Origin of the sequence: Thermobacillus sp. ZCTH02-B1, from assembly GCF_002159085.1 — a bacterium.
Lineage (GTDB): Bacteria > Bacillota > Bacilli > Paenibacillales > Paenibacillaceae > Thermobacillus.
In genome coordinates, this window is the sequence record NZ_LZRU01000034.1 from 1 (window position 1) to 50,950 (window position 50,950).

General features: G+C 63.7%; 45 protein-coding genes, 6 tRNA genes, 1 rRNA gene and 1 other RNA gene. 9 read left to right on the plus strand and 44 right to left on the minus strand.

Annotation, left to right across the window (positions count from 1 at the left end; genetic code table 11):
- On the plus strand, window positions 1-242 hold a 242-nt coding region (locus A9Z00_RS13275; RefSeq protein WP_296973011.1), incomplete at its 5' end, for a transposase.
- Window positions 243-610: 368 nt separating this feature from the next.
- On the opposite strand, the gene A9Z00_RS13280 is transcribed toward A9Z00_RS13275, so the two are convergent.
- Window positions 611-1,186, minus strand: a complete 576-nt coding sequence (locus A9Z00_RS13280; protein WP_296978404.1) for a GbsR/MarR family transcriptional regulator — start codon at window positions 1,184-1,186, stop codon at window positions 611-613.
- A 250-nt stretch (window positions 1,187-1,436) separates the two neighbouring features.
- Here A9Z00_RS13280 and A9Z00_RS13285 point away from each other — a divergent pair, with 250 nt between their 5' ends.
- The 3 genes from A9Z00_RS13285 to A9Z00_RS13295 are packed head-to-tail and all read left to right on the plus strand — an operon-like array spanning window position 1,437 to window position 4,358.
- Window positions 1,437-2,642, plus strand: a complete 1,206-nt coding sequence (locus tag A9Z00_RS13285) for a quaternary amine ABC transporter ATP-binding protein (RefSeq protein WP_296978407.1) — start codon at window positions 1,437-1,439, stop codon at window positions 2,640-2,642.
- The gene (locus A9Z00_RS13290) at window positions 2,639-3,475 is read left to right on the plus strand and encodes an ABC transporter permease (RefSeq protein ID WP_296978410.1); all 837 of its coding nucleotides are present in this window, start codon (window positions 2,639-2,641) and stop codon (window positions 3,473-3,475) included. Before A9Z00_RS13285 ends, A9Z00_RS13290 begins: the two co-directional genes overlap by 4 nt.
- 4 nt (window positions 3,476-3,479) lie before the next feature.
- On the plus strand, window positions 3,480-4,358 hold the full coding sequence (locus A9Z00_RS13295; RefSeq protein ID WP_296978413.1) for a glycine betaine ABC transporter substrate-binding protein: 879 nt from the start codon (window positions 3,480-3,482) through the stop codon (window positions 4,356-4,358).
- 114 nt (window positions 4,359-4,472) lie between these two features.
- Here the strand turns inward: A9Z00_RS13295 and ssrA are convergent.
- From ssrA to A9Z00_RS13320, 5 genes are all read right to left on the minus strand, one after another.
- Window positions 4,473-4,835, minus strand: a transfer-messenger RNA (tmRNA) gene (ssrA, locus tag A9Z00_RS13300).
- A 137-nt stretch (window positions 4,836-4,972) separates the two neighbouring features.
- On the minus strand, window positions 4,973-5,449 hold the full coding sequence (smpB, locus tag A9Z00_RS13305) for an SsrA-binding protein SmpB (RefSeq protein ID WP_296978416.1): 477 nt from the start codon (window positions 5,447-5,449) through the stop codon (window positions 4,973-4,975).
- Window positions 5,450-5,641: 192 nt separating this feature from the next.
- Complete coding sequence (gene rnr, locus A9Z00_RS13310; RefSeq protein ID WP_296978417.1) at window positions 5,642-8,074, minus strand: ribonuclease R; 2,433 nt, start codon at window positions 8,072-8,074, stop codon at window positions 5,642-5,644.
- A 168-nt stretch (window positions 8,075-8,242) separates the two neighbouring features.
- Window positions 8,243-8,476, minus strand: a complete 234-nt coding sequence (gene secG / locus A9Z00_RS13315) for a preprotein translocase subunit SecG (RefSeq protein ID WP_296978419.1) — start codon at window positions 8,474-8,476, stop codon at window positions 8,243-8,245.
- A gap of 105 nt (window positions 8,477-8,581) precedes the next feature.
- Window positions 8,582-9,349 carry a sugar phosphate isomerase/epimerase family protein gene (locus A9Z00_RS13320; protein ID WP_296978422.1) on the minus strand — a complete coding sequence of 256 codons (768 nt, stop codon included), beginning with the start codon at window positions 9,347-9,349 and terminating at the stop codon, window positions 8,582-8,584.
- A 268-nt stretch (window positions 9,350-9,617) separates the two neighbouring features.
- On the opposite strand from A9Z00_RS13320, the gene A9Z00_RS13325 reads away from it, so the two are divergent.
- A complete protein-coding gene (locus A9Z00_RS13325; protein WP_296978424.1) occupies window positions 9,618-10,136 on the plus strand; it encodes a DinB family protein in 519 nt (172 codons plus the stop codon).
- A gap of 78 nt (window positions 10,137-10,214) precedes the next feature.
- Here the strand turns inward: A9Z00_RS13325 and A9Z00_RS13330 are convergent, their stop codons facing one another.
- Window positions 10,215-14,042 carry an S-layer homology domain-containing protein gene (locus A9Z00_RS13330; protein ID WP_296978427.1) on the minus strand — a complete coding sequence of 1,276 codons (3,828 nt, stop codon included), beginning with the start codon at window positions 14,040-14,042 and terminating at the stop codon, window positions 10,215-10,217.
- Window positions 14,043-14,397: 355 nt separating this feature from the next.
- Here A9Z00_RS13330 and A9Z00_RS13335 point away from each other — a divergent pair, with 355 nt between their 5' ends.
- Window positions 14,398-15,201: a helix-turn-helix domain-containing protein gene (locus A9Z00_RS13335; RefSeq protein WP_296978480.1), complete on the plus strand. Its 804-nt coding sequence runs from the start codon at window positions 14,398-14,400 to the stop codon at window positions 15,199-15,201.
- 81 nt (window positions 15,202-15,282) lie between these two features.
- On the opposite strand, the gene eno is transcribed toward A9Z00_RS13335, so the two are convergent.
- The 6 genes from eno to A9Z00_RS13365 form a co-directional block, all read right to left on the minus strand.
- Window positions 15,283-16,575, minus strand: coding sequence for a phosphopyruvate hydratase (eno, locus tag A9Z00_RS13340; protein WP_296978428.1), 1,293 nt, complete (start codon window positions 16,573-16,575; stop codon window positions 15,283-15,285).
- 210 nt (window positions 16,576-16,785) lie between these two features.
- Complete coding sequence (gene gpmI, locus A9Z00_RS13345; RefSeq protein ID WP_296978429.1) at window positions 16,786-18,324, minus strand: 2,3-bisphosphoglycerate-independent phosphoglycerate mutase; 1,539 nt, start codon at window positions 18,322-18,324, stop codon at window positions 16,786-16,788.
- A 1-nt stretch (window position 18,325) separates the two neighbouring features.
- Window positions 18,326-19,078, minus strand: a complete 753-nt coding sequence (gene tpiA / locus A9Z00_RS13350; protein WP_296978430.1) for a triose-phosphate isomerase — start codon at window positions 19,076-19,078, stop codon at window positions 18,326-18,328.
- 15 nt (window positions 19,079-19,093) lie between these two features.
- Complete coding sequence (locus A9Z00_RS13355) at window positions 19,094-20,281, minus strand: phosphoglycerate kinase (RefSeq protein ID WP_296978431.1); 1,188 nt, start codon at window positions 20,279-20,281, stop codon at window positions 19,094-19,096.
- Window positions 20,282-20,380: 99 nt separating this feature from the next.
- Window positions 20,381-21,391, minus strand: coding sequence for a type I glyceraldehyde-3-phosphate dehydrogenase (gene gap, locus A9Z00_RS13360; protein ID WP_296978432.1), 1,011 nt, complete (start codon window positions 21,389-21,391; stop codon window positions 20,381-20,383).
- A gap of 218 nt (window positions 21,392-21,609) precedes the next feature.
- Complete coding sequence (locus tag A9Z00_RS13365) at window positions 21,610-22,689, minus strand: sugar-binding transcriptional regulator (RefSeq protein WP_296978433.1); 1,080 nt, start codon at window positions 22,687-22,689, stop codon at window positions 21,610-21,612.
- A gap of 985 nt (window positions 22,690-23,674) precedes the next feature.
- On the opposite strand from A9Z00_RS13365, the gene A9Z00_RS13370 reads away from it, so the two are divergent.
- The 3 genes from A9Z00_RS13370 to sda all read left to right on the plus strand — a co-directional run bounded on the left by A9Z00_RS13370 (window position 23,675) and on the right by sda (window position 24,922).
- Window positions 23,675-23,749: transfer RNA gene (locus tag A9Z00_RS13370), tRNA-Arg, on the plus strand.
- Window positions 23,750-23,849: 100 nt separating this feature from the next.
- A complete protein-coding gene (gene clpP / locus A9Z00_RS13375) occupies window positions 23,850-24,464 on the plus strand; it encodes an ATP-dependent Clp endopeptidase proteolytic subunit ClpP (RefSeq protein ID WP_296978483.1) in 615 nt (204 codons plus the stop codon).
- Between the two features lie 251 nt (window positions 24,465-24,715).
- Window positions 24,716-24,922: a sporulation histidine kinase inhibitor Sda gene (gene sda, locus A9Z00_RS15895; protein ID WP_483316314.1), complete on the plus strand. Its 207-nt coding sequence runs from the start codon at window positions 24,716-24,718 to the stop codon at window positions 24,920-24,922.
- A gap of 148 nt (window positions 24,923-25,070) precedes the next feature.
- Here sda and A9Z00_RS13385 read toward each other — a convergent pair whose 3' ends face one another.
- From A9Z00_RS13385 to A9Z00_RS13535, 31 genes are all read right to left on the minus strand, one after another.
- Complete coding sequence (locus A9Z00_RS13385) at window positions 25,071-25,340, minus strand: HPr family phosphocarrier protein (RefSeq protein ID WP_296978434.1); 270 nt, start codon at window positions 25,338-25,340, stop codon at window positions 25,071-25,073.
- Window positions 25,341-25,492: 152 nt separating this feature from the next.
- On the minus strand, window positions 25,493-26,428 hold the full coding sequence (gene whiA / locus A9Z00_RS13390) for a DNA-binding protein WhiA (protein ID WP_296978435.1): 936 nt from the start codon (window positions 26,426-26,428) through the stop codon (window positions 25,493-25,495).
- A 5-nt stretch (window positions 26,429-26,433) separates the two neighbouring features.
- The gene (locus tag A9Z00_RS13395; protein WP_296978436.1) at window positions 26,434-27,429 is read right to left on the minus strand and encodes a gluconeogenesis factor YvcK family protein; all 996 of its coding nucleotides are present in this window, start codon (window positions 27,427-27,429) and stop codon (window positions 26,434-26,436) included.
- A 12-nt stretch (window positions 27,430-27,441) separates the two neighbouring features.
- Entirely contained in the window at window positions 27,442-28,329 is an 888-nt protein-coding gene (rapZ, locus tag A9Z00_RS13400; protein WP_296978438.1) for an RNase adapter RapZ, read from the minus strand.
- Between the two features lie 75 nt (window positions 28,330-28,404).
- Window positions 28,405-29,355, minus strand: coding sequence for an ROK family glucokinase (locus A9Z00_RS13405; RefSeq protein ID WP_296978440.1), 951 nt, complete (start codon window positions 29,353-29,355; stop codon window positions 28,405-28,407).
- 199 nt (window positions 29,356-29,554) lie between these two features.
- Window positions 29,555-31,036, minus strand: coding sequence for an FAD-dependent oxidoreductase (locus tag A9Z00_RS13410; RefSeq protein WP_296978442.1), 1,482 nt, complete (start codon window positions 31,034-31,036; stop codon window positions 29,555-29,557).
- A 179-nt stretch (window positions 31,037-31,215) separates the two neighbouring features.
- A complete protein-coding gene (gene trxB, locus A9Z00_RS13415; RefSeq protein ID WP_483316315.1) occupies window positions 31,216-32,175 on the minus strand; it encodes a thioredoxin-disulfide reductase in 960 nt (319 codons plus the stop codon).
- A complete protein-coding gene (locus tag A9Z00_RS13420) occupies window positions 32,172-33,911 on the minus strand; it encodes a tetratricopeptide repeat protein (RefSeq protein ID WP_296978443.1) in 1,740 nt (579 codons plus the stop codon). Before A9Z00_RS13420 ends, trxB begins: the two co-directional genes overlap by 4 nt.
- Window positions 33,912-34,041: 130 nt before the next feature.
- Window positions 34,042-34,992, minus strand: coding sequence for a ribose-phosphate diphosphokinase (locus tag A9Z00_RS13425; protein WP_296978445.1), 951 nt, complete (start codon window positions 34,990-34,992; stop codon window positions 34,042-34,044).
- Between the two features lie 74 nt (window positions 34,993-35,066).
- Window positions 35,067-35,873 carry a histidinol-phosphatase HisJ gene (gene hisJ, locus A9Z00_RS13430; RefSeq protein ID WP_296978447.1) on the minus strand — a complete coding sequence of 269 codons (807 nt, stop codon included), beginning with the start codon at window positions 35,871-35,873 and terminating at the stop codon, window positions 35,067-35,069.
- A gap of 24 nt (window positions 35,874-35,897) precedes the next feature.
- Window positions 35,898-36,572 (minus strand): bifunctional phosphoribosyl-AMP cyclohydrolase/phosphoribosyl-ATP diphosphatase HisIE, encoded by a 675-nt coding sequence (gene hisIE / locus A9Z00_RS13435; RefSeq protein WP_296978449.1) that lies wholly within the window; start codon window positions 36,570-36,572, stop codon window positions 35,898-35,900.
- Window positions 36,569-37,327, minus strand: a complete 759-nt coding sequence (gene hisF / locus A9Z00_RS13440) for an imidazole glycerol phosphate synthase subunit HisF (protein WP_296978450.1) — start codon at window positions 37,325-37,327, stop codon at window positions 36,569-36,571. The genes hisIE and hisF overlap by 4 nt, the downstream gene beginning before the upstream one ends.
- A gap of 77 nt (window positions 37,328-37,404) precedes the next feature.
- The gene (hisH, locus tag A9Z00_RS13445; RefSeq protein WP_296978452.1) at window positions 37,405-38,028 is read right to left on the minus strand and encodes an imidazole glycerol phosphate synthase subunit HisH; all 624 of its coding nucleotides are present in this window, start codon (window positions 38,026-38,028) and stop codon (window positions 37,405-37,407) included.
- Between the two features lie 4 nt (window positions 38,029-38,032).
- Entirely contained in the window at window positions 38,033-38,632 is a 600-nt protein-coding gene (hisB, locus tag A9Z00_RS13450) for an imidazoleglycerol-phosphate dehydratase HisB (RefSeq protein ID WP_296978453.1), read from the minus strand.
- Between the two features lie 4 nt (window positions 38,633-38,636).
- Window positions 38,637-39,944, minus strand: a complete 1,308-nt coding sequence (hisD, locus tag A9Z00_RS13455) for a histidinol dehydrogenase (RefSeq protein ID WP_296978455.1) — start codon at window positions 39,942-39,944, stop codon at window positions 38,637-38,639.
- A 167-nt stretch (window positions 39,945-40,111) separates the two neighbouring features.
- Window positions 40,112-40,735 (minus strand): ATP phosphoribosyltransferase, encoded by a 624-nt coding sequence (gene hisG / locus A9Z00_RS13460; RefSeq protein ID WP_483316317.1) that lies wholly within the window; start codon window positions 40,733-40,735, stop codon window positions 40,112-40,114.
- A 7-nt stretch (window positions 40,736-40,742) separates the two neighbouring features.
- Window positions 40,743-41,978: an ATP phosphoribosyltransferase regulatory subunit gene (locus A9Z00_RS13465; protein WP_296978459.1), complete on the minus strand. Its 1,236-nt coding sequence runs from the start codon at window positions 41,976-41,978 to the stop codon at window positions 40,743-40,745.
- 309 nt (window positions 41,979-42,287) lie between these two features.
- Window positions 42,288-42,935: a hypothetical protein gene (locus A9Z00_RS13470; protein ID WP_296978463.1), complete on the minus strand. Its 648-nt coding sequence runs from the start codon at window positions 42,933-42,935 to the stop codon at window positions 42,288-42,290.
- A 74-nt stretch (window positions 42,936-43,009) separates the two neighbouring features.
- Window positions 43,010-43,531: an acyltransferase gene (locus A9Z00_RS13475; RefSeq protein WP_296978466.1), complete on the minus strand. Its 522-nt coding sequence runs from the start codon at window positions 43,529-43,531 to the stop codon at window positions 43,010-43,012.
- Entirely contained in the window at window positions 43,528-44,190 is a 663-nt protein-coding gene (ppaX, locus tag A9Z00_RS13480) for a pyrophosphatase PpaX (RefSeq protein WP_296978468.1), read from the minus strand. Before ppaX ends, A9Z00_RS13475 begins: the two co-directional genes overlap by 4 nt.
- Window positions 44,159-45,412, minus strand: coding sequence for a prolipoprotein diacylglyceryl transferase (gene lgt, locus A9Z00_RS13485; protein WP_483316316.1), 1,254 nt, complete (start codon window positions 45,410-45,412; stop codon window positions 44,159-44,161). The genes ppaX and lgt overlap by 32 nt, the downstream gene beginning before the upstream one ends.
- 16 nt (window positions 45,413-45,428) lie before the next feature.
- Window positions 45,429-46,367 carry an HPr(Ser) kinase/phosphatase gene (gene hprK, locus A9Z00_RS13490; protein WP_296978471.1) on the minus strand — a complete coding sequence of 313 codons (939 nt, stop codon included), beginning with the start codon at window positions 46,365-46,367 and terminating at the stop codon, window positions 45,429-45,431.
- 185 nt (window positions 46,368-46,552) lie between these two features.
- Window positions 46,553-47,674 (minus strand): ABC transporter ATP-binding protein, encoded by a 1,122-nt coding sequence (locus A9Z00_RS13495; RefSeq protein ID WP_296978474.1) that lies wholly within the window; start codon window positions 47,672-47,674, stop codon window positions 46,553-46,555.
- Window positions 47,675-47,763: 89 nt separating this feature from the next.
- Window positions 47,764-48,864 (minus strand): PucR family transcriptional regulator, encoded by a 1,101-nt coding sequence (locus A9Z00_RS13500; RefSeq protein WP_296978477.1) that lies wholly within the window; start codon window positions 48,862-48,864, stop codon window positions 47,764-47,766.
- 210 nt (window positions 48,865-49,074) lie between these two features.
- Window positions 49,075-50,028 carry an MraY family glycosyltransferase gene (locus A9Z00_RS13505; RefSeq protein WP_367189600.1) on the minus strand — a complete coding sequence of 318 codons (954 nt, stop codon included), beginning with the start codon at window positions 50,026-50,028 and terminating at the stop codon, window positions 49,075-49,077.
- A 140-nt stretch (window positions 50,029-50,168) separates the two neighbouring features.
- Window positions 50,169-50,254, minus strand: a tRNA-Tyr gene (locus tag A9Z00_RS13510).
- A gap of 28 nt (window positions 50,255-50,282) precedes the next feature.
- A tRNA-Phe gene (locus A9Z00_RS13515) sits at window positions 50,283-50,358 on the minus strand.
- A gap of 14 nt (window positions 50,359-50,372) precedes the next feature.
- A tRNA-Asp gene (locus A9Z00_RS13520) sits at window positions 50,373-50,449 on the minus strand.
- 21 nt (window positions 50,450-50,470) lie between these two features.
- Window positions 50,471-50,546 (minus strand) — tRNA-Val (locus tag A9Z00_RS13525).
- Window positions 50,547-50,551: 5 nt separating this feature from the next.
- Window positions 50,552-50,628, minus strand: a tRNA-Met gene (locus A9Z00_RS13530).
- 94 nt (window positions 50,629-50,722) lie between these two features.
- A 23S ribosomal RNA gene (locus A9Z00_RS13535) occupies window positions 50,723-50,950 on the minus strand; the annotation flags it as partial.

Below are 50,950 nucleotides of genomic sequence, written 5' to 3' on the forward strand. Positions count from 1 at the left end.
CCAACGAGCTGGATTTGCTGATCAAAATGCTGGCTTACAACCTCTATGAGCGGTTCAAGCGGGACTATTGCGAACCCGTTCATTGGGGCTATACGATCGCCAGGTTTCGGCTGGAGTTCTTCCATTGGGCGGCGACGATCGTTCGGCACAGCAGGAAGCTCATCCTGAAACTGGCTCACGACTTTCCATACCGCCATGCGTGGAAGCGAATCGAAGCGCGGCTGGCGACCATGTCAGGTTAGAGATTCCCACAATTTTACATGGAAAACCAAAAGCCCCTTGCGGTGGGGGAGGGGGGAGGAATACCTTTCAACGCTGACGGGGAGTTGTCTGGCTGGGAACTTCCCTGTTATTTACAGGGTGTTATGCGCTAACATCTCGTGATTTTACCGAAACAATGGGCTTTCGAAATTTAGGATTAATATTTTGGTTGTTCATGTCATACAACACTCTGTCGTTCATTCGACAGGGGATACTGCCTCATGATCATCCAGACCGCCGGAACATCGGGAGAACCCGGTTGACCGCCATGGAAAAACCCGCACGGCTCTCCGGGACACCAGCCGGATGAAACGGCTGAACGAACGGGCCATTACGGGTTTTTCCGGCTTCACTTCGTATCTTCCGATTCCGCCTCTTTCGGGATGTACTTGAAAATTTCCCCCGTTTCCAGCGCGTCGATGAGACGGGTCAGCCATCGATAGTAGGCAAGCGCGCTTTGGATCTTGCGGATGTCGGTGCTCACCACGCGCACCAGGGTTTCGTTATCTCCGTCTTCCGTCAGCATCTCTTTCAGTTCCGCCAGCGACCGGGTGAGGGCCTGGACGTTCTGCTCGATGGATTTCCGCCATTTGATGGCGAAGTAATCGGCGAACGTCTGGTGCCAGTCCATCTCCACCTCGTAGAGATCTTTCCTGGATCCCTTGCTCCAAACCTTGTTCACCATTTTCAGATCGGTCAGCATGCGCATCCCCGTGCTGACGCTCGTTTTGCTCATGCCCATTTCGGCCGCCATCTCGTCGAGGGAGACGGGATGCTCCTTGAAATAGATATGGCCGTACAGATGCCCGACGGACAGGGTGATGCCGTACAGATTCATGTTTTTTCCGATGGAATCGATGACGCGGTGGCGGGCCTTCTCGATCCTGGCTTTCTGCTGGTCGGACAGTCCTTCATGAGAGATCATTCGCGAATGGCCTCCAAGTTTGCGGACAATCGAAATAGTAAGTCTCATTGTAAACAACGAAAAAACCAATGTAAAGAAAATGATCCGGACGAAAAACTGAGGATATCAGAGTATACGTTACGATAAGTTTGTAAAGTTAAAACTGTACATAAATTATGAACGCCACAATCTTTTGACCCGTTTTTTTGAACAACGTTAAACTAAAAAAGCGCATTGGCCCGGCTATTTTTTCGCAAAAGGAGGTGCAAGCATGTCGGTAAAGCCGGTCATCGAAACGAGAAACGCAACCAAAATCTTCGGCAGGGACCCGCAACGCGCGTTGGCGCTGCTCCAACAGGGCTGGTCCAAGGAGCGCATTTTGCGGGAAACCGGGATGACCGTCGCCGTCAATCGGGTCAGCCTGTCCATCGGAGAAGGCGAGATCTTTGTCATCATGGGATTGTCCGGCAGCGGCAAATCGACGTTGGTTCGCCTCCTCAATCGGCTGATCGAGCCGACGGATGGAGAAGTGCTGATTCACGGCCGGGACATCATGCGGATGGACAAGCGGCAATTGCTGACGCTGCGCCGCAAGACGATCAGCATGGTGTTCCAACGGTTTGCCCTGTTCCCCCATCGGACCGTGGCGGAGAACGTGGAGTACGGCCTGGAAGTGCAGGGCGTTCCCAAAAAAGAGCGGCGCGAACGGGCGCGCCAGGCGCTCGAAATGGTCGGACTGGCCGACTGGGCGGACCGGATGCCCCATGAGCTGAGCGGCGGCATGCAGCAACGCGTCGGCATTGCCCGCGCGCTGGCCGTCGATCCCGACGTGTTGTTGATGGACGAGGCGTTCAGCGCCCTCGACCCGCTGATCCGTCGGGAAATGCAGGATGAACTGTTGGATCTGCAATCGAAAATGCAGAAAACCATCGTGTTCATCACCCACGATCTGGACGAGGCGCTGCGCATCGGAGACCGCATCGCGCTGATGCGAGACGGCGCCATCGAGCAGATCGGCACGCCTGAGGAGATTTTGACCCGGCCGGCCAACGATTATGTGAAGCGATTTGTGGCCGACGTCGACCTGTCCAAGGTACTGACCGCCGCCCACGTCATGATCCGTCCGGAAATGATCACACCGGAACGGGGCCCCCGCGTGGCGTTGCAGCTCATGCGGGAACGGGGCATTTCCAACATTTATGTCGTGGACAAAAACAAGCGGCTGATCGGCGCGGTAACGGCGGAGAAGGCCTCGCAAGCGGCCGGCGAAGGCCGTCCGCTGGACGAAATCATCGACCGGAACGTGGAAACGGTGAGACCGGATACACTGCTCAACGAACTGTTCGAGAAGGTCAGCAACGTCCGGATTCCGCTCGCGGTGACGGACGACGGCGGCAAGCTGCTCGGGATCGTCATTCGCGGCAGCGTACTGGCCGCCTTGGCGGGCACCCGTGAAAAGGAGGGGGACGGGCCGTGACCGTACCGAAAATTCCGCTGGGAGAATGGATCGAGCGGGGAACGGACTGGCTGGACGCCTCTTTCGGTCCGCTGTTTGACGGCATCAAATCGGTCATCGGCGGCCTGGTGGGCTTTTTCGAATGGGTGCTGCTGTCCGGACCGGCCTGGTTGTGGATGGTGCTGTTTGCCGCTCTGGCCTGGTGGCTCGGCCGTTGGAAATTCGCCGTGTTCACCCTGCTCGGACTTGGTCTCATCCTCAATCTGGGCTATTGGGACCCGACGATGAAGACGCTGGCCATGGTCGTCACCGCCGCCCTGATCTCGGTGCTGCTCGGCGTCCCGATCGGCATTCTCTGCTCGCGCAGCAATGCGGTGCAAAACATCGTCACGCCGATTCTCGATTTCATGCAGACGATGCCCGCTTTCGTCTATCTGATTCCGGCCGTCACGTTCTTTTCCCTTGGGGTGGTGCCCGGTGTCATCGCTTCCGTCATTTTCGCCATCCCCCCGACCATTCGGCTGACCAATCTCGGCATCCGCCAGGTGCCGGGAGAATTGATGGAAGCCGCCAGCGCGTTCGGTTCCACGTCGCTGCAGAAGCTTGTGAAGCTGCAGCTCCCGCTTGCGCTGCCGACGATCCTGGCCGGCATCAACCAGACGATCATGCTGTCGCTGTCCATGGTGGTGTTCGCCTCGATGATCGGGGCGCAGGGTGTCGGCGCGGTGGTGTACAAGGCGGTGACGCAGGTGAAGATCGGCGAGGGGTTTGAGGCCGGCCTGGCCATTGTCATCCTGGCCATTATGCTCGACCGCCTGACGCAAAACATTTTGAAAACGAAAAGGAAGGTGTAGCGGAATGACGTTCGCCCGTTTGACCCGAAAGGTACTGATGCTGGCCGCCGCCGCGGCCCTTCTGGTCACCGTCGGTTGTTCAAAGGGAGAGGAAAAGAAGATCACGCTGGCCTACGTGGCTTGGGATTCGGAAATCGCGAGCACGCACGTGGTGAAACGGGTGCTGGAAGACAGGCTGGGTTACCAGGTGGAAATGATGCAGGTGGACGCAGGTCCGATGTGGGCCGGCGTCTCGGACGGCAGCGCGGACGCCATGGTGGCCGCCTGGCTGCCGACGACGCACCAGAGTTACTATGAATCGTTTGAAGGGCAGTTTGTCGATCTCGGTCCCAATATGGAAGGCACCAAAATCGGCCTGGTCGTTCCCGCCTATTGGGACGCCCAGTCCATCGAAGATTTGAAAAAACCGGAATACGCCGACGCGGTGGGCCGCCAGATCATCGGCATCGAACCCGGAGCCGGGGTGATGATGACGACGGAAGCGGCGATGGATGCGTACGGCCTGACGGACTGGACGCTGGTGGAAAGTTCGTCCGCCGCGATGGCCTCCGAATTGCTGAAGGCGTATCAGGAAGAGCGGCCGATCATCGTCACCGGCTGGACGCCGCACTGGAAGTTCGCCAAGATGGAGCTGAAATATCTCGAGGATCCGCTGGGCATCTATGGCGGCGACGAACGGATTCACACGATCGTCCGCAAAGGGCTTGAACAGGACCATCCCGATGCGTACCAGTTCCTGGACCGGTTCTACTGGACGCCGGACGACATGGCGCAGGTGATGGTCGACATCCAGGAAGGCATGGATCCGGAAGAAGCCGCCCGGAAGTGGATCGAAGCAAACGGAGACAAAGTGGACGCCTGGGTGGAAGGGCTGGCGTCGTGACCGGCCGGAAAAGCGCATCGGTGCGAAAAAGGACATGCGTGTTCGACGCATGTCCTTTCTTATTATATATGAACAGCAAAAATCCCCAACCTCATGCGGTCGGGGATTTGCATATGGTGGAGGCGAGGGGATTCGAACCCCTGTCCGAAGATAACGCCGCACAGGCTTCTACGGGTGTAGTCACGGTACTCATCTCGCCCGGAGAACGCCCCGTAACCGGCTTTCGACCGGGCCAGCCTGATTGTCTTCTTCCGCTAGCCCCAGGCGGAGACTAGGCGGCGTAGCCCACTCGGTTGAGCCCCTGTCCCGGCACGTGGGCGATGCCGGGCAGAAGCACGCGTGCAGTTTCTTACGCTGCTACCGCGTATTGAGCTTGTTGTTTGCCATTTATTTGGCCTTAGCGTTGTTGAAGCGGACGCGTCCCCGCTACCCGCCACCCGTGCTCGAACTATCCCCGTCGAATCCAAAAACGCCCCCGCGTTCGGATATCAGGCGTCGCGGACCGGCCGGTTCAACCGAACACGGATCGATTGTTCCGCTGCCACCATCATTATACCGCAACAACGCCCCGAAGGTTGCAGGCATCTGCCGGGAATATCGGGCCGATGTGCCAATCACCGCGCGATCTTCTGCTTCTCCCGGAGCGCCCGCTGGATGTCCCGCTGGGCATCGCGCTTCGCCGCGGCCTCGCGCTTGTCGTACTGCTTCTTGCCCTTTGCGAGGCCGAGGAGCAGCTTCGCGTACCCGTTGCGCGTGTAGATCTTCAGCGGCACCAGCGTGTACCCTTCCTGCTTCACGAGCCCGAGCAGCTTGTGGATCTCCGCCTTGTGCAGGAGCAGCTTCCGCGCCCGGGTCGGATCGGGGTTGAAACGGTTGCCCTGCTCGAACGGGCTCACGTGCATGTTGTGGATGAACATTTCGCCGTTGCGGATCGTCGCGAACGCGTCGTTGATGTTCGCCTTGCCCTGCCGGATCGACTTGATCTCGCACCCGGTCAGCACGATGCCCGCCTCGTACGTGTCCTCGATGTAGTAGTCATGGGATGCCTTCCGGTTCTGCACGAGCACCTTGCCGTCGTTCTGCTTCGCCATGTCCATCCACCTCCCCCGCACGCGGCTCCATTCGGTCGGATTACTATTCTAGCAAGTCCCGCTCCGGGATTCAAGGCCAAAATCAACCCGCCGAACCCCGGCAATTGCGCTTTTGTACGAAACAGCCGAAGACCGGAGCCCGACCGTCCCGACATGCCGGCACGGCCTCCCGGCTCCGGTCCCACCGACCTCCTACCGCTTCCGCTTCCGCGTGGCGGCCGCTTTCTTCTTGCGGCCCTTGCTGCCCGTACCCGAGCCCGCGGCGCGCTTCTTCCGGCGCTTCCCGCCCGATCCGCCGGCGTCCTCGTCCTCCGATTTGTCGACGTAGCGGCCGGTCACCGGCAGTCCCCATATGTCCACGCGGATAACGCCCGGCTCCGCGTCTCCGCCGCGTGCGCGGCCTTTGCGCCCGCCCGCTTCGACGGCGCGCCGTCCGCCGCGCTCCGCCTTGCGTCCGCCGACCTCGCGCGGCCGCGCCGCCCGGGGCTTCATGTCGACGATGGAAAAGTCGATCTGGTGCTCGTCCATGTTCACGCGCTCGACGCGGACGCGCACCTCGTCACCGATCCGGAACACGCGCGCCGTCCGTTCGCCGATCAGCGCCATGTGCTCCTCGTGGAAATGATAGTAGTCGTCCGTCAGATCGCTGAGCCGGATCATCCCCTCGACCGTGTTCCCGAGCTCCACGAAAATGCCGAAGCTCGTCACGCCGCTGATGATCCCGTCAAACTCCTCGCCGATCTTGTCGAGCATGTACTCGCACTTCTTGAGCTGCTCCGTGTCCCGCTCCGCCTCGACCGCGACGCGCTCGCGCTCGGACGACTGCCGCGCGATGTCCGGCAGCTTCCCGGCAAGCTCGTCGATCCGCTTCGCGGACAGCGTCCCGCCGTTTGTCAATACCTCGCGGATGATCCGGTGGATGACCAGGTCCGGATACCGCCGGATCGGCGACGTGAAATGCGTGTAGAATTCGGCCGCGAGCCCGAAGTGCCCGAGGCTCTCCGCCTCGTACCGCGCCTGCTTCATCGAGCGCAGCATCATCGTCGAGATGACCGTCTCTTCCTTCGTGCCGCGGATCTCCTCGAGCAGATCCTGCAAGGCACGCGGATGCACCTTGTTGCCCTTGCCCTTCACGATGTAGCCGAAGTTCGCCGCGAATCGGATGAAATGCTGCAGCTTCTCCGGGTCCGGGTCCTCGTGAATCCGGTACAGGAACGGCACCTTCAGCCAGTGGAAATGCTCCGCCACCGTCTCGTTCGCCGCGAGCATGAACTCCTCGATGATCATCTCGGCGATCGAGCGCTCGCGCTTCACGATGTCGACCGGCTTTCCGTTCTCGTCGACGATGATCTTCGCCTCCGCGAGCTCAAAATCGATGGCGCCGCGCTTCATCCGCTTCGCGCGCAGCTTCCGCGCCAGCTCCTCCATCAGCTTGAACATGTCGACGAGGTCGGCGTAACGCTCCTTGAGCTCCGGATCGTCGTCAACCAGAATTTTGCGCACGTTCGTGTACGTCATCCGCTCCGTCGTCCGGATCACGCTCGGGAAAATATCATGCCGCACGAGCCGCACCGTCTCCGCGTCGAACTCCATCTCGCACGAGAGCGTCAGCCGGTCGACCTTCGGGTTGAGCGAGCAGATGCCGTTCGACAGCCGGTGCGGCAGCATCGGAATGACGCGGTCGACGAGGTAGACGCTGGTGCCGCGGCGGTACGCCTCCCGGTCGAGCGCCGAATTTTCCTTCACATAATAGCCGACGTCCGCGATGTGCACCCCGAGCAGGTAGTTGCCGTTCGGCAGCCGCTCGACGCACACCGCGTCGTCGAGGTCCTTCGCGTCCTCGCCGTCGATCGTGACGATCTTCTTCGAGCGGAGGTCCCGCCGGCCCTGCGCGACGATCTCCTCCTCCGAGATCCGGTCCGGCACCGCCTCCGCCTCGGCCATCACGTCGTCCGGGAAGCGTTCCGGCAGCTGGTGCTTGCGGATGATCGAGAGGATGTCGACGCCGGGATCGTCCTTGTGCCCGAGAATCTCGATGATCTCGCCCGTCGCGGCCGAGCGGCCCTCCGGATACGTCACGATGCGGGCGACGACCTTCTGCCCCGTCACCGCGCCGCGCATGCCCTCGCGCGGGATGAACAGGTCGCGGTTGATCCTTTTGTCGTCCGGAATGACGAAGCCGAACGACTCGTAATTCTCGAACGTGCCGACGATCTCCGTGATCGCCCGCTGCACGACGCGCACGACCTCGCCCTCCGGCCGGCCGTCCGCGCCGCCCTTCGACGTCACGCGCGCGAGCACGATGTCACCGTTCATCGCGGTCTTCAGATCGTTCGCGTGGATGTAGACGTCCGGATGGTCCGGCTCGTCCGGAATCAGGAACGCAAACCCCTTCGGATGCGCCTGAATCCGCCCGCGCAGCAGGTTCATCCGCTCCGGCACGCCGTAGCGGTTGTTGCGCGTCCGGTAAATTTTCCCCTCGTTCTCCAGTTGATTGAGCAGTTTCACGAACGCCTTGAACTCGTCCGATCCTTCAAGACCGAACGACTGCTCCAGTTCCTGCACGGTCATCGGCTTGTACGCCTGTTCCCGCATGAAATCGAGCACCTGTTGTTCCGTTACCAACGCTAGGTTCACCCCATATCAGGCCGGCCTGTGCACAGCTGCCATATGTCATATAGTATACACGAGAAACCGCCCGCGAATCCGTCCGGCGTCCATGGTGACGCGGCTTGTCCGATTCCCGCAAGCAATAAAAAAACGGGCCCTTCCGCCCGTTCCATCGTCTGCATCTCAGTCCATGAAATAGGCAACCGCCAGCGCCAGCAGGAAGAACCCGCTTGCGAGCACGACCGTCACCCGCTGCAGAAGAAGATCGAGACCGCGCGCCTTCTGCCGGCCGAACAGGTGCTCCGCGCCGCCCGTGATCGCGCCGGACAGGCCCGCGCTCTTCCCTTTCTGGAGCAGCACGGTACCGATCAGTCCGAGCGAGAAGATGATGAGCAAAATCTTGAGGGCTGCCTCCACCGCCTCCACCTCCCGAACAGAGGGTCACAGACACAGTATTGATATTCTACCATATCGACCGGCAGGTTACAAGCTTTACGTTTACGTGCAAATCATGCCGGGCGCTTACAGCAGCCCGTGCTTCCGGAAGAACTCCAGGCTGATCGCCGCGCTCTCGAACGGCGACTTGTCGAACCGCTCCTGCTCGACGATGATGATCTCCACGCCCGCGTCGAGCGCCGCCGGCAGCACGGTATCGTACCCGACCGCGCCGCGGCCGATCTCCGCGTCCTCCCGGCCCTGCACGAAGTCCTTGAAGTGCACGATCGGCACGCGCCCCTTGTAGCGCCGCAGGTACTCGACCGGGCGCTGCCCGCCGACATGCACCCAGCCGAGGTCGAACTGGGCGACGAGCCGCTCCGCCGGAATCCGCTCGAGCAGCCGGTCGATGATCGGCTTCCCGCCGACCGTCCGGAACTCGAAGTCGTGGTTGTGATAGCCGTACTTCAGGCCGGCCTCCGTCACGAGCTGCGACGCCCGGTCGATCATCCCGATGAGCGACTCCACCCCCGCTTCATCCGTGACCTCCCAGAACGGCGCCGCCGGCGTGATCACATACTCGAGGCCGAGCTCCTGCGCGAATGCAATCTGCGCCTTCAGATCCGACTCGAATTTGTCCGGCTCCGCGAAGTTGAGCGGAATGTGCGCGGACGGCGCCTTCAGGCCGCAGTCGTCCAGCACCCTGCGGATCTCCTTCGCCGAATGTCCGAAATAACCCGCGAACTCGACCGCCTGATAACCGATCTCCGCCGTTTTGCGGATCGTGCCGAGCAGATCGTCCTTCGTCACGTCGCGGAATGTATACAATTGAATGCCGACAACCGGTTTCGTCATGTCTGCCGCCTCCGTCTGAAAATGTCGCCCGAAGCCGCATCCCCGCGCATCCGTCCGCGAAGCCGCCTCCCGTATGGCTTCCGCACCGCTTCAAGCGCTTTCGCCCCCTATTATACCCACGGCTCTCGAGGCGCGTATGCCCCGGATTTGGGGAAAAGCTTGTGCAATTTTGGCGCGTTCGGCGGGTGGGAGGCGCAACCGGCGCTTGACGGCGGGGGATTTTTCCTTCATCATCGGGCCAAAAGGACCTGCGAAGGAGGACGACCCCATGCTTGCACGACCGACCGCCGGAGACTTCCCGCCCGCGATCGAGAAATACCTCAGGCTTGTGCCGGAAGGCGATCTGCTCGACCTTTACCGCCGGCAGCGGAACGAGACCATGGCGCTTCTCCGGGGCCTCACGGACGAACAGGCCGACTGTCGCTACGCCGAGGGCAAATGGTCGATCCGCCAGGTCGCCGGCCATCTCATCGACAACGAGCGCATCTGGATGTACCGGCTGCTGCGCATCGCGCGGAACGATCCGCAGGCGCTGCCGGGCTACGACGAGAAGATTTTTGCCGCGCACGCGCCGCACGCGTCGATGCCGATGGAGGCGATCCTGGCCGAGTACGATGCCGTGCGCGAGGCGTCGCTCGCGCTGCTCCGCCATCTGCCGGACGAGGCGTGGCGGCGCTCCGGCGAATTCGCCGGCGGCCGTCTGACGGCGCTCGCCGCCGCCTGCTTCGTGATCGGCCACGAGATCCATCACCTGAACATCCTCCGGGAGCGGTACCTCAACCGCTAAGGATGCCGCATCGGCCAAGGAACAAAGCCCGCCGTCAGCGTTCTCCCCTGCGCGGCGGGCCTGTTCATCATCGCCTGTTCACCATCCCCCGAGAAGGACGGAGATGAAGTTCACGATCAGCTGCGCGCCCTCTGCCCGTGTCAGAAGGCCCCGCGGATCGAACCGATCCGAACCTTTGCCTGCCATCAGCCCGATCTCCCGGGCCTTCGCGACCGCCTCCCGCGCCCACGGGCTGATCCGATCCGCATCCGCATAGACATGGCCGGAAGCAGCCGGGATCTCGCCGAACCGTCGCTCATACGCCCTTACGAAGATCACGGCCGCTTCTTCTCGGGTGACCGGTTCGTCCGGACCGAAGCGATCCGTGCCTTTGCCGTTCACGATGCCCGCTTCGAAGGCGGCCGCGACGGCTTCCGCATACCAGCTGCCCGGTTTCACGTCCCGGAAAGGCGCGCCGCCCGACGCTTCGAGACCGAGCGCCCTGGCGACCATCGCGGCGAACTGCGCCCTCGTCATCTCCTTCAAGGGAGCGAAGGATCCGTCCGGCATCCCGTTCATCAGATGTTTGGCGCTTGCGGCGCGGATCGCCCTGTAGGCCCAATGCCATTCGGAGATGTCGCTGTACGAGCGCCCGTACTCCAGCACGACGTAACGCCCGGGCCGCGTCACCTTCGCGGAGAGCACGCCGTCCCGCAGCTCCCCTCCGACGTATGCGAGCCGGCCGTCCTCCGTGACGCGGTAGATCCCGAGGAGATCCGCGTCGGCGTCATCCGGCACCGGCGTGGACAGCACGACGGGAACCGGGAATGAGGCCAACGCTTCCGACGATTCGCCGGCATGCCGCTCAAGGGCGAGATCGAAGGCCGTGCCGACCGGACGAACCTCGACCTGATCGCCCCATCCGAAATCCCGTTCGCGGAACCACGCCTCCGTCTCTTCCTCCGCGGCTTCGGCCATCCGGAGCTCGAGATGAACGTCGCCCGGTTCATCCCGCGTGCCGGCCATCGCCTTCAGGCCCTCGCCGTCCAGCTCGAGACTCCACCGTCCGTACCGCAGCAGGAGCGCGTCGCCGTCCAGCGCGTCCGCAAGCTCCGCCGGGATTTGCACCGTTGATTGACCGGGCTCCAGTTCCACGACGCGCTTGCCGTCCCGGGCTTCGGGCAATCGATCCGCATCAAGGACCGTCGGCTGCCGGTCGCTGTCGCCTTCAGGCTGCGATCCGCCGCCGCTTCCGGGCTGCGAACCGCCGCCGTCTCCGGGCTTCGGGCCGCCCCCGTCCGACGGGGCATCGTCCGACGGCACATCGACCGTGAGATATTTCGGTCCGGGAATGAGATGGCCCTCGGGATCCATGAGCCGGAACAGGATGATATGGACCTTGTCCGTGTCCACGACCGGATGTTCGAGCGTCAGCTTGAGCCGCCGGCCCTCCTCGTCCCACGACGTCGTCCAGGCGGGCTGATCCATGCCGATTCCGAATTCCCGCACGTCCAATGCGTCGCTGAAGGTGATGACGATCGCGGGGGATTTCGCATCCGGGACAAACTCCGCCTTCTCGATCTCGACCTTGAAATCGCTCGGTTTCGGCGGCGGCGCGTCCGGACGGACGATCTCCTCGCCTCTCAGGAGCGCCTGCTTTTCCGCCAGGTTGTCGGGAATTTCGGGCCATACTTCGGCCGGTCCGTTGTTGTACCGCTCCACATTCCAGCTGATCGGCTTCGTGAACAAGTGCGCCCCTTCTTTTCCGTCGTTGTCCGCGGAGGCGTAGATGTTCCCGAACGACAATTCGAACGTGAAGCCCTGGATCGGCACGAACTTCAGGTTGCGGATATGGAACGTCTTCGTCTCATCCCATCCCTCATTGGCGATGCGCGCGAACAGTTTGTCGTGGAATTGGATCCCGTATTCCAGCAGCGTGGTTTCTTCCGGTTTGAAACGTTCGGGCGTGAAGCTCAGGGTAACCGGCTTTCCGTCCACGAGGATGATCGGCGGATCCTTCCGGTCATTTGCCGGCCGGCTCGAGAAGCCGATCAGCCGGTTCTCTTCCCCCTCATCGCCCTTGGAAGTCGCATGTCTCAGGGCGTCGGCCAGGCTGACGGCGGAGAAAAACACGCTTTTGCCCGCTTTTTCATCCCCCACGGTTCTGAGCTCGTACCGCCCGTACGGCGTCTCTTCCTCCGACAGCCGGAAGACGAATGTGCCCTCCCCTTCCGGGACGCCCGTGTTCCGCCGCTTGTCCGGCAGGATCAGCACAACCGACGGGGCGTCCGAATGCACCTCGATCACGGCGGGATGGCCGGCCAGAATCGTTTCCTGCTTCGTCCAGAGCGTATATTTGTCCGGTCGCGACCAGGGCAGATACGAGCTGTTGATATCGAACGGATGCGACGTCATGTCGCTGACGTTCGCATAATCCCGGTCCGGATAGGAGATGTTCCCCAATGTGTCATCGCCGGTCGGGAACAGATCCCTCACATGGAGCGTCCGGTCTTCGGGGCCCTGCTTGAACTCCCGGTCCATGATCGCGACCATGAACGGAACGTCCCGGTTGTAGAACAGGTGATCGCTTTGCCGCGCCCGAATCGCGATGTTGTGCCGTTCCTCATCGTTGGCCCCGATGAACTCGTATACTTCGGCTGCGGCCTGGATCGCCGCGACCGCTCCTTCATTCCCCAGCCAGTGCGCGTCCATGCCGGTCGTCGCGAGGAACGGACGGGGCGCGATCAGCGCGATGATGTCGCTCGAATCGAACGGAAGGCGATTGTCCTTGTTGACGAAATGCCCGGCGGTCTCCGGGAACCAGCTGCTGCCGCCGCCGTATGACACCGTCGGAATCTCGGTCTTGCCGTAGACGCGGTCGGCTTTGGGATAGGCATGGAAGTTGAAGATTTTGCCCTCCACCTTGTAGCGGTAGCTCTGGACGCCGGATCCACCCGGTTCGCTCGCCACGACGATGTCGATCCGGTCGTCGAAGGCTCCCGCGAAGATCGCGGATTTGCCGAAACGCGAATGCCCGATGACCACGGTCCTGGTCGGATCGATGCCCAGCTCCGCTCCCCAGGTCGAGGCCGGATCATATTCCGTCGGTCTTTCCAGGGCCGTGATGATCTGGCTGACCGCCCAGCCCCATGCCATCAAGGCTCCGGAGGCGTACTCGTACACGTCCTTGTCGTAAGGATACAGCCTCGTGTACAGACCGTCCCGGTTCGGCGTCGGCGATTGGCTGTCGGCATAGATGTCCGTCGGGTTGAAACGGACGTAACCGTACCCCTGCTGATTCAGCACCTGAACCTGCGCCGCGGAGAGGGTGCTCCCGATATCGATCACGATGGGCACGGAAGCGCTTGCATTTCCCCACGCCTGCAGCCTCTGATGGCCGTCGGGCAGCGTCGGGTAAATCCTGAACTTCTCCCTGGCATTCGTCTCCTTGCGCTCGATGTTCACATAATAATGGATAGCCGGCCGATCCAGCGCCGGAGGCGCCGTGATGGGGCCCGTATAATCCACCAACCGCGCATAATGGGTCGAACCGAAAAACGTATACGGAAGGGCGTATCCCGCATTCCACAGCTCGATCGCCAAATCTTCCGCCTCTTCGGCGCTGCCCGCGGGACCCGCGCGCTTGATCACCTCTCCGGGCCCGCTCTCCGTGATTTCCCGGACCTCGACCGTTTCCTCCATCAGCCTGTCAGCAAGTTTCCGGAATTCCTCGCCGAGATTGTAGCGGGTGGCCGTGAAGAACGGCGGCCAGTCGAAGCCCAGCACGATTTCGTTCGGCTCGCGGGTATGGTAGGTTGCGCCGGTGACGCTCTCCGCGGGCGTTTCCCAGCGATAACCCAGCCAATAACGCTGCACGAGATCGCGGATTTCTTCCCTGCGCGTTTCCCATTCCTGCGGAGTGGTCACGAACCCGTCTCCGTCCGGGTCATTGCGCGCATCAAAAAACTGAAACGGATTCGGAATAGTGTCGATTTCGGGCAATGCATCCACACCTTTGTAACCTTGCCATATTTCACTTCCCGATGCTAGTATAGTAGCCGGATTCAGCGAATAGAAGACCAGAAGGATCCCGAGCCATATCATCGATTTTTTTGAAAGCGGATGCAAATTTGCCTCAACCTCCTTTGTTGGGTTGTCCGGCTTGCAAGGATTCATTATGGAACCTTCCGATGCGGGAAACAATGGAAATTTTCAGAATGGTTTGTATATTTCGCGCATCTTTTTGCGGCTGGCGGGGAGGATTCGGGATGGATGAGCGGCGCTGAGGGCACGAACGTCGAGGCGATGTACCCGGACATCCAGTTATTTCGTATACCGGAAATGCACGAAAGACTGGCAGATCGCGGAATCGCGCATCGAATTCATTGATCTGACCTACGTGCTGGACGGGGAAGCCACCTACTATGTGGAAGGCCATGCCTATCCGGTGCGGGAGGGCGATTTCATTTGCATTCCGAAGGGCAGCCTGCGGAAAGCCCGCATCGAGAGCGCCCGTCCGATGACAGCCTACGCGGTCAACCTGACGATTCATGAATTCGAAAGCAAACGGGAGGTGGTGTTGCCGTTCCCCGTTCACTGCCATATCGGCTATCACGGCGAACTGGAATACCTGTTCCGCAAGCTCAATGACGAATGGACGAGCAAACCGCACGGCTTTCAGATCAAGGCGCGCGGGCTGATGCTGTTGATCCTGTCCGATCTGTTCCGGATTCTCGTATACGACAATCACACGATGAACTGGCATCCGGCCGTGAAGAAGACGATCCAATACATCCAGCTGCACTATCACGAACCGGTGAAGGTCGCCGAGATCGCTCGGAACGTCGGACTGAACGCCTCCTATCTGAGCGGGCTTTTCAAGAAATGCGTCGGGCAGCCCCTGTACAGCTATTTGAATTGCTACCGGGTGAACCAGGCCGAGAATCTGCTGCTCAGCGGGGAGTTCTCCGTGACGGAGGTCGCGGAGTCGTGCGGGTTCAAAGACGTCTACCATTTCAGCAAACTGTTCAAGAAACTCAAGGGGTATCCGCCGTCCCGCGCCAAACGGATGCCGACCGAAACGTGATCGAAAAAACAAAGCCCGCGCGCAGAGAGCGCCTCTGCGGCGGGCTAGATGAATGCCGTGCGATGCGGCTTGGCTTTCGGATTACTTGAAGTTCTTCAGATTGTAGAACGCCGACTTGCCGGCGTAGATCGCGGTGGAGCCGAGCCGGTCCTCGATGCGGAGGAGCTGGTTGTACTTCGCGACGCGGTCCGTCCGCGACGGCGCGCCCGTCTTGATTTGGCCGGCGTTCGTCGCGACCGCGATGTCCGCGATCGTGCTGTCCTCGCTCTCGCCGGAACGGTGCGAGACGACCGCCGTGTAGCCGGCGCGTTTCGCCATCTCGATCGCGTCGAACGTCTCGGTGAGCGTGCCGATCTGGTTCACCTTGATGAGGATCGAGTTCGCGATGCCCTTCTCGATGCCCTGCGACAGGCGGGCGGTGTTCGTCACGAACAGGTCGTCGCCGACGAGCTGCACGCGGCCGCCGAGGCGTTCGGTCAGCAGCTTCCAGCCTTCCCAGTCGTCCTCGGAGCAGCCGTCCTCGATCGTGATGATCGGGTATTTGTTCACCCACGACTCGAGCAGATCGACGAACTCGGCGGACGTGAACGACTTGCCTTCACCTTCGAGGTGGTACTTGCCGTCCTTGAAGAACTCGGTCGACGCGATGTCCATGCCGAGGTACACGTCGACGCCCGGCTTGTAACCCGCGCGCTCGATCGCCGCGAGGATCGTCTCGAGCGCCTCCTCGTTCGAGCCGAGGTTCGGCGCGAAGCCGCCCTCGTCGCCGACGGCGGTGTTCAGGCCCTTGTCCTTCAGCACGGCCTTCAGGTTGTGGAACACCTCGGCGCCGATGCGCAGCGCTTCGCGGAAGCTCGGCGCGCCGACCGGCAGCACCATGAATTCCTGCACGTCAACGTTGTTGTCGGCGTGCGCGCCGCCGTTCAGGATGTTCATCATCGGCACCGGCAGCGTCTTCGCGTTGAAGCCGCCGAGATACGCGCAGAGCGGCACGTTCAGCGCGTCGGCCGCGGCGCGGGCGACGGCCATCGAGACCGCGAGGATCGCGTTCGCGCCGAGCTTGCCCTTGTTCGGCGTGCCGTCAAGCTCGATCAGCTTCCGGTCGATCGCGACCTGGTCCAGCGCGTCGAGGCCGATGATCTCCGGCGCGATCACCGTGTTCACGTTCTCCACCGCCTTCAGCACGCCCTTGCCGAGATAGCGGCCCTTGTCGCCGTCGCGCAGCTCGACCGCTTCATAGGCGCCGGTCGACGCGCCGGACGGCACGATCGCGCGGCCCCTGCCGCCGGACTCGAGCGCGACTTCCACTTCCACGGTCGGATTCCCGCGGGAATCAAGCACCTCGCGGGCGTACACATCGGTAATCATCGTCATGGACCTGTGCACTCCCCTTCTTCTCTTGGAAAATCAAACCCCGTTTCCGCCGCTTTCCGCATCCCTGCGGCGCTTCCGGCCCACGGCCGGCGAACCTCTCTCCCTATTCGACATGCGGGCATTCCTTCCTGCCGGGCCGCGGCCGGCGTTCGTCCGTCGCGCGCTGCTGCTGCAAATCCGCGGCCGGCATCGGCCTCTCCGCGCGCCGCCTTATTTCTTGATCAGCGACTGACCCGTCATCTCGGGCGGCTGCGGCAGTCCCATGAGCTCGAGCATCGTCGGCGCGATGTCGGCCAGGATACCGCCCTCGCGCAGCTCGATCCCGTGCTTCGTCACGATGAACGGCACCGGGTTCGTCGTGTGCGCCGTGTGCGGACGGCCGTGCTCGTCGATGATGATGTCCGCGTTGCCGTGGTCGGCCGTGATGATGCAGATGCCGCCCTTCGCGAGCACCGCCTCGACGACGCGGCCGAGGCATTCGTCCGTCGCCTCGACGGCCCGGATCGTCGGCTCGAGCATGCCCGAGTGCCCGACCATGTCCGGATTCGCGAAGTTCAGGATGATCGCGTCGTGCACATCCGACTCGATCTCGGCGACCGCCGCTTCCGCCACCTCGTACGCGCTCATCTCCGGCTTCAGATCGTACGTGGGAACCTTCGGCGACGGGATGAGCACCCTTTTCTCGCCCGGCAGCTCGATGTCCCGTCCCCCGCTGAAAAAGAACGTCACATGCGGGTACTTCTCCGTCTCGGCGATCCGGAGCTGCTTCTTCCCGTGCTGCACGAGCACCTCGCCGAGCGTGTTGTCGAGGCTCTTCGGCTCGTAGGCGACATAGCCGCCGACCGTCTCGCTGAACAGCGTCATGCAGACGAAGTGCAGGTTCTTCGGGAACTTCTCGCCCCGGTCGAACGCGCGGAAGTCTTCGTTCGTGAACACCTGCGAGAGCTGGATCGCCCGGTCCGGACGGAAGTTGAAGAAGATGACCGCGTCCTCCGGTTCCACCAGGCCGACCGGCCGGCCGTCTTCATCCACGATGACCGTCGGCACGACGAACTCGTCATACACCGACTGCTCGTACGAATCGACGATCGCCTGGATCGGGTCGCGGTACTTCGGACCTTCGCCGTACACCATCGCGCGGTACGACTTCTCGACGCGGTCCCACCGCTTGTCGCGGTCCATCGCGTAGTAGCGGCCCTGCACCGTCGCGATCTTCCCGACGCCGAGCTCGGCGATCTTCGCCTGCAGGGCTTCGATGTACCGCCTCGCGCTGTCCGGCGCCACGTCGCGGCCGTCCAGGAACGCGTGCACGTACACTTCGTTGAGACCTTCCCGCTTCGCCAGCTCGAGCAGCGCGAACAGGTGGTCGATGTGGCTGTGCACGCCGCCGTCGGACACGAGGCCGTACAGGTGCAGCTTCCGGCCCTTCTCCTTCGCGTGCCGGACGGCGCCGAGCAGCGTCGGGTTCGTGAAGAACCCGCCCTCCCGGATGTCCTTCGAGATGCGCGTCAGATCCTGGTAGACGATGCGTCCGGCGCCGATGTTCAGATGGCCGACCTCGGAGTTGCCCATCTGTCCGTCGGGCAGGCCGACCGCCTCGCCGAAGGCGGTCAGCGTCGTGTGCGGATACGTCGCCCAGTAGCGGTCGAAGTTCGGCTTCTTCGCGAGCGCGACCGCGTTGCCTTCCCTCTCCTCGCGGAGAGCGAAGCCGTCCAGGATGATCAGGGCGACGGGTCTCGGAGCCGCCATCTCAGACCGCCTCCTCGATCAGACGGATGTAGGAGGCCGGATCGAGGCTCGCGCCGCCGACGAGCGCGCCGTCGATGTTCGGCCGGCTCAGGAAATCCCGGATGTTCTCGGGCTTCACGCTGCCGCCGTACTGGATGCGGATGCGGTCCGCCGCTTCATTGCCGAACTGCTCGCGCACGATGCCGCGGATGAACGCGATGACGTCCTCCGCGTCGTCCGCCGTCGACGACTTGCCGGTGCCGATCGCCCAGATCGGCTCGTACGCGATGACAGTCTGCGCGACTTGCTCCGCCGTGAGGCCCTTCAGCGCGGCCTCCGTCTGCGTCCGGCAGACGTCCTTCGTCTTGCCCGACTCGCGCTCCTCCAGCTTCTCGCCGACGCAGATGATCGGCGTGAGATCGTTCCGGAACGCGGCGTGCACCTTCTTGTTCACCGTCTCGTCCGTTTCCGCGAAATACGCCCGGCGTTCCGAGTGGCCGATGATCACGTACTTCACGCCGAGCTCCTTCAGCATCGGCCCGCTGATCTCGCCCGTGAACGCGCCGCTGTCCTCAAAGTGCATGTTCTGCGCGCCGATCGCGATCGTCGTGCCGGCCGCCGCCTTCACGAGGGCGGGCAGGTTCGTGAACGGCGCGCAGATGACGCTCTCGACGCCGGGCCGTTCCGCTCTTCCCTTCACTGCCGCGAAGAACGCTTCGGCCTCGGAGACGGTTTTGTACATTTTCCAGTTGCCGGCGATGATGGGTGTCCGCATGCTCCAGCCTCCTGCTTACTTGTCGTTCAGCGCCTCGACGCCGGGCAGCTTCTTGCCTTCCATGAACTCGAGCGACGCGCCGCCGCCCGTCGAGATGTGGTCCATCTTGTCCTTGAGGCCGAACTTCTCGACCGCCGCCGCGGAATCGCCGCCGCCGATGACCGTGTAGGCGCCCGTCGCCGCGCACGCCTCGGCGATCGCCCGCGTGCCGTGCGAGAACGGATCGATCTCGAACACGCCCATCGGCCCGTTCCAGACGACGAGCTTCGAGTTCTTGATGATCTCCGCGTAGATCTCGCGCGTCTTCGGCCCGATGTCGACGCCCTCGTGGTCGGCCGGGATGCCTTCCTTCATGATGTCGACGACCTTCGTCTTCGCATTCGCGCTGAACTCGTCGGTGATGACGATGTCGACCGGCAGGCGGAAATTCTTGCCGAGCTGCTTCGCCTTCTCGATGAAGCCGAGCACCGTGTCGAGCTTGCTCTCATCCAGCAGCGATTTGCCGATCTCGACGCCCTGCGCCTTGAAGAACGTGTACGACAGACCGCCGCCGATCAGGATGTTGTCGGCGATCTCGAGCATCTTGTTGATGACGTCGATCTTGTCCTTCACCTTCGAACCGCCGATGATCGCCGTGAACGGACGGTCCGGGTTGTTCAGCGCCTTGCCGAGCACCTCGATTTCCTTCTCCATCAGCAGGCCGGATACGGCGGGCAGATAATGCGCGATGCCCTCCGTGGACGCGTGGGCGCGGTGCGCGGCGCCGAACGCGTCGTTCACGTACAGGTCGGCCAGCTCCGCGAACGCCTTCGCGAGCTCCGGATCGTTCTTCTCCTCGCCGGGATGGAAGCGGACGTTCTCGAGCAGCAGGACGTCGCCGTCCTTCATCTCGGCGATCATGGCCTTCACGGTCTCGCCGATCGATTCGTTCGCCTTCCGGACCGGCTTGCCGAGCAGCTCGGAGAGCCGCTTCGCCTGCAGGTCGAGGCGCAGCTCCTCGACGACCTGTCCCTTCGGCCGGCCCATGTGGCTCGCCAGAATGACCTTCGCGCCGCGCTCGATCAGGTATTGGATCGTCGGCAGCGTCTCCCGGATCCGGGTGTCATCCGTGATCCTTCCGTTCTCGACCGGCACGTTGAAATCGACGCGCACGAACACGCGCTTGCCGGCGACCTCCACGTCTCTGACGCTCTTCTTGCTCATGACGGACCCTCCTCGTATTTGCCCCGCCGGGCGTCTCCCATACGCGAGCCAAGAGGAGACAGCGTTCGCTGCTCCTCTTGCTCGGGTGAAATCCGTATATTACAGACCCTTGCTTGCGATGTAGGCAGCCAGGTCCACGACGCGGTTCGAGTAGCCCCATTCGTTGTCGTACCAAGAGACGACCTTGACGAGGTTGCCTCCGATCACCATCGTGGACAGCGCGTCGATGATCGAGGAATGCGGGTTGCCCTTGTAGTCCGACGAGACGAGCGGCTCCTCGGAGTAGGCGAGGATGCCCTTCAGCGGACCTTCGGCCGCTTCCTTCAGCGCCGCGTTCACTTCTTCGACCGTGACGTTCTTCTCCAGCTCGGCGACGAGGTCCGTGACCGAGACGTTCGGCGTCGGCACGCGCATCGCCATGCCGTTCAGCCTGCCCTTCAGCTCCGGCAGCACGAGCGCGACGGCCTTCGCGGCGCCCGTCGTCGTCGGGATGATGTTCTCCGCCGCGGCGCGCGCACGGCGCAGGTCCTTGTGCGGCAGGTCGAGCACCTGCTGGTCGTTCGTGTAGGAGTGGACCGTCGTCATCATGCCCTTCACGATGCCGAACTTCTCATGCAGCACCTTCGCGAACGGCGCAAGGCAGTTCGTCGTGCAGGACGCGTTGGAGATGACCGTGTGCTTCTGCGGGTCGTATTTGTCCTCGTTGACGCCCATGACGATCGTGATGTCCTCGTTCGTCGCCGGCGCGGAGATGATTACCTTCTTCGCGCCGCCCTGCAGGTGGCCTGCAGCCTTCTCCCTGTCGGTGAAACGACCCGTCGATTCGACGACGATCTCGACGCCGTACTCGCCCCACGGCAGCGCGGCGGGATCGCGCTCGGAGAACACCTTGATCTCCTTGCCGTTTACGACGATCGCGCCTTCCTTCGCCTCGACGGTCGCGTCGAGCGTGCCGAACGTCGTGTCGTACTTGAGCAGATGGGCCAGCGTCTTCGTGTCCGTCAGGTCGTTGACCGCCACGATTTCCACATTCGGGTTGTTCATCGCCGCGCGGAACACGTTGCGGCCGATGCGACCGAAACCGTTGATGCCTACTTTCACCTTCGCCATACTCGCCATCATCCTCCCTGCATGTTTTTTACTCAATCTATTGCAAGACGCGGCGCCCGCCCGAGGGCGGTTCCCGCGCCGGAACAACCTTTTCCGCTTCGCGCGCGTCCGTCGGCCGGCTGCGCTTGCGTACGCCCGATGCAATCCGGCCGGCGAGGGGCCCCGTCGTTCGCCCCGTCACAGGCTGCGCGCTTCCGTCATCCTGCTTCGCCGCAGGTCTACTCCGCCGGCTCGCCCCGGACCGGCTGCTGCTCCCCGTCCGCCTGCCGCTCCCGCTTGATGAGCGCCTCGAGCCTCCGGGCAGCGGCCTCGTCGGTCACGAGCACGTCGTCCTGGCCGTACCGCAGCACCGCGGCGATCGCGTCCCCTTTGCTGCCGCCGCCCGCCACGGCGATGACGTGCTCGGCCGCCTCCAGGTCTTCCAGCCGGAGCCCGACGGTCGACATGCGGTGAATGACGGTGCCGTTCCGGTCAAAATAATAACCGAACGCCTCCGCGACCGCTCCCCGCTCGTGCATCGACGCGATCGTGCCCTCGTCCACCCTGCGCCGACGGGCCATGACCATAGCGTCTCCGATGCCGTGCACCACAATGCGGGATTTCCGGATGAGCTCCACCATTTCCCGCACGTTCGGCTCGAGCATGAGCGACTGATACGCGTCTTCGCTGAGATGGTCCGGCACGTGCAGGAGCCGGTAGGACGCACCGGTGCGCTTCGCGAGCGTCGAGGCGATCGTGTTCGCCTGGTAGTCCATGTTCTCGCCGAATCCGCCCCGGGCCGGCACGAACAGCACATCGCGCAGCGGCTGGTCGACCGTGATCGTCTCCGCGAGCGCCAGGAGCGTCGTGCCGCCGGTCACGGCGACCACTCCCCGGCCCTGCAGCAGCCGGATCAGCACCCTGCCGGCCACCCGTCCGAGCTCGCGCTTCGTCTCCCGCTCGGCGTCCGCGTCTCCCGGCACGACGATCACTTCCCGCAGCCGGAAATGTTCGCGGATGAGCCGTTCCAGCTCGGTAAGCCCCGCCAGCTCGCTCATGAACGGCGCCAGCGAGTCGACCAGACGCCGTCCGGCGTCGGTGACGCGCATGCCCGCCGCGTTCGCTTCGATCAGTCCCTGCGCTTTCAGGAAGTCGGTTTCCGCCCGGAGCGTGCGCTCCGTCATGGACAGTGCAGCCGCCAGCGCGCGGCGGCCGACGGATTCCGACTTCATCACCCGACTCAGTATGGCGTAGCGTTTCGCCATGACTTCGAGCAGATCCGGAACGAGGCGCTGCTGCAACTCAATCCACTCGCGCATCGCGCACTTCTCCCCATCCGGTGGGACTCAATACGTCCCGGGTGAACATTCCAGGTCCCGCATCTCATTGTACCCGACTTTTCCATGGCACGCAAGTGCGGGCGTCCTTGCAGAACCACGCCCGGCATCCATCCGCACGGCCCGCATCCGTCGCGCCCGCAACGGCCGGCGTGTCCGAACCTCCACGCCCCCGGCAGGGCCATTAACGGTCCGCCAGACCGTTAACTTCCCTTTGGGCGCTTCCAATCGTCATGCTAACGATCCGCGGGACCGTTAACCGCCGATCATCCGCGCCCCAACACGCCCGGCAAAGGCCCATAACGGTCCGCCAGACCGTTAACACCCGCCCGGGCGCTTTCAATCGTCATGTAACGGTCCGCGGGACCGTTAACCGCCGATCATCCGCGCCCCAACACGCCCGGCAAAGGCCCATAACGGTCCACGAGACCGTTAACGTCCGTCCGGGCGCTTCCAATCGTCATGCGAACGGTCCGCGGGACCGTTAACCGCTGATCATCCGCGCCCCAACACGCCCGGCGAAGACCCATAACGGTCCGCCAGACCGTTAACACCCGTCCGGACGCATTCAATCGTCATGCTAACGGTCCGCGGGACCGTTAACCGCTGATCATCCGCGCCCCATCACGCCCGGCAAAGGCCCATAACGGTTCGCCAGACCGTTAACGTCCGTCCGGGCGCTTCCAATCGTCATGCTAACGGTCCGTGAGACCGTTAACCGCCGATCATCCGCGCTTCAACACGCCCGGCAAAGGCCCATAACGGTCCGCCAGACCGTTAACACCCGCCCGGGCGCTTCCAATCATCGCACTAACGGTCCGTGAGACCGTTAACCGCCCACTCCCGCCGCCCGCGCCCGCATCCGCCGCGCCATCCAACCGTTCCCGCAAGTTTTTTTGCTCCGTGCCCTTGCTTTTTCCCGCCGCGTATCCTATAATGATCTTCGCTGTCGTTCATGACAACCCATGCGCCCGTGGTCCAATGGATATGACGCAGGCCTCCGGAGCCTGAGATCTAGGTTCGATTCCTGGCGGGCGCGCCATCATTGCACCGCAAGCGGCTGACCGGACATCCGCCGGCACGCCGCTTTTCTTGCATCGCTTGTTTGACCTTCTTTGACTTTTGAACGGCGATCGCATATCATATATTGGCAGAAGGAGGCATCCGCCATGAACATGAATTACATCCCGATGGTGATCGAGCAGACCAACCGGGGCGAGCGCGCCTACGACATCTATTCCCGTCTGCTCAAGGACCGCATCATTTTCCTCGGCACGCCCATCAACGACGTCGTCGCCAACTCGGTGATCGCCCAGATGCTGTTCCTGGCCGCGGAGGACCCGGAGAAGGACATTCATCTGTACATCAACAGCCCGGGCGGCTCCATCACGGCCGGCATGGCGATCTACGACACGATGCAGTACATCAAGCCCGACGTCTCGACGATCTGCGTCGGTCTCGCGGCGTCGATGGGCGCGTTCCTGCTCGCCGCCGGCGCGCCGGGCAAGCGGTATGCGCTGCCCAACAGCGAAGTGATGATCCACCAGCCGATCGGCGGTGCGGAAGGGCAGGCCAGCGACATCGAAATCCGCGCCCGCCGGATCCTGAGAATGCGCGACAAGCTGAACCGGATCCTCGCCGAACGGACCGGTCAGCCGCTGGAGCGCATCGAGCGGGACACGGACCGCGATTATTTCATGACGGCCGAAGAAGCGAAGGCATACGGACTTGTGGACAAGGTCATCGAACGCGTCTGAGGATCGGTTACGACCGGATTCATGATCATGCGCTTCAAATAAACGCATAAACGCAAACAAACGCAAAACATCCGCCTTGACAGGCGGATGTTTCTGCTTCTATACCACAAAATATCCCATTTGTCAATCATAATTTACATATGCGAATGGCAAAACACTCCTGACGAAAACCATGCTATGATGAAATCACAGAAGTTCCAGTTTCCTACAGTTCAAGGCTATAGCTGAGAATTCCGGATGGAGTGATATCCGTGGCAGCCACAAGATCCACGCACGCATCACCGCCTGACAACGACTATCCCGTCGTGCACGACAAGATGATCCTGCTGCGGCCGCTGACGGACGAGCACCTCATCGAAGTGTACCACGAGGCCGTCGCGATGGGATTGTCGGCCGAGTTCATCCAGCTGATCGAGGAAGCGATGCGTTCGCGCAACCTGGATCCCCATTCCGCCTGATTTCGGCTGCCCGCAGCGGCAGCTTCCTATCCGCGGGCCGATCGGACGATGCGCCGGTCGGCCTTTTCTCCCTTTGATACGCCTTGATACGGACAAAGGGCGGATCGCCGGGTCGTCCCCGGGTCCGCCCTTCGGCATCTGTCCCGCTTTACTGGTTCTCGAGCTCCTCTTTGCTGACCAGTTGGACTAAAGCGTTTACAGCCTGCTCGGCGTCGGAACCTTCCGCGCTGATGACGACCTCCGTCCCCGAGCTGATCGCGAGGCTCATGATGCCCATGATGGATTTCGCGTTGACTTTCTTGTCGTCTTTCTCCACGTAGATTTCAGCTGAGAACTTGTTCGCTTCCTGCACGAACAGCGCAGCCGGCCGTGCGTGTAGGCCCGTCTTCAGACGTACGACCACCGGTTGCCTGATCATGAATGCTTTCCCCCTGTCCAGAAATTTCAGCTCGATGCGCGGCTTTGCCCCCCCGGGCGTGCCTGCCGTCAGGCCGGTCTCCCGTGCCTTCCGAGTCCCAAGATTATGGCAGTATTATAACATTATTTGGCGAACCAGACCAGATTGCCGCCTTACAGCGTGCCATTCCGGATTTTTTCGGCCAATTCGTCGATTTTTCGCAGCCGGTGGTTGACGCCCGACTTGCTGACGTTGCCCTTCAGCAGATCGCCGACTTCCTTCAGGTTCATGTCCGGATGCGCGAGCCTCACTTCCGCCACTTCGCGCAGCTTCTCGGGCAGGTTCTCGAGGCCGATCACCCGCTGCAGCAGCCGGATGTTGTCGATCTGCCGGATGGCCGCGCCGATCGTCTTGTTCAGATTGGCCGTCTCGCAGTTGACGATCCGGTTCACCGAGTTGCGCATGTCCCGCATGATGCGGACGTCCTCGAACTTGAAGAGGGCCTGGTGCGCGCCGATGAGGCCCAGGAACTCGATGATCTTTTCCCCTTCCTTGATGTAGAAAATGAATCCCTTCTTCCGTTCGATGCAGCGCGCGTTCAGACGGTACTTGTTCGCGAGTTCCACCAGCGCCCGGCAATGCTCCTCGTACTGCGTCGCGATCTCCAGATGGTAGCTCGACCCTTCCGGATCGTTGACCGATCCGCCGGCCAGGAATGCGCCGCGCAGATATGCCCGCTTGCAGCACGCCTTGCGGATGAGATTCCGGTCGATGCCCTGGCGGAACACGAACCCGTCCGAGACGATGGTGAGCTGCGACAGCACATCCTCCACGTTCGACGGAACGCGCACGATGTAGACATTATTCTTCTTCAACCGCATTTTCTTCCGCACGAGCAGCTCGCCGTGAATGCCGAACCGCCGCTTGAGCAGCGTGAAAATGCGCCGCGCGATCGCCGCGTTCTCCGTCGACACGTCCAGCACGACATTCCGGTTCGACACCTGGACCGTGCCGTTCATCCGGATGAGCGCCGCGAGCTCCGCCAGCTCGCAGCAGGGCGCGGCTTCGATCATCGTCAGTTCCTTCTTGGTCTGGGCCGCGAAAGACATCCGCATCACCTCTTCCCGGATATCCATTCTTGAACCAGCCGTTCGATGTGGTCGCTGAGCTTGGCGGCGTCGTGACGCAGATAGGTCTGGACCTTGACGAGGTGATCCGCGATGACGCGGATGCCCCGCGCGGCCAGCTTTTCCTCGTCGCAGACGACGACCGATGCGCCTTCCTCCGCGTACTTGGCCAGCACGTCCGGCGGAATCTCGCCGTTGTTCACGATGACCGCGTGGAACAGCGGCGCGCCGACATGCGCCTCGATCGCGTCCAGATGGTCGCTCACCGTATAGCCGTCCGTCTCGCCCGGCTGGGTCATGACGTTGCAGACGAACAGTTTCAGGGCGTCGGAAGCGATGATCGCCTCGGCCAGCCCCTTGACGAGCAGATTCGGCATGATGCTCGTGTACAGGCTGCCGGGACCGATCAGGATGCAGTCCGCCTCGCGGATCGCCTCCACCGCCTCCGGCAGCGGTTCGACGCCTTCCGGCTCGATCATGACGCGGCGGATCTTGCCGCGGGCCTTTGGAATCTGCGACTCGCCGACGACGACGCTCCCGTCCTCCATGACCGCCTTCAGCACGGTGCCCTGCGCGGCGGCGGGCAGCACCCGGCCGCGCACGGCGAGCACCTGGCTCAGCTCGCGCACGCCCGAGACGAAGTCGCCCGCGATGTCGGTCATCGCCGCCAACATCAGGTTGCCCAGGCTGTGGCCGGCCAATCCGCTTCCGGCGGGAAAACGATACCGCAGCAGCCGCGACAACAGCGGCTCGACATTGGCGAGCGCCATCAGCACGTTGCGGATGTCGCCCGGCGGCGGAATATGCAGTTCCTGGCGCAGGACGCCCGAACTGCCCCCGTCATCGGCGACCGTGACGATCGCCGTGAGATCGAGCGGCTTCTCCTTGAGGCCGCGCAGCATGACGGACAGTCCGGTGCCCCCGCCGATGACGACGACTTTCGGCAGACGACGGGTCGGTATTGACGGAGTGCGGACGTCCATGCCCTCACCCCGTCAGTGCCGGTCGCGCTCGGCGTCCCGGTGGCTGACCCGCACCGTCTCCGTCTCGCTGTTGCCCAGCGTGCGCGCGAGATACTCCGCGATCGCGACGGAACGATGCTTGCCCCCGGTGCAGCCGATGCCGACGACGAGCTGGCTTTTGCCTTCCTTCTTGTACATCGGAATCAGATATTGCAGCAGGTCGATCAGCTTCGCGAGGAACGTCTGCGTCTCCGGCCATTTCATTACATACTCGTACACTTCCGGATCTTTCCCGGTGTGCGGCCTGAGATGCTCGATGTAGTGCGGATTGGGCAGGAACCGGCAGTCGAAGATGAGATCCGCGTCGATCGGGATGCCGTATTTGTACCCGAACGACGTCAGATTGATGACGAACGATTCCCGGTCCGCCTCCGAGAACCGCTCGGCGATGATCGCCTTGAGCTGCGCCGGCTTCAGGTTGCTCGTGTCGATCACCTGGTCCGCGGCGCCCTTCAGATCCTCGAGCAACCTGCGCTCAAGCCGGATGCCGTCGAGCGGAGCGCCGCCGTCGGAGAGCGGGTGCCGGCGCCGGCTCTCCTTGTACCGCTGCACGAGCACGCTGTCCGTCGCGTCGAGGAACAGAATCTCGATCCGGATCGAGAAGCGCTCCCTCGTGTAGGCCAGCGACTCGGACAGCGCGGTGAAGAACTCGCGCCCGCGCAGGTCGATGACGAGCGCCACCTTCGCAATCTTCCCGCTCGACGACTCGATCAGCTCGGCGAACTTCGGGATAAGCACGGGCGGCAGGTTGTCGACGCAGAAGTAGCCGAGGTCCTCCAGACTCTGGACCGCGATCGTCTTGCCCGCGCCCGACATGCCCGTGATGATGACCAGCTTCGGGACCGCCGTTCCGCCGGACATGGCGCCAACTCCTCTCCGGAACTTCCCCAGGGTAAGAACAGGCGGCAGGCCGGTCGTGACCGGCCTGCACGTGCGTCAGGAACGCAGGATGAGCCCCGCCGCGCCGACAACCCCCGCGTTGTTGCCGAGCTCGGCAGGCACGATCTCCACGCCTTTCGAAGCCGCTTCGAGCGCGTGCTTCAGATACGCCTCGCGGATCAACCCGAACAGATACTCGCCCGCCTTCGCGACGCCGCCGCCGATGATGAACCGTTGCGGGTTGACGACGACCGACACGAGGGCCATCGATTTGCCGAGATAGTGGGCCGCGCGCTGCACGATGCGCGCCGCCGTCTCGTCCCCGGCCTTCGCGAGGTCGATCACATCCTTCGCCGTGATCGTCTCGAGATGCGCGAGCCGCGACAGTTCGCCGCGCGCCACCGCGTCCTTCGCCATCCGGATGATGCCCGTCGCGGACGACACCGTCTCCAGGCAGCCCTTCTTCCCGCAGCCGCACTTGATCGCTTCCAGATCGGGCACGATGGAGATGTGGCCGAGCTCGCCGGCCATCGCATTGAACCCGACGACGATGCGGCCGCCGACGATGATGCCGCCGCCGACGCCCGTGCCGAGCGTGTACATCACGCAGTCGGACACGCCGCGTCCGGCACCGGCCCATGCTTCGCCGAGCGCCGCCACGTTGGCGTCATTATTGATGAGCACCGGCTTGCCGAGCTGTTCACTGAGATAGCTCTTCAGCGGCGCGTTTCGCAGCACGAGGTTGGGCGAGGTGAGCAGAACGCCGTTCTGAATGTCCAGGAACCCCGGCACGCCGACGCCGACGCCCGCGACGTCATCCCAGGACGCGGACATCTGTTCGACAACGGTCCGGGCGTATTTGGCCATGTTGGCCAGCACCCGTTCGCTGCCCTTCTCGTTCTCGGTCGGTCCTTCAAAGGTATGCAGCAGCCTGCCGTCTTCGCTGCAGACTCCCGCTTTGATCGCCGTACCGCCGACATCCAGGCCGACGTATAGCTTACCCGACATGACAAGGCCACCTCATATCGAATGTTGACTGCTCTTTTCCCACTATAAGCGAACGGTATGGGAAGGTCAAGAACGCGTGGCCCGCCCGGACCGGCGCTTTTCCTTCATCGGCGGCCCGTTCCTCCTGCGAGATTCGGCCACGAAGAAGGCCGCCGGTGGAAGGCGGCGCGCCTCCCGTCCGGCGGCCCTGCGGACCGCGCTATTCCCGGACGTATATCTTGTATTCCTTCTCGAGGTATCGATGAATCCGCATGAAATCCCGCTCGTCCAGTTCGCGCAGATGCTTCTCCTCGCGGCCGATCAGGATGCCGATCACCTCCGCCGCGAGCGCCGTGTTCGGCGTGATGCGCACGCTGCCGTACGCGTCGGCGGCCGCGCCGGCGTTCTTGCCCGCGACGATGACATTCTCCATCTCCTTCAGCAGGAACGAACGCAGCGGCAGCCCGTACCGGTCGGGCTTTCCGAGGCCGATGCCCTTCGGAAAGCGCCGCGTCGCCTGGATGTCGATCGGATAACCGCCGATGCTGACGTTGTCGTGGAACATGCGCGAGCTCATCAGGTCGTCGCGCGTCAACACGTACAGCGTCTCATAACGGTCGAAATCGCGTATGTACAGATAGTCCGGCAGATCGTCAAGCTCCGCGTGCCCGAAGCCGGGCAGGTTCGCCCGGAGAAACTCCAGAATCCGGGGCGCCTCGCTGCGGCCCAGCTCCACCGCCTCGCGCACCGACCCGGGGTCGGCGGGATTGACGTCGAAGATGAGCAGTCCGTTGACGACGACCCGGCCGCCCCGCTGGTTCGTCATGTTGAGGCCGCGCAGCTTCAGTTGATCGCTCGAAGGCTCGTACCGGTCCATGATCCTGCTGAACCCGGTGCCGAAATTCCGGTCGACGTAGGTGTACGGCCCGTACTTCTCCTGCAGATTCGAGAGCGGATACTCCTTCAGCGTCGCCTTGTGCAGCTCCCTCCAGCGGACCTTGCGGAACCGCAGCATGTAGGTCGCCGCCATGTACTCCGGATCGGGCCCTCCGCCCTTGAACAGCGATTCGAGCCCCGGAATGCGCTTCACTCCCAGCCGCCCCGTCAGCGCCGCGTGGTCGGTGTTCTCGACCCAGTAGCCGGCCGTCACACGGCGCATCGTGCCGTCCGGCGCGCGATATTCGATGGATTCGAGCGTCCGGACGCCGCCCCGCGTGCCGGTCCGCACATCCCGGATCTCGATCCCGCTTTCGATCGGCACCGGCTTCAGCAGCTCGCGGTAAAAAGCCTCGAACTCTTCGAGCCGGCGGATCGTCCGCCGGTTGTATCCGTCGTACAGATATTTCATGCGCCCCTGGACAAGGCTGCGCCCGTTCTTGTCCAGCGGCTCGTCCAGCACGAGCATCTGCCCCTGCAGCAGCTGGCCGCCCGGTTCGGGACGCGGATCGAGGATCAGCACCTTCCGGCCGTGGTCGTGCGCCGCCCGCGCGAGCAGCACGCCCTCGATCTCGCTGCCGATGACGACGACGTCGTACGCCTCGCAGGGATCGGGACAGCGGCCGGCGTCCGGCCCGACCAGGGGCCGCGCGGACTCCCTGAACTTCGCGGCCTCGCCGTACGGCGGACCGATCAGCCATTGCTGCCCGGCCGCGCACGGCGCCGCAATCAGGAGCAGGACCAGCGCCGCCAGCATGTATCGCATCACAACCGTTCACCCCGTCATATCCGATGCCATATACATCGGCCGGACCGGCCGATCATGAAACCCCGGACAAAAAATCCCGCACAAAAAATAAAACCGCCGACGGTCGGAACTTCCTCCCGTCAGCGGCATTCCGCCGGCCGTGCCTGCCGCGGCGGCCGGATCCGGCCGCGCTCCCGTCACGGCAGCGCATGGCTCCAGTCGTGCGCGGCGTTCCCCTCGAGGAACCGCTCGCAGTCGAGCGCCGCCATGCAGCCGCTGCCCGCCGCCGTGATGGCCTGACGGTACTTTCGATCCTGCACGTCGCCGCAGGCGAACACGCCCGGCACGCTCGTCTCGGTCGTCCCCGGCTTCACGACGATGTAGCCCAGCTCGTCGGTCTCGATCTGTCCTTCCAGGAACTTCGTGTTCGGCGTATGGCCGATCGCGACGAAGATCCCCTCGGCCTCGATCAGCTCTTCCTCGCCCGTCTCGTTGTTGCGCACCTTCAGCCCGGTGACGCCGAGCGGGCCGGCGACCACCTCGAGCGGCGTCCGGTTCAGGTGCCAGGTGATCTTCTCGTTCGCCCGCGCGCGCTCCTGCATGATCTTCGATGCGCGCAGCTCGTTGCGGCGATGCACCAGCTTCACTTCCGTCGCGAACCGCGTGAGGAAGATCGCCTCTTCCATCGCCGAGTCGCCGCCGCCGACCACGATGATTCGCTTCCCGCGGAAGAAGAACCCGTCGCAGGTCGCGCACGTGCTGACGCCGCGGCCGACGTTCTCCTGCTCTCCCGGGATGCCGAGATACTTCGCGCTCGCCCCGGTCGAGATGATCAGCGTCTCCGCCCGGAGCGGCTCGTCCGATCCCTCGATCTCGATCGTGAACGGCCGCTTCGACAGATCGACGCGATTCACCCAGCCCGTCTTGAACACGGCGCCGAACCGCTCGGCCTGCTTTCGCATGTTGTCCATGAGCTCGGGGCCCATGATGCCGTCCGGGAATCCCGGGAAATTCTCGACTTCCGTCGTCGTCGTGAGCTGGCCGCCCGGCTGCGGCCCCTCGATGACGAGCGGATGCAGATTCGCCCGCGCCAGATAGATCGCGGCCGTCAGGCCCGCCGGCCCCGTGCCGATGATGATCGTTCGATGGATCGTCATTCCGGTATCCCTCCTGTCTCGCCCCGCGCGCGCTTCACCTTCAGCCTCTTCCGGATGCCGCACACCTCGTCGATCCGGCGGACGTGCCGGCTCACGGTCGCGGCCGACACGCCGTAGCGCGCCGCCGCCTCCTCGACGGTGATGTCCCGGCGGTGCATCAGCGCCGTCAGATACTCGAGCGCCGCCGCCCAGCCTTCGGCCTTGCGGATGACCGGCGTCTCGGGATGGAGCCGCTGCAGAAACTCCGCCCACAGCGTCAGCAGATCGTGCTGCTGCGCCGCGTCGGAGCGGTTCCGCATGCGCTCGAGCGCCGCTTCGGCGACCGCCTGCCAGCCCGCGCTCCCGGCGCGAAGCCGCATCCGTCCGGCCGCCCCGATGATCACCCGCTCCCCGCCGATCACGGCCTCGACCGGATCGGCGTCGCCGATGCCGCGCAGCACGAAGAGCGCCACGCGCTTCAGCACGTCGTCTTCCCCGGGCCGCTGCAGAAATTCGCGCAGCGCCGCCTTCACCTCGTCGTCCCGGACGAGGCTGAACGCCTGGATGACCTGCAGCTTCATCCGCCGGTCGCCGTGGCGCAGCGCCCAGAAGAACGACGAGCGGACGAGCGGATCCCGCTTCATCCGGTCCGGCAGCTCGTCGCCGCCGCCTTCCCAGCGCCGGAGCTGCTCTTCAAACGGCAGATGGTAATGATAGGTGGATGGCGGAGCCATCGCGCCGGAACGCATCTGCTCCAGATGCTGCAGATAATAATCGGCCACGCCCGATTCCGGGTCGAGCCGCGCCGCTTCCCGCCACAGCCGTCCCGCTTCCGCGAACCGGCCGATGTTGCTGGCCGCGACGGCCGTATAGTGGAGGAGGCACGGGTCCCGGTGCCCGGCGAGCTCGCGGAGCAACCGGCGGAAATGGAGGTGCGCCGCCTCGTGCTCTCCGAGGATGCCGAGCGTCGTCGCCAGCTTGAAGGCGAGCTCCGGCTGCGTCGGCACCAGCTTGCGGAGCACCCCGACGATCGCGAGCGCCTCCTCCCGGCCGCCGCCCTGCATGCGGAAGATCGCGAGATTGCACAGCGCGTGCAGATTGCCCGGATCCTCCTTCAGCACGTCCCGGACGATGTCCGCCGCCAGGTCGAACATCCCGATGTAATAGTAGGCAAGCGCGAGGTTGTTGCGCGCGGGAAGAAATCCCGGCTGTTCCTCGATGATCGATTTGAGCAGCCGGGCCGCCTCGACGAACTTCCCTTCCTCGAGCAGCTGCCGGGCGCGGTCGTGGTCGTTCAGCCTGCCCCGCGCCCGCACGGCCGGCCGCCGGGGCGGCCGTTCCAGCTCGTAGCGGAGCAGGTCCATCAACTCCTCCGCTTCCTCGAGGAAGTGGCCTTCCGCATCCTCCTCCAGGTACTGGACGAGCGCCTCCTCCGCCGCCTCGTACATCTCCATGTTCGCGTAATTGTTCGCCATGTAAAACCAGCATTCCGTCATCGACGGGTCGAGTTCGTCCAGCACCTTGCGCAGGATGTCGTTCGACTCCTCGTAACGCCCCATCTCGGACAGAATGCCCGCCATGTTGCAATGATTCACCGGATTGTCCGGCTCGTATTCGACCGCCTTGCGGAAATAGCGGAGGGCCTTGTCGTAGCGGCAGCGGTCCAGCGAGCGGACCGCGCGCTCATGGAAGAACGCGGCGTCCAGCCGGATCGGGATCACGTTCGACCGGGGCGCCGCCTTTTTCTCCTTGCCCATGCGAACAGGCACCTCCCGCCATTCAGATGATGGATCGATTATAGCACAGCGAGCCGCCGCGCACACGGGGTTCCGGCCCTCCGCGGATCCGTGCATCCGGCGCCGGGCCGAAGCGCGTCACCCCCGCGTCTCAGACGCCCGCGTTCTTGAACAGCGTGCTGATCGAACCGCCCTGCGTGATGATCCGGGTCGCCTCGGCCAACATCGGCGCGACGCTGATGACGTGGAAACGGTCCGCGTTCAGATCCGGCTGGAAGATGGAATCCGTCACGACCACTTCGCGGATGTTGGGATGATTGAGCCGCTCGATCGCCGGTTTCGAGAACACCGGATGCGTCGCGCAGACAATCGCGTCATCCGCCCCGCGCTCCTTCAGGCTCTCGACGACGTTGACGATCGTCGACCCGGTGTCGATCAGATCCTCGATGATGATCGGCGTATGCCCCTCGACATCGCCGATGACATGCGTGATGACGGATTCGTTGTGCTTCGGCCGTTTCTTGATCATGATAGCGAAATGCGCGTGCAGATAGTTGGCCAGCTTCTCCGCCGTCGACGCCCGCCCGGCATCCGGAGAGACGACGACCGGCTTGGGGATGTTCTTCGACTTCAGATAATCGCTGATCAGATCGAGCGCAGTCAGGTGATCGACCGGAATGTTGAAGAATCCCTGGATCGCCGGCGCGTGCAGATCGAGCGTGATGATCCTGTCCGCGCCCACCGTCGTCAGCACGTCCGCCACCATCTTCGCCGAAATCGGCTCCCGCGGCGCCGACTTGCGCTCCTGCCGCGCGTAGCCGTAGTAGGGAACGATGATGTTGATCGTCCGCGCCGACGCCCGCTTCGCCGCGTCGATCATAACGAGCAGCTCGACGAAATGCTCGTTTACAGGATAGGAAAATGACTGAACGAGGAAGACGTCGCAATTGCGGACCGACTCCTCGTAGTGAACGTAGACTTCGCCGTTTTTGAAGCGCGAAATTTTGATCCTCCCCAGGCTGACGCCCAGCTCCGCGCAAATGCGCTCCGCCAGCAGCCGGTTTGAGGATCCCGAGAAAATGCGCACCTTGTCGCTTAACATGATACCCTCCCGAATCATTCCGAATCCGATACAAGCCGCATGCCAACTTCATTATACAACTGCGACGGCCTTTTTCAAAAATCGACGGCAATCCGCCTGCGGCCCTCGAAAACCGCAAGCTGACGGCATCCGGCGGCCCTGAGCGCCTCCCGCGCCCGGTCGAGATACTGCGCGAGCCGTTCCGGCTGGTGCGCATCCGATCCGAGCGTGACCGGAATGCCGAGCCCGATCGCCTTCGCGAGCATCCGGTCCGACGGGAACATCTCCGCGCACGGCATCCGGAGCCCGGAGGCGTTCAGCTCGATCGCGAGGCCGGCCTTCGCGACCGCTTCGAGCGCCATGTCCTCGAGATGCGTCACGTCGCCCTCCGGCCGCACCCCGAAGCGCTTGACGACGTCGATGTGGCCGATCACGTCGTAGAAGCCGGTCGCCGCCGCCTTGCATACCGCGTCGTAATATTGCTCGTACACGTCCATCGGATCTTTGCCCTTCCAGCCGTCCGTCTGCCGGTAGTCCGTGATGTCCCATTCGCCGAGGAAATGGACCGAGCCGATCACGTAATCCCACGGATAACCGCGCACGATCCGCTCGATCGCCTCCTCGTGCCCCTCGATGTAGTCGGCCTCGATTCCGACGCGGACCGCGATCCGGTCCTTGTATTTTTCCTTGAGTTCCAACGCTTCTTCCACATAGCGCGGCAGCTCGTCCATCGGCATCGCCATGCCGGGCCAGTAGACGGCCGGATCGACATGGATGAGCGGCATATGGTCGGACAGGCCGATGTGGTCGAGCCCGATTTCGATCGCCCGCCGGATGTAATCCTCCAGCGTCCCTTCGGCGTGTCCGCACCGCACATGATGGGTATGGTAATCGATCTTCATGTTTCCCTCATCGCATCTTGTTCGTCATCGCATCTTGTTCGTCGTCGGCTTTCCCGCGCGGCTTTCCAGTTCCGCCAGCACGTCGTCCAGCGGCAGCCCGCGCTCCCTGAGCAGCACCAGCAGGTGGAACAGGAGATCCGCCGTCTCGTACCGCAGCTCCCCGTTGTCCCGGTTCTTCGCCGCGATGATCACCTCTGCCGTCTCCTCGCCGACTTTTTTCAGAATCTTGTCGAGGCCCTTCTCGAACAGATACGTCGTGTAGGCCCCCTCCGGCCGCTCCGCGTGGCGACTCGCGATGACCCGCTCCAGCTCGTTCAGCGCGCGGAACCGGTCGGCCGCCGGCTCGCGCCCGGCCTCCCCGTCCGCGGCGACGTCCCGGTGGAAGCAGCTATACCGGCCCGTGTGGCAGGCCGGCCCGATCTGCTCGACCCGGACAAGCAGCGCGTCGCCGTCGCAGTCGTATGCGATCGACCTCACCTTCTGCTTGTGCCCGCTGGTCGCACCCTTGTTCCAGAGCTCCCCGCGGGACCGGCTCCAGAACCAGGTCTCCCCGGTTTCCAGCGTCTTCGCGAGCGATTCGCGGTTCATGTATGCGAGCATCAGCACTTCCTTGCTGACCGCGTCCTGGACGACCGCGGGCACCAGCCCGTCATCGCCCCACCGGATGGCCGCCTCCAGCTCCGGATTCAGCCCGCTCATCGCACTTCCACTCCCCTGCGGCGCAGATCCGCCTTGACCTCGCCGATCGTCATTTCCTTGTAGTGGAACACCGAAGCCGCCAGGCCCGCATCCGCGAGCCCTTCCGTGAACACCTCGTAGAAGTGCTCGATCTTGCCGGCGCCGCCCGACGCGATGACCGGAATCGACACCCGCTCGGACACGGCCCGCGTCAACGCGATGTCGAAGCCGTCCTTCGTGCCGTCCCGGTCCATGCTGGTGAGCAGAATCTCGCCGGCGCCGAGCGCCTCGACCCGCTGCGCCCACTCGAGGGCGCGGATGCCGGTCGCCTTCCGGCCTCCGTGCGTGTAGACTTCCCATTCGCCCCATTCGGGATTGTACTTCGCATCAATCGCGACGACGATGCACTGCGCGCCGAAGATGCGCGAGCCTTCCGCGATCAGATCGGGGTTCTGCACCGCCGCCGTGTTGATGGCGATCTTGTCCGCTCCCGCGCGCAGCAGCGTCCGCATGTCATCGACATGCGCGATCCCGCCGCCGACGGTGAACGGAATCGTGATCTCGGCGGCCGTCCGCCGCACGACGTCGACCATCGTCTTCCGCCCCTCATGGGAGGCCGAAATGTCGAGGAAGACGAGCTCGTCCGCCCCTTCCCGGTCGTACGCCGCCGCGAGCTCGACCGGGTCGCCGGCGTCGCGCAGATTGACGAAGTTGACGCCCTTCACGACGCGGCCGTCCTTCACATCCAGACACGGGATGATCCGTTTTGCTAACATCGCAGCTCCTTTCCGCGCACAGAGTCCGGCCGGACCGGGCCCAAGCCCGCTTCCTTCCGGACCGCGCCTCTCCGGGTTTACGTCCCGCCGGTTCCCGCACCCGCAGTCAGCGCGAGGAACCGGCTGAGCAGCTTCATGCCCAGCTCGCCGCTTTTCTCGGGATGGAACTGCATCCCGTACAAGGATCCGCGGCCGACAATCGCCGCGACCGGACCGTGGTAATCGGTTGTCGCGATTAGATCGCCGCTATTCTCCGCCAGGACGTGATACGAATGCACGAAATAGACGTGACCGGGCTCGAGCCCGGCGGTCAGCGGGCTCTTCCGCTCGAACCTCAGCCGGTTCCAGCCCATGTGCGGCACCTTGAACGGTCCCCGGAACCGGACGACGCGGCCGGGCAGGAGCCCGAGCCCCTCGTGCCGGCCGTGCTCCTCGCTCTCGCCGAACAGGAGCTGCATCCCGAGGCAGATGCCGAGCATCGGCCGGCCCGACCGGGCGAACGCCTTCGCCGCCTCGTCCAGCCCGCTCGCGCGCAGGTTGCGCATCGCGTCGCCGAACGCGCCGACGCCGGGCAGAATCGCGCCGTCCGCGGCCAGGATTTCGTCGGGATCGCCGGTGACCTTCACCTCATGGCCGAGCCGTTCGACCGCCTTGCTGACGCTGTGCAGATTGCCCATGCCGTAATCGATGATCGCGATCATCCGCTCACAGCACTCCCTTGGTCGACGGGACGCCCGTAACGCGCGGATCGATGCTCGACGCTTCGTCCAGCGCCCGGCCCAGCGCCTTGAACACCGCCTCGATCATATGGTGGGTGTTGCGCCCGTAATGCACGATGACGTGCAGCGTCATGCGCGCTTCCAGCGCCAGCTTCCACAAAAATTCATGCACGAGCTCGACATGGAAGCTGCCGACCGTCTGCGACGGGTACTCGGCCCGGTACTCGAAGTGCGGCCGGTTGCTGATGTCGATCACGACCTGCGCCAGCGCCTCGTCCATCGGGACGAACGCGTTTCCGTAGCGCGTGATACCGCGCTTGTCGCCGAGCGCCTCGTGGATCGCCCGGCCGAGGCAAATGCCGATGTCCTCGACCGTGTGGTGGTCGTCGACATGCACGTCGCCCGTGGCCTGTACGTTCAAGTCGAAATGGCCGTGCTTCGCGAACAACTCGAGCATGTGGTTCAGGAACGGCACGTCCGTCTCGATCGACGTCTCCCCCGTGCCGTCGAGCGCGAAGCTCAGCGTAATGTCCGTTTCGCCTGTCTTGCGGGCGATGTTCGCCGCGCGTATGACCGGTTCCGTCATCGCTTCAGCCCTCTTTTCCACGATCTTGGTTTTGCTCCGCCTTCAGCCGGACCTCCACGGCCCGGGCGTGGGCTTCGAGCCCTTCCCGCCGGGCCAGCGTCATGATGTTGCCGCCGTGTTCAAGCAGCGCCTCCCGGCTGTAACGGATCAGGCTCGACTTCTTCACGAAGTCGTCGACGCCGAGCGCCGAGGCAAACCGCGCCGTGCCGTTCGTCGGCAGGATGTGGTTCGGCCCGGCGAAATAATCGCCGACCGGCTCCGTGCTGTACGCACCGAGGAAAATCGCGCCCGCGTTCTCGATCCGCCCGACGATGTCCATCGGGTCCGCCGTCATGATCTCGAGATGCTCCGGCGCGAGCCGGTTGACGACCTCGATCGCCTCCTCGAGGGAATCCGCCTTGAGAATCGCGCCGTAATCGTCGATCGACTTCCGCGCGATCGCCGCCCGCGGCAAATCGGCGAGCTGCCGCTCCACCTCGTCCCTGACCGCCCGGGCCAGCGCCTCGGACGTCGTCACGAGCACCGCGGACGCCATCTCGTCGTGCTCCGCCTGCGACAGCAGGTCGGCCGCGACGTACACGGGATCGGCCGTCTCGTCGGCCAGCACGACGATCTCGCTCGGCCCGGCGATGCTGTCGATGTCGACCGCGCCGTACACCTCGCGCTTCGCGAGCGCGACATAGATGTTGCCGGGACCGCAAATCTTGTCCACCGGCGCGATCGTCTCCGTGCCGTAGGCGAGCGCGGCGATCGCCTGCGCGCCGCCGACCCGGTAAATCTCCTTCACGCCCGCCTCGGCCGCCGCGACGAGAATGTACGGGTTGATGCCCGATTCGCCCCCCGTCGCCGGCGGCGTCACCATGACGATCTCGGGCACGCCGGCCACCTGCGCGGGAATGACGTTCATCAGGACGGACGACGGATAGGCCGCCTTTCCGCCCGGCACATAGACGCCGACCCGCCGGAGCGGACGGACGATCTGGCCGAGCAGCGTGCCGTCCGGCGACGGCTCCATCCACGACGTCCGCTTCTGCTTCTCGTGGAACGCGCGGATGTTCGCGGCCGCCTCGCGGATCGCCGCGAGGAACTCCCCGTCCACCCGTCCGTACGCCGCCCGGATCTCCTCCTCCGTCACCTTAAGCTCCGCCGGCGCGAGCTGGATGCGATCAAACCGCTCGGTGTACCGGAGCAGCGCCGCGTCGCCCTCCGCCCGAACCGCCGCGATGATCTCGCGCACCGCCGCGTTCTGCTCCGGGCTGCCGTATTCGATTTCGCGCTTCAGTTGGAATTCGCCCGCCGCCATGATGCGCATGGCCCACACCCCTCGTTGTGTGAATGTCCGCCTGCAATGTCGTGCATCCATGCACCGGATTCGCGGGGCCGTCATCGGAACGGCGAAGCCGTCCGTCTTCCGCCGCCCCGCGCTGACGTCCGTCAGCGCCGACGCCGGTCCCCGGCGTTCGCTCCGGCACACCGCGGTCACGACGAAGCCCTGCGCTGCAGCGTCTGTTGCAGCCGGTCGCACAGGGCCTGGATCGCCTCGTTCTTCATCCGGTAGCTGACCCGGTTCGCGATAAGCCGGCTCGTCACGTCGAACATGACCTCCATCTCGACGAGGCCGTTCTCGCGCAGCGTCGCGCCCGTCTCGACCATGTCGACGATCCGGTCCGCGAGGCCGACAAGCGGCGCCAGCTCGATCGAGCCGTTCAGCTTGATGACCTCGACCTGCTGCCCGCGCTCGCGGAAATATTGCGCCGCGACGTTCGGATACTTCGTCGCGACGCGCGGATGGACGACCGGCTTCCAGTCCGGCAGCCCGATCACCGACATCCGGCACTTCGCGATGCCGAGATCGAGCAGCTCGTAGACGTCCTTGTTCTCTTCCATCAACACGTCCTTGCCGACGACGCCGATGTCGGCCACGCCGTACTCGACATAGGTCGGCACGTCGACCGGCTTGGCCATGATGAACGACATCCCCGCCTCGGGGACATCAAAGATCAGCCTGCGGCTGTCGTCGAAGTCGTCCGGGATCGGGAATCCCGCGTCCCGGAACAGCTGCGATGCCTGTTTGTAGATGCGTCCCTTCGGCATCGCGACCATCAGCGTGTCACGCACCGCCGTCACCTCCCGCGGCCGCCGGTCCGAAGAAGCGCTCGAACCGCTCGTACGCCGCGCCGTTGTACCGGATCGGTCCGTCCCCGCGGCGCGACTGCTCCAGCGCCTCGGCCTCCGCGACCGTCATCCGCGCCGTCACGGCGACGAGCCCCTCGGCGCGCAGGCGGCCCGCTTCGGCCAGCGCCGCGTTTCTCCCGGCCGCGTCGTAGCCGATCAGCACCCGGCCCCGGCCCGTGTCGTCCGCGCCGCCGTCCACGAGATCGAGGATGCGCGTCGTCTTCAGCGCGAAGCCGGTCGCCGGAGCCGGCCGGCCGAACTGCGCCAGCAGGTTGTCATACCGGCCCCCGCTCGCGACGGGGAACCCGAGATCCGCCGCGTACCCCTCGAACGTCATGCCGGTATAATAGGAAAAATCTCCGATCATCGTCAGATCGATCAGCACGTGCTCCGTCACGCCGTATGCGTCGAGCACGTCCCAGATCGCGCACAGGTGGTCCATCGCCTGCCGCGCCGCGGGGTCCGGACTCAGCTCCTTCGCCTGGCGGCACGTCTCCCGGCCGCCGCGCAGCCGCAGGATATCCTCGAGATCCCGCTCCGCCTGCGGCGGCAGCCCGAGCGAGCGAAGCCGCTCCCGGTATCCGACGTGGTCGCGGCGAAGCAGGTGGGCCTTCAGCTCCTCCTGCGCCTCCGCATCGCCGCTGAGCTTCTCACGCAGCAGCCCGTTCAGGAAGCCGACATGGCCGATCGCGATCTTGAACCGCTCCACGCCTGCCGCCTGGAGCGAAGCGATCGCGAGCGCGACGACCTCGGCGTCGGCGTCGGGCGACGGATCGCCGATCAGCTCGACGCCGGTCTGGAAAAACTCCGCTTCCCGGCCCGCCTCCTCCTCGATCGAGCGGAACACGTTCGCGTGGTAGGAGAGCCGGAGCGGCAGCGGCGCATCCCGGAGCAGCGACGCGGCGACGCGCGCGATCGGCGCCGTCATGTCGGAGCGCAGCACGAGCGTCATGCCCCGGTTGTTGAGCAGCTTGAACAGCTTGCTGTCCGACGTTGCGCTCGCGACGCCCACCGTGTCGTAATATTCCATGGTCGGCGTCATGATCTGCTCGTAGCCCCAGCGTCTCATGCAGTCGAGCACCCGCATTTCGATGTGCCGGAGCTTCGCCACGATATGGGGCAGATAGTCCCTGACGCCGGCCGGTTTCTCGAAACCTTTCGGTTTGGCCATGATGGAGTCACCCGCTGATGCTTCATCGAGTTAAAGCGTTAATATGCTACCATGCTACCAAAATAAAGGAGTTGATCGTATCGTAACACGGAAGGGCGGCCCCGTCAAGCCGGGTCCGCCCCCTGTCACGATTTCGCCACTCCCCTGTCCATCATTCATCCTATTATTTCCTGACGGATGCAACACCGATACAACCTCCGAACCGCCGCCCGACGCCGCGGGCCGGCACGCAGCGTCAGCCGGTTCTTTCACCGGCGACGGGCCGGCGCGGCGCTCCGCTGTCCCGCTTGTCGTCACGTCCGGCACCCGTCACGCCCGGTACCTCCGCCTCCGGATCGCCCGCGTGAACAGCCAGGACAGCAGCACCGCGAGCGCAAGTCCGCCGGACCACAGCACCGCCGGCTTCGTCGCTTCCCGGACGGTCGGACGCCGCGCGGATGGCCCGTCCTCCGGCACGAGCCGCTCGTAGATCGTCTTCACCTTCAACCCGTATCGGGCGAGATACCGGTCCACTTCCTCCTGGCTGAAGTACGACGATTCCGCCCTGCCGTTCTTCAGCTTGATACAGCCGAGAGAGCCGCCGGCGATCGCATGGCCGCCGACTTCCGTCCTGCGGAGCAGCACGAGATAGGTGGATCCTTTGTCCAGCTCGCCTTGCCCGTCTTCCCGCGGGACCAGCGCCGTCATCTCCGATTTCCGGTCGAGCCCTCCCTTGATCGGAATGTCGACGCGGAACGTGTACCGGCGGTCCGCTTCTCCTTCCGCCGTCCGGCCGGTCACCGTGCCGACGAACACGATGTCCGCCCGGACCGACAGCTCGTCGAGGGACGGCATCGGGAATTGAAGCGCTTCCACGTTGGGGGACGCCCAAACTGCGCCGATCAGCGCCGCCCCCATGGCGAACAGCACGGCAAGCCAGACCCGTACGCGCCGGTCGCAACTCCGAATCCGGTGCAAATGTGCCCCTCCCCGTCGCAGCGCATGCCCTTGTAACATATGACGCAAGGGGCGGCGGGACGTTGCGCCGGTTTCTAATTTTTTTCTTCCGAACGCCCGTCGGCGTCCGCTCCCGCGTCCTTCCGGAGATCCCGCAGCGGATTGCCGCCGACGAACGCACCGGGCGGCACGTCCCGGTGCACGACGGAGCCGGCCGCGACGACGGCGCCGTCGCCGATCGTCACGCCGGGCAGGATCGTCACGTTCGCGCCGATCATCACGTTGTCTCCGATCACAACGTCCCCGAGCCGGTATTCATCGATCAGATACTCATGCGCGAGTATCGTCGTGTTGTAACCGATGATCGTGTTGTTGCCGACCCTGATTCGTTCGGGAAAGAAGACATCCACCATCACCATGAGGCCGAACGCCGTATGCCGGCCGACCTTCATGCCGAGCACCCGCCGGTAGATCCAGTTCTTGAACGGAAGTGAAGGCGAGTAGCGGGCCAGCTGGATGAAAATGAAATTCCGCACCGCCTTCATCCGGCTGACCGTCTTGTACACCTGCCACAGCGAATTCGGTCCCTCGACCGGATAGCGCTCCAGCTTCCTCACGGCGCCCCCCGCTCCAATCCCGCAAGTTCGTACAGGTCACGCATGTCGCGGATGATGTGCTGCGCGCCCGCGTCCAGCAGCACGCGTTCGCCCTTGAGCGACCAGGCGACGCCGACCGGCACGGCCCCGGCCGCGACGGCCGACTCCATGTCGGCCGGGCTGTCGCCGACCATGAGCGTCCGGCGGGGGCTTGCGCCGAGCGCCCCGAGCGCTTTGAGCACCGGTTCGGGATGCGGCTTCGGATGCGCCACGTCGTCGAGCGACACGACGGTATCCATGTAGCCGTCGATGCCCGTCAGCTTCATGCCGAGCATCGCCGTCATCCGCCACTTCGTCGTGACGACGCCGAGTTTGAGCCCCTCCGCCTTGAGCCGCTCCAGCACCTCGGCCACATGCGGGAATGCCTTCACCAGCGCGTCATGTTCGCGCAGATTGTATTCCCGGTACGCCTTGACCAGATCCTCGACATCATCCCGGCCGCTAAACAGCCGAAGCTGCTCCCTCAGCGGCTTGCCCATGTGCGGAATGATGTGCTCCCGGCCGAACTCCGGCGGCACCACGCCGCGCAGCGCATGGAACATGGAACGGATGATCAGTTCGTTCGTATCGAGAATCGTCCCGTCCAGATCAAACAGAACGGCTTCCATTCGCGTCGTCATCGTGCTGCGTTCCTTTCATGCCGTCCGCTGCATCGGACCGTGCTTTGTTCGCCGGCCGCTCCCCGTCTTCCGGCGTCCCGGGCGCATCCTTCTCCCGTCGTTCCGGACCGCCGGCCGCCGCGCGATCCCGCCGGTCCGGGCTTCCCGCGGCCTGCGCATCGTCCGCCTCCCGCCGTTTCGGGCTTCCCATGGCCGGCGCTCCATCCGCCTCCGGCTCGCCGTCCGCGCCGTCGCGCCGCTCGTCCGCCGGCTCCCGATCCCCGCGCGGCTTCCCCGTCAGCGGCAGCTCGACCGGGCCTTCGGGCCGCCGCACGACGATCGGGTCGGCATACCGCTCCTTCGCGGCGCCGCTCAGGCGTCGGTACACGATGAGCGCGACGCACCCCAGCACGAGCAGGACGGCGAGCAGCTGCGACGTGCGCACATTGCCGTAATTCGGATCGAGATCCCCCTGCTCGAACAGGGCGGTCATCGGCGACCAGAGTCCGTTCAGCAGCGAAGCCAGCCAGTCCGGGCCCTTGAAGGCGAGGCTGTCGGTCCTGAGGCCTTCGATGAAGAACCGTCCGGTCGAATACCAGATGATGTAGCCGAGGAAAATTTCGCCCGCCCTCACGAACGCCTGACGCCGAAGCACGAACAGCAGCACGATCCCCAGGAAACTCCAGATCGACTCGTACAGGAACGTCGGGTGGCGGTACATGCCTTCGATGTACATCTGATTGACGATGAAATCCGGCAGATGAAGCGTATTCCGGAGGAACGATTCCTCGACGGGGCCGCCGTACGCTTCCTGGTTGACGAAGTTGCCCCAGCGGCCGATCATCTGACCGATCAGAAACGACGGCGCGCAGATGTCGGCCATCCGCCAGAACGGATATCCCTTCACGACGACGTAGATGCCGCCGCTCAAGACGGCGCCGATCAGCGCGCCGTAGATCGCGATCCCGCCGTGCCAGATCGCGAAGATCTCCCAGGGGTTGTCCCGGTAATGCTCCCACTGGAACGCCACATAGTAGGCGCGCGCCCCGATCAGCGCGCACGGCGTGCCGATCAGCATCAGATCCATGAACAGATCCGACGTGATGCCGAACCTGCGCCCTTCCCGGATCGCAAAGACGAGGCCGAGCAATGCCCCGAAGCCGATGATCGTGCCGTACCAGGTCAGATTGATCGGCCCGAGCCGAAGCAGGACCGGATCAATCGCCAGTGCGAAAGACTGCATGTAGCCGTCCGCCCCCTCATTCGAAGTCATCCACGTCTTCGGCGATGGTCTCCGTCAACTTGTTCGTGAATTGGAGCGCGGCGTTGTATCCCATCCGCTTCAGCCGGTAGTTCATTGCCGCCACCTCGACGATGACCGCGAGGTTCCGGCCCGGCCGGACCGGAATCGTGACCAGCGGCACGTCGGTATCGATGATGCGGGTCATCTCCTCGTCCAGCCCGAGGCGGTCGTACTGCTTCTCCTGCTGCCAGTTCTCGAGCCGGATGACCATCTCGATCCGCTTCTGCGTCCGGATCGCGCCGGCGCCGAACAGCGTCATCACGTTGATGATGCCCAGGCCGCGGATTTCCAGCAGATAGCGGATCAGCTCCGGAGCGGAGCCGTACAGATGCCCGTCCGACGTCTGAATGATCTCGACCGCGTCATCGGCGACGAGCCGGTGGCCGCGCTTGACCAGCTCCAGCGCCGTCTCGCTCTTGCCGATGCCGCTGGAACCGGTGATGAGCATGCCGATGCCGTACACGTCGACCAGCACGCCGTGAATCGTCGCGGTCGGCGCCAGTTTCTGCTCGAGGAAGCCGGTCATTTTGCTGATCAGGTAGGTGGTGGCCATCGAGGAGCGAAGCACGGGAATCTTCTTCAGGTTGGCCTGCTCGATCAGCTCCTCCGGCACGTCAAGTCCGCGCGTCACGATGATGCACGGCGTCTCGTCGCGGCAGAGCCGGCGCATCCGGTCCTTCCGGATCTCCGGATCGAGCGTCTGGAAAAATGTCAGCTCGGTGCGGCCGAGAATCTGGATGCGTTCGCCCGGATAATGATCGAAATATCCCGCCATCTCAAGGCCGGGGCGATGCAGGTCGTCCACCGTGATGGTGCGGTTCAGACCCTCCGCCCCCGCCACGACTTCCAGTTGGTATTGCTTGACCAATACGGATACTTTGACGGACTTTGCCAACGTCCTGTCCTCCTTGCCGCCTGCCGTGTCGCGGCCCTGATGCTGACGTGAAGCCCGGAGGCTTCCGCCTGCCGCCCTTTACCATCGTAACCGATCGGATGGCTTTGCGCAACGCGGGCCGTCCGGACAACAGCAAAAGCCGCCCCTAAGGGGCGGCTTGCATTGCGTACCGCAGATCCTCCGGATCAGTTCTCGAACACGTTCAGCTCCGTCTCCGGATCGAAGATATGAATCTTGTTCATGTCAATCGCGAGCTTGACGTTCGCGCCTTCCTTCACGTCGGAGCGGGCATCGAGACGCGCGATGACGGTATCGCTGCCGAGGCCGGCGAGGTAGACGTTCTTCTCGTGACCGAGGTTTTCCACGACTTCCGCCATCGCCGAGACGATGCTGTTCGGCGACGCGTCCAGGAAGATCGGCTCGTCATGGAAGTCTTCCGGACGGACGCCCAGGATGACTTCCTTGTTCACATAGCCCTTCTCGCGGATGATCGACGCCTTGCCCTCCGTCAGCACGACATCGAGACCATCCGCCTTGAAGTGCACGGCGCCGTCGCGCTCGTAGAGTCCACCCTTGATGAAGTTCATCGAAGGCGATCCGATGAAGCCGGCGACGAACATGTTGATCGGATGATTGTACAGCGTCTCCGGCGTGTCCGCCTGCTGGATGACGCCGTCCTTCATGACGACGATCCGGTCGCCCATCGTCATCGCTTCGATCTGGTCGTGCGTGACGTAGATGACGGTCGTCTCAAGCCGCTTCGCGAGCTTCGAGATTTCCGCGCGCATCTGTCCGCGCAGCTTCGCGTCCAGGTTGGAGAGCGGTTCGTCCATCAGGAACACCTGCGGCTCGCGGACGATGGCACGGCCGAGCGCAACGCGCTGCCGCTGACCGCCGGAGAGCGCTTTCGGCTTCCGGTCCAGCAGGTGCTCGATATCGAGGATTCTCGCTGCCTCGCGGACCCGCTTGTCGATTTCGGACTTCTTGAACTTCCGCAGCTTCAGACCGAACGCCATGTTCTGATAGACGTTCATGTGCGGGTACAGCGCGTAGGATTGGAACACCATCGCGATGTCCCGGTCCTTCGGCGCGACGTCGTTCACGAGCCGGTCGCCGATGTACAGCTTGCCTTCCGAGATTTCCTCGAGCCCTGCGATCATCCGCAGCGTCGTCGACTTGCCGCAGCCGGACGGGCCGACGAGGACGAGGAACTCCTTGTCCTTGATGTCGAGGTTGAAGTCCTTGACCGCCGGTACCTCGGAGCCGGGATAGCGTTTGTAGACGTGTTCCAGACGTACGCCTGCCATGCTCTCTTCCCCCTAAGCCCTTGAATGGAATGCTACCACCATCTTAGCGCACCGCAGGTGCCCAAGAAAATGCACAAACCCTACAAAAATCACGTCCTTCTTTTCGTTATTTTGTACAATAGCAGAAGGATCCTCACCAGCACGGCATCCCGGAACAGACGTACGTCCAGACCGGTCTCCTGCTTCAGCTTGTCCAACCGGTACAGCAGCGTGTTGCGGTGGATGAACAGCTGCTTCGCCGTATCGCTCACGTTGCAGTTCATCGCGAAAAACGTCTCCAGCGTCGTCACCATCTCCGGCTCGAACAGCAGCTCCGTGCGGCTGGCGGCCTCCTCGATGAAGCGAAGCCGCTGTTCGTCCGGCACGCTGCTGAGCAGCCGCTCGAGATGGATGTTCCAGGGGACATGGACCGTGTCGCCCTGGTGAAAACGGCGCCCGAGCGCCACCGTCTCGCGCAGCAGATGCACCGTCTCGACGATCGCCTCCGCCGGTTCGATCGGATGGGAGACCGCGATATGGTTTTCGCCGAGCCATTCGTCCGCCAGCATGTCGTGCATGCCGCGGGCGATGCCCTCCAGCAGCTCCTCCGGCGTCTCATCGACGCCCTCACCGTCGAGCAGCGCGGCCGGCGCCAGGATCAGCCATTCCTGCTCGCGCAGCGGCACAAGCAGGACGTCCGTCTCGAGGTAGGCCAGGAGCAGCTTCTCCAGCTCCCCGTCGCTCGCCCGCGCCCCGTGGTCGACCAGCAGCAGGAACGGGATCCATTCGGCGCTGAGCCTGCCGTCCGGGTTGAGATCGTCGGGGACGACCGCCTTCAGGCGACCCGCGGCGATCCGCTCCTGAATCCACTCGCCGAGCCGGCGCATATCCCGATCCGACGGCCGCTCCGGTCCTTCGTCCGGCTCGTCCGCACGATCCAGCTCCTCAAGCAGCCATTCGAGCAACAGTTCCTCGCGTCCGGTCAGCTCGCCCGGCTGAAGATCGACGTATTCCACGCGATCCCGGGCGGCGTGCACGATGAGCCGAATCCGGCCGTCCGGCAGCCGGATCCGGCTGCCGCTCCGGACCGTCCCGTCAGGCCCGGCATCGGAGGCCGGCCGGGCGGCGTCCGTTTCGACGGCTCCGGGCCTTGCCGTCACGATCGGCGCGCCGAGCAGCGTTTCCAGTCTCGTTTTCCGGTACGAATCCATTGCAACGCTCCCAATCGACACCCGAATTAAGGTTATTGTAGCACATCCGGAGCGTTGTCTGTCAGCCGGGCCTGCGGCATGATGATTTCGGCAATGTTGATTATTAGCCTGTCCTCGTCAAATCCGTATTGCCCGGTCACGATCGTTGAACATCCTGCCCTGTCGGATATTCGCAAGAACCGGGCTCGCGTCGAAATGAACGGCGGGCGGTTACGCGCCCCAGGCGAGCAGCAGCACGATCGACAGCAGAGCGAACACGATGGAGAGCAGATAAAGGAACGAGACGGTCTGAATCTGGGTGAGCCCCCACCGCATCAGCGCGTGGTGCGTGTGGAGATTGTCCGCCTTGTGCAGCCCGCGGCCGTCGGCGAGCCTGCGCGCCATGACGACGATCGTGTCCATGATCGGAACGCCGAGCGCCAGCATCGGAACCAGAATCGTGATCAGCGTCGCCTTTTTGAACGATCCTTCCACGGCGATCAGCGAAAGCGCATAGCCGATGAAGGCCGCACCCGCATCCCCCATGAAGATGCGGGCGGGATGGAAGTTGTAGGCGAGAAAAGCGGCGCACGCGCCGAACAGGATGAGCGCCAGCATCGCCGTGTCGTGCTGATCCCGGATCACGGCCGTCAGGAACAGCGTAAGCGACGAGATCATGGAGACACCGGCGGCCAACCCGTCCACGCCGTCGATGAAATTGATCATATTCGTAAGCGCGAAGATCCACGCGACGGTCGCCGCGACCGAAGCCCACTCCGGCAGCATGATCATGCCGTCCAGACCGGGCGCGGACAGGCCGAGAATGCGAATGTCGAGCAGCACCGGCACGAACGCGGCCGCCAGATAGACGACCACGCGGGGCCAGATCGGAAATTCGTACCCCTTCGCCTTCGCCGTATCGTCAAGCAGACCGATGAATACGACGAGCAGCCCGCCAACCGCGAGCGCGACCGAGAGGGGCGTGTTTCCGCCGAACAGTAGCATGGCCCCCGCGGTCGCCGCGTAGATTGCGGCGCCGCCGAGCAGCGGTACGGGCGCGGCATGCACCTTGCGCGGCCCCGGCATGTCCACATAACCGTGCCGCAGCGCGAACCGCGTCACGTACGGCACGATCGCCAGCACGGCACCGAACGCAACCAATGCGCTGATGACCGCAAGCAGCATCGTCCCACCCCGATTTGACGGTTCCATCTGGCCATAGCTTGCCCTGATGTCGCCCTGCTAAAACCGGCGGGCCACGATGCACCGGCATGAACATGCGAAAAGGCCTCCCGCAATCATGCGGGAGGCCTGAATCGTTGAAGTGGTGGAGGGTGATGGATTCGAACCACCGAACCCGTCAGGGAGCAGATTTACAGTCTGCCGCGTTTGGCCACTTCGCTAACCCTCCAGGATAAACAAACGCCAGGGTGCGAACATGGTGGCTCGGGACGGAATCGAACCGCCGACACGAGGATTTTCAGTCCTCTGCTCTACCAACTGAGCTACCGAGCCTTGTTGAAAAGGGATGGCGGAGCCGACGGGATTCGAACCCGCGATCTCCTGCGTGACAGGCAGGCATGTTAGGCCTCTACACCACGGCTCCGCGATATTCAGATTTCAATCATGGTGGAGGCTGACGGGATCGAACCGCCGACCCTCTGCTTGTAAGGCAGATGCTCTCCCAGCTGAGCTAAGCCTCCGGATATGGTAGCGGCAGAGGGCCTCGAACCCCCGACCTCACGGGTATGAACCGTACGCTCTAGCCAACTGAGCTATGCCGCCATATGACAGGGGCTTTACCGCCGCAAGGGCCGCGGTTCCCCCGCTTGCACCCTGAAAACCGGATGCGAATGTGGGCGAGATGCCGGAGATGGATCAGGATAAGCCCTCGACCGATTAGTATTCGTCAGCTTCACGCGTTGCCGCGCTTCCACCCCGAACCTATCGACCTGGTCATCTTCCAGGGGTCTTACCGGCCTGCGCCGTGGGAAATCTCATCTTGAGGGGGGCTTCGCGCTTAGATGCTTTCAGCGCTTATCCCTTCCGTACTTGGCTACCCAGCGGTGCTCCTGGCGGAACAACTGGTACACCAGCGGTACGTCCG

What these genes read in the sequence shown, in the direction of transcription:
- A9Z00_RS13280 (WP_296978404.1), bottom strand. Translation starts at nt 1,186, where the DNA reads ATGATCTCTCATGAAGGACTGTCCGACCAGCAGAAAGCCAGGATCGAG.
- A9Z00_RS13285 (WP_296978407.1), top strand. Translation starts at nt 1,437, where the DNA reads ATGTCGGTAAAGCCGGTCATCGAAACGAGAAACGCAACCAAAATCTTC.
- A9Z00_RS13295 (WP_296978413.1), top strand. Translation starts at nt 3,480, where the DNA reads ATGACGTTCGCCCGTTTGACCCGAAAGGTACTGATGCTGGCCGCCGCC.
- smpB (WP_296978416.1), bottom strand. Translation starts at nt 5,449, where the DNA reads ATGGCGAAGCAGAACGACGGCAAGGTGCTCGTGCAGAACCGGAAGGCA.
- A9Z00_RS13320 (WP_296978422.1), bottom strand. Translation starts at nt 9,349, where the DNA reads ATGACGAAACCGGTTGTCGGCATTCAATTGTATACATTCCGCGACGTG.
- A9Z00_RS13325 (WP_296978424.1), top strand. Translation starts at nt 9,618, where the DNA reads ATGCTTGCACGACCGACCGCCGGAGACTTCCCGCCCGCGATCGAGAAA.
- eno (WP_296978428.1), bottom strand. Translation starts at nt 16,575, where the DNA reads ATGACGATGATTACCGATGTGTACGCCCGCGAGGTGCTTGATTCCCGC.
- gpmI (WP_296978429.1), bottom strand. Translation starts at nt 18,324, where the DNA reads ATGGCGGCTCCGAGACCCGTCGCCCTGATCATCCTGGACGGCTTCGCT.
- tpiA (WP_296978430.1), bottom strand. Translation starts at nt 19,078, where the DNA reads ATGCGGACACCCATCATCGCCGGCAACTGGAAAATGTACAAAACCGTC.
- A9Z00_RS13355 (WP_296978431.1), bottom strand. Translation starts at nt 20,281, where the DNA reads ATGAGCAAGAAGAGCGTCAGAGACGTGGAGGTCGCCGGCAAGCGCGTG.
- gap (WP_296978432.1), bottom strand. Translation starts at nt 21,391, where the DNA reads ATGGCGAAGGTGAAAGTAGGCATCAACGGTTTCGGTCGCATCGGCCGC.
- A9Z00_RS13365 (WP_296978433.1), bottom strand. Translation starts at nt 22,689, where the DNA reads ATGCGCGAGTGGATTGAGTTGCAGCAGCGCCTCGTTCCGGATCTGCTC.
- A9Z00_RS13385 (WP_296978434.1), bottom strand. Translation starts at nt 25,340, where the DNA reads ATGATCAGGCAACCGGTGGTCGTACGTCTGAAGACGGGCCTACACGCA.
- whiA (WP_296978435.1), bottom strand. Translation starts at nt 26,428, where the DNA reads ATGTCTTTCGCGGCCCAGACCAAGAAGGAACTGACGATGATCGAAGCC.
- A9Z00_RS13395 (WP_296978436.1), bottom strand. Translation starts at nt 27,429, where the DNA reads ATGGACGTCCGCACTCCGTCAATACCGACCCGTCGTCTGCCGAAAGTC.
- rapZ (WP_296978438.1), bottom strand. Translation starts at nt 28,329, where the DNA reads ATGTCCGGCGGAACGGCGGTCCCGAAGCTGGTCATCATCACGGGCATG.
- A9Z00_RS13405 (WP_296978440.1), bottom strand. Translation starts at nt 29,355, where the DNA reads ATGTCGGGTAAGCTATACGTCGGCCTGGATGTCGGCGGTACGGCGATC.
- A9Z00_RS13410 (WP_296978442.1), bottom strand. Translation starts at nt 31,036, where the DNA reads ATGCGATACATGCTGGCGGCGCTGGTCCTGCTCCTGATTGCGGCGCCG.
- trxB (WP_483316315.1), bottom strand. Translation starts at nt 32,175, where the DNA reads ATGACGATCCATCGAACGATCATCATCGGCACGGGGCCGGCGGGCCTG.
- A9Z00_RS13420 (WP_296978443.1), bottom strand. Translation starts at nt 33,911, where the DNA reads ATGGGCAAGGAGAAAAAGGCGGCGCCCCGGTCGAACGTGATCCCGATC.
- A9Z00_RS13425 (WP_296978445.1), bottom strand. Translation starts at nt 34,992, where the DNA reads ATGTTAAGCGACAAGGTGCGCATTTTCTCGGGATCCTCAAACCGGCTG.
- hisJ (WP_296978447.1), bottom strand. Translation starts at nt 35,873, where the DNA reads ATGAAGATCGATTACCATACCCATCATGTGCGGTGCGGACACGCCGAA.
- hisIE (WP_296978449.1), bottom strand. Translation starts at nt 36,572, where the DNA reads ATGAGCGGGCTGAATCCGGAGCTGGAGGCGGCCATCCGGTGGGGCGAT.
- hisF (WP_296978450.1), bottom strand. Translation starts at nt 37,327, where the DNA reads ATGTTAGCAAAACGGATCATCCCGTGTCTGGATGTGAAGGACGGCCGC.
- hisH (WP_296978452.1), bottom strand. Translation starts at nt 38,028, where the DNA reads ATGATCGCGATCATCGATTACGGCATGGGCAATCTGCACAGCGTCAGC.
- hisB (WP_296978453.1), bottom strand. Translation starts at nt 38,632, where the DNA reads ATGACGGAACCGGTCATACGCGCGGCGAACATCGCCCGCAAGACAGGC.
- hisD (WP_296978455.1), bottom strand. Translation starts at nt 39,944, where the DNA reads ATGCGCATCATGGCGGCGGGCGAATTCCAACTGAAGCGCGAAATCGAA.
- hisG (WP_483316317.1), bottom strand. Translation starts at nt 40,735, where the DNA reads ATGGTCGCGATGCCGAAGGGACGCATCTACAAACAGGCATCGCAGCTG.
- A9Z00_RS13465 (WP_296978459.1), bottom strand. Translation starts at nt 41,978, where the DNA reads ATGGCCAAACCGAAAGGTTTCGAGAAACCGGCCGGCGTCAGGGACTAT.
- ppaX (WP_296978468.1), bottom strand. Translation starts at nt 44,190, where the DNA reads ATGACGACGCGAATGGAAGCCGTTCTGTTTGATCTGGACGGGACGATT.
- lgt (WP_483316316.1), bottom strand. Translation starts at nt 45,412, where the DNA reads ATGCAGTCTTTCGCACTGGCGATTGATCCGGTCCTGCTTCGGCTCGGG.
- A9Z00_RS13495 (WP_296978474.1), bottom strand. Translation starts at nt 47,674, where the DNA reads ATGGCAGGCGTACGTCTGGAACACGTCTACAAACGCTATCCCGGCTCC.
- A9Z00_RS13500 (WP_296978477.1), bottom strand. Translation starts at nt 48,864, where the DNA reads ATGGATTCGTACCGGAAAACGAGACTGGAAACGCTGCTCGGCGCGCCG.
- A9Z00_RS13505 (WP_367189600.1), bottom strand. Translation starts at nt 50,028, where the DNA reads ATGCTGCTTGCGGTCATCAGCGCATTGGTTGCGTTCGGTGCCGTGCTG.